Annotated in this window: 49 protein-coding genes (1 of these 49 cut by a window edge); 6 read left to right on the forward strand and 43 right to left on the reverse strand. The window is 52.1% G+C overall.

What is annotated here, in order from left to right; translation table 11 throughout:
* Positions 1-803, reverse strand: an 803-nt coding sequence (locus AR333_RS25190) for an NTTRR-F1 domain (RefSeq protein WP_216638991.1), incomplete at its 3' end; no start/stop codon positions are given.
* A gap of 213 nt (positions 804-1,016) precedes the next feature.
* Between AR333_RS25190 and AR333_RS20560 the strand changes: the two genes are divergently transcribed.
* The gene (locus tag AR333_RS20560) at positions 1,017-1,736 is read left to right on the forward strand and encodes a 3-ketoacyl-ACP reductase (RefSeq protein WP_068777251.1); all 720 of its coding nucleotides are present in this window, start codon (positions 1,017-1,019) and stop codon (positions 1,734-1,736) included.
* A gap of 108 nt (positions 1,737-1,844) precedes the next feature.
* The gene (locus AR333_RS20565; protein ID WP_068777252.1) at positions 1,845-2,354 is read left to right on the forward strand and encodes a cupin domain-containing protein; all 510 of its coding nucleotides are present in this window, start codon (positions 1,845-1,847) and stop codon (positions 2,352-2,354) included.
* Between the two features lie 169 nt (positions 2,355-2,523).
* On the opposite strand, the gene AR333_RS20575 is transcribed toward AR333_RS20565, so the two are convergent.
* Positions 2,524-4,842: a UvrD-helicase domain-containing protein gene (locus AR333_RS20575; protein WP_068777254.1), complete on the reverse strand. Its 2,319-nt coding sequence runs from the start codon at positions 4,840-4,842 to the stop codon at positions 2,524-2,526.
* Between the two features lie 447 nt (positions 4,843-5,289).
* Here AR333_RS20575 and AR333_RS20580 point away from each other — a divergent pair, with 447 nt between their 5' ends.
* Positions 5,290-5,931 (forward strand): cell wall hydrolase, encoded by a 642-nt coding sequence (locus AR333_RS20580; protein ID WP_068777255.1) that lies wholly within the window; start codon positions 5,290-5,292, stop codon positions 5,929-5,931.
* A 300-nt stretch (positions 5,932-6,231) separates the two neighbouring features.
* Here AR333_RS20580 and AR333_RS20590 read toward each other — a convergent pair whose 3' ends face one another.
* From AR333_RS20590 to AR333_RS20655, 14 genes are all read right to left on the reverse strand, one after another.
* Positions 6,232-7,032 carry an ABC transporter permease gene (locus tag AR333_RS20590; protein WP_201280819.1) on the reverse strand — a complete coding sequence of 267 codons (801 nt, stop codon included), beginning with the start codon at positions 7,030-7,032 and terminating at the stop codon, positions 6,232-6,234.
* A 5-nt stretch (positions 7,033-7,037) separates the two neighbouring features.
* On the reverse strand, positions 7,038-7,829 hold the full coding sequence (locus tag AR333_RS20595; protein ID WP_068777258.1) for an ABC-2 family transporter protein: 792 nt from the start codon (positions 7,827-7,829) through the stop codon (positions 7,038-7,040).
* A complete protein-coding gene (locus AR333_RS20600) occupies positions 7,826-8,848 on the reverse strand; it encodes an ATP-binding cassette domain-containing protein (protein ID WP_068777259.1) in 1,023 nt (340 codons plus the stop codon). The genes AR333_RS20595 and AR333_RS20600 overlap by 4 nt, the downstream gene beginning before the upstream one ends.
* A gap of 68 nt (positions 8,849-8,916) precedes the next feature.
* Positions 8,917-9,963: a hypothetical protein gene (locus AR333_RS20605; RefSeq protein WP_068777260.1), complete on the reverse strand. Its 1,047-nt coding sequence runs from the start codon at positions 9,961-9,963 to the stop codon at positions 8,917-8,919.
* A gap of 70 nt (positions 9,964-10,033) precedes the next feature.
* On the reverse strand, positions 10,034-11,134 hold the full coding sequence (locus tag AR333_RS20610; protein WP_068777261.1) for a branched-chain amino acid ABC transporter substrate-binding protein: 1,101 nt from the start codon (positions 11,132-11,134) through the stop codon (positions 10,034-10,036).
* Positions 11,135-11,167: 33 nt separating this feature from the next.
* A complete protein-coding gene (locus tag AR333_RS20615; protein ID WP_068777262.1) occupies positions 11,168-11,632 on the reverse strand; it encodes an N-acetyltransferase in 465 nt (154 codons plus the stop codon).
* 12 nt (positions 11,633-11,644) lie between these two features.
* Positions 11,645-12,850 carry an FAD-binding oxidoreductase gene (locus tag AR333_RS20620; protein WP_068777263.1) on the reverse strand — a complete coding sequence of 402 codons (1,206 nt, stop codon included), beginning with the start codon at positions 12,848-12,850 and terminating at the stop codon, positions 11,645-11,647.
* 12 nt (positions 12,851-12,862) lie between these two features.
* Positions 12,863-14,137, reverse strand: a complete 1,275-nt coding sequence (ectB, locus tag AR333_RS20625) for a diaminobutyrate--2-oxoglutarate transaminase (protein ID WP_068777264.1) — start codon at positions 14,135-14,137, stop codon at positions 12,863-12,865.
* 43 nt (positions 14,138-14,180) lie between these two features.
* Entirely contained in the window at positions 14,181-14,726 is a 546-nt protein-coding gene (locus tag AR333_RS20630) for a DUF3291 domain-containing protein (protein ID WP_068777265.1), read from the reverse strand.
* A gap of 26 nt (positions 14,727-14,752) precedes the next feature.
* On the reverse strand, positions 14,753-16,069 hold the full coding sequence (locus AR333_RS20635; RefSeq protein ID WP_068777266.1) for a lysine N(6)-hydroxylase/L-ornithine N(5)-oxygenase family protein: 1,317 nt from the start codon (positions 16,067-16,069) through the stop codon (positions 14,753-14,755).
* 12 nt (positions 16,070-16,081) lie between these two features.
* Positions 16,082-17,677 (reverse strand): class I tRNA ligase family protein, encoded by a 1,596-nt coding sequence (locus AR333_RS20640; protein ID WP_068777267.1) that lies wholly within the window; start codon positions 17,675-17,677, stop codon positions 16,082-16,084.
* A 50-nt stretch (positions 17,678-17,727) separates the two neighbouring features.
* Complete coding sequence (locus tag AR333_RS20645) at positions 17,728-18,123, reverse strand: cupin domain-containing protein (protein WP_068777268.1); 396 nt, start codon at positions 18,121-18,123, stop codon at positions 17,728-17,730.
* Positions 18,124-18,201: 78 nt separating this feature from the next.
* Positions 18,202-19,815, reverse strand: coding sequence for an amino acid adenylation domain-containing protein (locus AR333_RS20650; protein WP_068777269.1), 1,614 nt, complete (start codon positions 19,813-19,815; stop codon positions 18,202-18,204).
* 60 nt (positions 19,816-19,875) lie between these two features.
* On the reverse strand, positions 19,876-20,163 hold the full coding sequence (locus tag AR333_RS20655; protein ID WP_068777270.1) for a phosphopantetheine-binding protein: 288 nt from the start codon (positions 20,161-20,163) through the stop codon (positions 19,876-19,878).
* Between the two features lie 678 nt (positions 20,164-20,841).
* Between AR333_RS20655 and nfsA the strand changes: the two genes are divergently transcribed.
* Entirely contained in the window at positions 20,842-21,576 is a 735-nt protein-coding gene (gene nfsA / locus AR333_RS20660; RefSeq protein WP_068777271.1) for an oxygen-insensitive NADPH nitroreductase, read from the forward strand.
* A 124-nt stretch (positions 21,577-21,700) separates the two neighbouring features.
* Here nfsA and AR333_RS20665 read toward each other — a convergent pair whose 3' ends face one another.
* The 19 genes from AR333_RS20665 to AR333_RS20755 all read right to left on the reverse strand — a co-directional run bounded on the left by AR333_RS20665 (position 21,701) and on the right by AR333_RS20755 (position 45,922).
* Entirely contained in the window at positions 21,701-22,576 is an 876-nt protein-coding gene (locus AR333_RS20665) for a TRM11 family methyltransferase (RefSeq protein ID WP_084783937.1), read from the reverse strand.
* Between the two features lie 365 nt (positions 22,577-22,941).
* The gene (locus AR333_RS20670; protein WP_084783895.1) at positions 22,942-24,921 is read right to left on the reverse strand and encodes a metallophosphoesterase; all 1,980 of its coding nucleotides are present in this window, start codon (positions 24,919-24,921) and stop codon (positions 22,942-22,944) included.
* 251 nt (positions 24,922-25,172) lie between these two features.
* Complete coding sequence (locus AR333_RS20675) at positions 25,173-25,613, reverse strand: DUF3221 domain-containing protein (protein WP_068777272.1); 441 nt, start codon at positions 25,611-25,613, stop codon at positions 25,173-25,175.
* A gap of 195 nt (positions 25,614-25,808) precedes the next feature.
* Positions 25,809-26,351 carry a peptide-methionine (S)-S-oxide reductase MsrA gene (gene msrA, locus AR333_RS20680; protein WP_068777273.1) on the reverse strand — a complete coding sequence of 181 codons (543 nt, stop codon included), beginning with the start codon at positions 26,349-26,351 and terminating at the stop codon, positions 25,809-25,811.
* 320 nt (positions 26,352-26,671) lie between these two features.
* Positions 26,672-26,974: a hypothetical protein gene (locus tag AR333_RS20685; RefSeq protein WP_068777274.1), complete on the reverse strand. Its 303-nt coding sequence runs from the start codon at positions 26,972-26,974 to the stop codon at positions 26,672-26,674.
* A 145-nt stretch (positions 26,975-27,119) separates the two neighbouring features.
* On the reverse strand, positions 27,120-28,298 hold the full coding sequence (locus AR333_RS20690; protein WP_068777275.1) for an MsnO8 family LLM class oxidoreductase: 1,179 nt from the start codon (positions 28,296-28,298) through the stop codon (positions 27,120-27,122).
* A complete protein-coding gene (locus tag AR333_RS20695) occupies positions 28,288-29,061 on the reverse strand; it encodes an SDR family NAD(P)-dependent oxidoreductase (RefSeq protein WP_068777276.1) in 774 nt (257 codons plus the stop codon). Before AR333_RS20695 ends, AR333_RS20690 begins: the two co-directional genes overlap by 11 nt.
* Positions 29,062-29,431: 370 nt before the next feature.
* On the reverse strand, positions 29,432-30,856 hold the full coding sequence (locus tag AR333_RS20700) for a phytase (RefSeq protein ID WP_068777277.1): 1,425 nt from the start codon (positions 30,854-30,856) through the stop codon (positions 29,432-29,434).
* A gap of 58 nt (positions 30,857-30,914) precedes the next feature.
* Positions 30,915-31,787, reverse strand: a complete 873-nt coding sequence (locus AR333_RS20705; protein ID WP_068777278.1) for a sugar phosphate isomerase/epimerase — start codon at positions 31,785-31,787, stop codon at positions 30,915-30,917.
* A gap of 22 nt (positions 31,788-31,809) precedes the next feature.
* Positions 31,810-32,793 (reverse strand): DUF6005 family protein, encoded by a 984-nt coding sequence (locus tag AR333_RS20710; protein ID WP_068777279.1) that lies wholly within the window; start codon positions 32,791-32,793, stop codon positions 31,810-31,812.
* The gene (locus AR333_RS20715; RefSeq protein WP_084783939.1) at positions 32,790-33,050 is read right to left on the reverse strand and encodes a phosphopantetheine-binding protein; all 261 of its coding nucleotides are present in this window, start codon (positions 33,048-33,050) and stop codon (positions 32,790-32,792) included. The genes AR333_RS20710 and AR333_RS20715 overlap by 4 nt, the downstream gene beginning before the upstream one ends.
* Positions 33,051-33,109: 59 nt before the next feature.
* Positions 33,110-34,420, reverse strand: coding sequence for an AMP-binding protein (locus AR333_RS20720; protein ID WP_068777280.1), 1,311 nt, complete (start codon positions 34,418-34,420; stop codon positions 33,110-33,112).
* Positions 34,421-34,441: 21 nt separating this feature from the next.
* Positions 34,442-36,364: an IucA/IucC family siderophore biosynthesis protein gene (locus tag AR333_RS20725; RefSeq protein WP_068777281.1), complete on the reverse strand. Its 1,923-nt coding sequence runs from the start codon at positions 36,362-36,364 to the stop codon at positions 34,442-34,444.
* A gap of 265 nt (positions 36,365-36,629) precedes the next feature.
* Positions 36,630-37,997, reverse strand: coding sequence for an MFS transporter (locus AR333_RS20730; protein WP_068777282.1), 1,368 nt, complete (start codon positions 37,995-37,997; stop codon positions 36,630-36,632).
* Entirely contained in the window at positions 37,994-39,415 is a 1,422-nt protein-coding gene (locus tag AR333_RS20735; RefSeq protein ID WP_253735929.1) for a lysine N(6)-hydroxylase/L-ornithine N(5)-oxygenase family protein, read from the reverse strand. The genes AR333_RS20730 and AR333_RS20735 overlap by 4 nt, the downstream gene beginning before the upstream one ends.
* A 141-nt stretch (positions 39,416-39,556) precedes the next feature.
* Positions 39,557-40,285: a GNAT family N-acetyltransferase gene (locus AR333_RS20740; RefSeq protein WP_084783898.1), complete on the reverse strand. Its 729-nt coding sequence runs from the start codon at positions 40,283-40,285 to the stop codon at positions 39,557-39,559.
* On the reverse strand, positions 40,245-42,392 hold the full coding sequence (locus AR333_RS20745; protein WP_367584880.1) for an IucA/IucC family siderophore biosynthesis protein: 2,148 nt from the start codon (positions 42,390-42,392) through the stop codon (positions 40,245-40,247). The genes AR333_RS20740 and AR333_RS20745 overlap by 41 nt, the downstream gene beginning before the upstream one ends.
* 141 nt (positions 42,393-42,533) lie before the next feature.
* Positions 42,534-44,561 (reverse strand): aspartate aminotransferase family protein, encoded by a 2,028-nt coding sequence (locus tag AR333_RS25665; protein WP_068777283.1) that lies wholly within the window; start codon positions 44,559-44,561, stop codon positions 42,534-42,536.
* Positions 44,558-45,922, reverse strand: coding sequence for an aspartate aminotransferase family protein (locus AR333_RS20755; protein ID WP_068777284.1), 1,365 nt, complete (start codon positions 45,920-45,922; stop codon positions 44,558-44,560). Before AR333_RS20755 ends, AR333_RS25665 begins: the two co-directional genes overlap by 4 nt.
* 509 nt (positions 45,923-46,431) lie before the next feature.
* On the opposite strand from AR333_RS20755, the gene AR333_RS20760 reads away from it, so the two are divergent.
* Together AR333_RS20760 and AR333_RS20765 are read left to right on the forward strand one after the other, a co-directional pair.
* Positions 46,432-47,427: an ABC transporter substrate-binding protein gene (locus AR333_RS20760; protein ID WP_068777383.1), complete on the forward strand. Its 996-nt coding sequence runs from the start codon at positions 46,432-46,434 to the stop codon at positions 47,425-47,427.
* Positions 47,428-47,663: 236 nt separating this feature from the next.
* Positions 47,664-48,314: a DedA family protein gene (locus tag AR333_RS20765; protein WP_068777285.1), complete on the forward strand. Its 651-nt coding sequence runs from the start codon at positions 47,664-47,666 to the stop codon at positions 48,312-48,314.
* Between the two features lie 6 nt (positions 48,315-48,320).
* Here the strand turns inward: AR333_RS20765 and AR333_RS20770 are convergent, their stop codons facing one another.
* From AR333_RS20770 to AR333_RS20805, 8 genes are all read right to left on the reverse strand, one after another.
* Positions 48,321-49,193, reverse strand: a complete 873-nt coding sequence (locus AR333_RS20770) for a polysaccharide deacetylase family protein (protein WP_068777286.1) — start codon at positions 49,191-49,193, stop codon at positions 48,321-48,323.
* 368 nt (positions 49,194-49,561) lie between these two features.
* Positions 49,562-50,563: an AAA family ATPase gene (locus tag AR333_RS20775; RefSeq protein WP_301336134.1), complete on the reverse strand. Its 1,002-nt coding sequence runs from the start codon at positions 50,561-50,563 to the stop codon at positions 49,562-49,564.
* A 183-nt stretch (positions 50,564-50,746) separates the two neighbouring features.
* Positions 50,747-51,445 carry a nicotinamide riboside transporter PnuC gene (pnuC, locus tag AR333_RS20780; protein ID WP_068777287.1) on the reverse strand — a complete coding sequence of 233 codons (699 nt, stop codon included), beginning with the start codon at positions 51,443-51,445 and terminating at the stop codon, positions 50,747-50,749.
* 68 nt (positions 51,446-51,513) lie between these two features.
* Positions 51,514-52,437, reverse strand: a complete 924-nt coding sequence (locus AR333_RS20785) for an NUDIX hydrolase (protein WP_253735930.1) — start codon at positions 52,435-52,437, stop codon at positions 51,514-51,516.
* Positions 52,438-52,525: 88 nt separating this feature from the next.
* Positions 52,526-53,164, reverse strand: coding sequence for an ABC transporter ATP-binding protein (locus AR333_RS20790; RefSeq protein ID WP_068777288.1), 639 nt, complete (start codon positions 53,162-53,164; stop codon positions 52,526-52,528).
* A gap of 16 nt (positions 53,165-53,180) precedes the next feature.
* Positions 53,181-54,680 carry a hypothetical protein gene (locus AR333_RS20795; protein ID WP_172798913.1) on the reverse strand — a complete coding sequence of 500 codons (1,500 nt, stop codon included), beginning with the start codon at positions 54,678-54,680 and terminating at the stop codon, positions 53,181-53,183.
* Between the two features lie 14 nt (positions 54,681-54,694).
* Positions 54,695-55,486, reverse strand: coding sequence for a hypothetical protein (locus AR333_RS20800; RefSeq protein WP_068777290.1), 792 nt, complete (start codon positions 55,484-55,486; stop codon positions 54,695-54,697).
* Between the two features lie 220 nt (positions 55,487-55,706).
* Positions 55,707-57,671 carry the 3' portion of a class I SAM-dependent methyltransferase gene (locus tag AR333_RS20805; protein ID WP_068777385.1) on the reverse strand. 276 nt of this gene lie beyond the right edge of the window, so only the last 1,965 of its 2,241 coding nucleotides appear in the window; the start codon falls outside the window, past its right edge; its stop codon occupies positions 55,707-55,709.

Consider the following 57,671-nt stretch of genomic DNA (forward strand, 5'->3'; position numbering starts at 1 on the left):
CCTGTCGCTCCATCGGCTCCCGTGGCACCTGTCGCTCCATCGGCTCCTGTGGCGCCCGTCGCTCCATCAGCTCCCGTAGCACCTGCTGCTCCATCGGCTCCCGTTGCGCCCGTCGCTCCATCGGCTCCCGTAGCACCCGTGGCACCTGTCGGTCCAGTTGGTCCTGTAGCTCCTGTACCACCTGTCGCACCACCGGTCGGGCCGGCTGGACCGGTATCACCTTGCGCACCGGTTGCACCAGTGGCTCCGGCCGCACCAGTTGGACCTGTTGCACCGTTTGCACCGGTAGGACCCGGAGCACCTGTTGCTCCTGTAACACCAGTTGCTTCTGCTCTTGTCAGAACAATCTCGTCGACCACAACATTCGAAGAACCGGCTAGTGGAGTCAGCGTAATCAGAACGGTAGCATAAAATGCATGATCCGGAACCGGATCGGTCACTGCATACAGCATTTTCCAATTGCCTTCGGAAGCATCCGGTAAGGTGCCGGAAAGAATGACCTCGGAATAGCCTAACGAAATGAATGTGTAGGACGCATCATAGTAAATAACAGATAAATTGACCTGCGGACTGACTAGACCACTTTGTTTGGCAAAAGAAGCAGAAACGGAATAGCTTGCACCAGGTTCCGCAACGGAAGCCTGTAAGATTCCTGCTCCCACCAATCCGCCGGTCAACTGCATGGCGTATTGCCCCGACTTCTGAACAGAATTCACCACTGAACTCGCGTAGACGGCCCATGGTGATGGATTTCCCGTTTCAAAATCCCCGTTTGTAATCAAATTAAAAAAAGTTACTGTCATTTTTCCACACCTCCTCTCTCTTAATCTATTAATAAATCGATGTAAACGACTGTAACATCCATCTATTTTCCGCTAAATGGTCATCTGTTGGTAAGTGGATTTCACTGCGTTCCGGAAACTGTAATTTTGATAATTAGGAACCGGTATGGTAATTTTAAAAGGAAGTGGAAATTTGTATATTTCCATATGAAGTGTGAAGAAGGAGAGACAACCATGCAGCTTACGAATAAAACAGCCATCATTACCGGCGCTGGAAAAGGCATCGGCAAAGCAGCCGCTATCGCCCTCGCTAAGGAAGGCGTACATCTGGGACTTCTTGCACGCAGCACGTCGGACCTGGAAGCACTTCAGCAAGAACTTTCCACAACTTATGGTGTTAAAGTACATTTCGCATCTGCGGATATTTCCAAATCTTCTGAAGTGAATCAGGCGATCCAATCTCTTACGGACGCACTGGGGCAAGTCGATATCCTCATTAATAACGCGGGAATTGCCCAATTCGGCACGCTTCTCGATATGGAGCAGGACGAGTGGGAACGCATTATTCAAGTCAATCTCATGGGAACTTACTATGTGACCCGCGCTGTCCTTCCTTCTATGGTGAAACAGAATAGCGGCAGCATTATTAACGTAGCTTCGACTGCCGGCGAACGCGGTTTTGCGACAGGTTCCGCTTACTGCGCTTCTAAATTCGGCGTGCTGGGCTTAACGGAATCCGTTCTGCAAGAAGTCCGCAAATCGAATATCCGCGTCACCGCTCTGACGCCCAGCACCGTCAATACAGACCTGGCGACTAACGCAGGCCTCAAAATCGGCGATGAAGACCGGATGATGCAGCCAGAAGACGTTGCCGAACTCATCCTGGCCACTCTGAAGCTTCCAGCAAGGGTCTTTGTCAAAGCGGCAGGAATTTGGACAACCAACCCTCAGTAAATTTTAAGATTCATCAGGAAAATAAATAGACCCTGCAGCTTTTTATTGGCGGCAGGGTCATTTTTATAAGACGTAAAGCAAGTCCAGTCCAGAAACGGAGGAATCTTTATGCCGAAGAAACCGGAAATCCAAACGCTATTGTTCAAAGATGAGGGAACGATTCCCAACAATCCAAGGCTGCCCGTCCTTCTCTATAAGGGGGCATTCGAAGGACAGGCCGCTAATGCCGAGAAGATCTTCAACCGGAATAACTGGTTGAACAGCTGGACGGGCGGCGTGTTCGACTACCATCACTACCACAGCACGGCTCATGAAGTGCTGGGCGTCATCAGCGGCTCCGCCGTTATCCAGCTCGGCGGAGAGCATGGACAGCCGGTCGAACTGGAGACCGGCGATGTGATTGCGCTTCCGGCCGGCACCGGCCACCGGAGACTATCGGCAACCGCCGATTTTCGGGTGGTCGGGGCTTATCCGGACGGGATGGAAGCCGATCTGCTTACCGGGCAAGCAGATGAACGGCCCGAAGCGCCGGAGCGGATCCAGCGCGTACCTGTTCCTTCATCCGATCCGGTCCACGGTGAGGACGGCCCTCTGCTAATTCACTGGAAGCAGACGTAAAACACCCCTTACAGAAAGCCGGACTGTTCCTATGGCCTTCGGCCGTCCGGCTTTTTTTTCGTAAAGGGGTGTGCTTTTATATTCCTTGTCCATTTCGGCTTTGTTTTTTAGCTCTGGCAAGTTCCGTTGCCGTTTACCGGCGCCCGCTTTCCCCAACTTCCTCACGTGCTTATTTGGCATGTCGTACAGGAACCTCTTTACTCCCCTGACTCATCGGGGACTTACACAGCGGGCAGCTCTTGGCCGGGGGCTCTGCTTCCACGGCCCCGGTTATCCGCGACCACGCCGGACAGCCGGACGCGCCGCAAATCCAGGCTGCCACTGTTTCCGTGGCAGCCGGAGAACTCCCTCCGGCCGCAGAAGACGCTGCCGGTGCAGCCGTCCAGATCGTGACGGATGTCCTTCCGGCACGGGCGGCGGCTGGACGCTTCGCAGCAGGCTCCGTTCCCGCTGCAGGAGGCGCGGCGAATGCCGCCAGCAGGAAGCGGGAGACCGCGGCCTGTCGGCCTCTGAAGCTGGCGGGAGAGCTTACGAACAGCTCCTCGCGCGCCCGCGTCACAGCCACATACGCCAGACGCCGCTCTTCCTCCAGCGCCGCGGCTTTGTCCGGCGCTTCGGCATCCAGCGCAGAGCTGTGCGGCAGACTGCCGTCGACCGCTCCGATTACGAAGACCACCGGAAACTCCAGTCCTTTGGAACGGTGAATGGTCATGAGCGAGATCCGGCTGCCTCGTTCCGGTGACCGCTCCTGTCTGCCGGACGTGGTTTTGACCGCAATCTCATTCACAAACTCCATAAATTCCGGAATCGTATCAAAACGCGCGGCGGATGATTCCAGCTCATCCAGCATCTCCTTCAACATTTCCTTGTGCTGGGTAACGGCCTGCTTCTCATCCGTCTCTACATACGCATTGTAGAACTGCTTGCGGATAAGCTTGATCGCCGCGGCCGGATTCATAGGAGTCAGATCGCGAATCAGCTCCAGCTTCTCCCGGATCTTCTCCTTGTGATAGTCTTTGCAATCCGGCATCGTCATCAAATGAATCAGCGGGCCCTTCTTGGGCTGTATTGCTTCCTGCCTGCGGATATGAGCCATTGCCTTCTCCCGGCCCAGATACATCGTGGGCATAATCCCCTCCATCGCCTCAAAATCACGCCGGTTCAGCGACAGCCGCAGATAATCCATGACGGGCTTGATCAGCCCATGCTGGTACAGCAGCTGCCCGTCCCCGTAATCGATATACGGGATATTCCGCAGCACCAGCTGCTCCAAGAGAGCCCGACAGCTGCCCGCCGAGCGGAACAGGACAGCGAAGTCGCCGTACTCCCGCCGCTTCCGCTCCACCTCATCCAGAATGTGGCGGATCACCGCATCGGCCTCATCCTCAGCCGACTTGGGACGCAAGTACCCGGGTACCGCCTCGCCGACCTTGGTTGCCTTCAGCTTCTTCGGCCGCCGCTTCACATTGCGGCGGATAATCCGGTTGCCCAGCCCCACGATCGAAGCTGTCGAACGGTAATTGATATCCAGCGTAATCACTTCAGCTCCCGGATAGATCTTCTCGAAATCCAGAATAAACTCGCTTCTTGCCCCGTTAAAGGTATAAATGGTCTGATCATCATCCCCGACAACCATCAAATTCCCATGAGGCTCGGCGATCATCCGGATTAGCTCGTACTGAAGCCCGTTCGTATCCTGGAATTCATCCACCATCACATATTCAAAACGGTTCTGAAGCATCCGCAGGAGCTCTTTATTCTCTTGAAGAACGTTGTGCGCGATCAGAAGAACGTCGTCAAAGTCCATCTTCCCGTTAGTCTGCATCCAGGATTCGTACCGGTTCAGAATGCTTTTGACGGCCTTCTCATGACTCGTCCCCTCCGGCAGATCCCGGAGTGCCATCCGGTTTATTTTATAAGAAGATAAAAGCGCAAGCAGCGTTTCGGGAGGATAAGCCTCCAGCGTTCCCAATTCCCGCATCATTTGTTTAAGCAGAATATGCTGTCTGCGCGGTTCGTTAAAAATCTCCAGACTGATCCCTTGTCTGCGGATAATCTGCAGAAAAAAAGAATGAAACGTCCGCGCCTCAAGCTGCGCGATATCCCGTTCCGTGATGCCCGGCAGCTTAGCGATCCGCGTTCTCATTTCGGCGGCTGCTTTGGTCGAGAAAGTGACGAGCAGAATATTCCTCGCCTGCACTTTTCTTACGGAAAGCAAATGCCCGGTACGGCAAATTAAAACGGAGGTTTTCCCTGAGCCTGCCCCTGCGATCGTTAACAGAGGGCCTGTAAAATGGCGGACCGCCCGAAGCTGTGGTTCGTTAAGTTCGATGCCCCTGCTCTCCAACTGGCGGAAATACGCCGTATCTTCTTCTCCGGGACCGACCAGCTGAACAGTGGTCTGAGCCGAAGCCAAGGGTGCTTGCGGAACGGCTTTCTCAGCCGCCCCCGCCGGTGTGTGTCTGACTGGCTGTGTATGAGTATCCAATTGCGTCTTCCCCTTCATTGCTCGTAAGTCTGCTATCTAGTACTATACCATCCCTGCTCCACTTTAAAAAACGCCGGAGACATCATTTGTAACACAAATGAAATGCAGTTTTCATCTTCTTTTAATGTAAGTAGCCTATACTAATATTCGACCCCCTTTTTTAATAAATAAACCTTAGACCTGCAGCCCGTTGCTGCGGGTCTCTTTTTTTGTCCGTCCTGTTTCGGTCGCCAAATCGAAGAAGCGAATTTTTTCTCCATGTACGGAGGCAATCTGCACATACTCTTCGAACTGTATAGAGACGAACCGGTAAGTTGGCCGGCTCCGTCACTCCCCTGTTTGCCGCTGATAAGCGTGGGCGGCAGCTTTTTATGACCAACGTAGGCCCCTTAGTCATATTGTCACGTCAACAACGTGGTCAGAAATTAAGAGGAGGAACACATACTTATGAAGAAACTACCTATCGTACTATCTGCCGCAGTTTGTGCTGTCGGCTTTGCAAGCGCCGCTCCTTCCGTCTCGGCTATGTCTTTGTCGACCGGAACCCAGAGCGAGCACGTACTGGATTTACAGGAGCGCCTCGATGCGCTCGGGTATTTTAACGCAGGCGTAACCGGATATTACGGAGCAGTCACCAAGGATTCCGTGGCAAAGTTCCAGCGCGCTTACGGTCTTCCCGCTGACGGGCAGGCGGATTCCCGGACCATCGCCAAGCTCAAACAAACAGCCGCGCCTCAAACGGATGCCCTGGAGCAAATGGCGCGCATCATCTATGCCGAGGCACGGGGTGAATCCTATCAGGGACAAGTGGCGATTGGCGCCGTCGTCATTAACCGCGTACAGTCCAACTCGTTCCCCGATTCGATCCCGGGCGTCATTCATCAGCGGGGCCAGTTCTCTGCCGTGAGAGACGGGCAGTATGCCATGAAGCCTAATGCGAGTGCTTACCAGGCGGCCCGTGCAGCTTTGAACGGATCGGACCCGACATCAGGCGCGCTATTCTACTACAATCCGGACATTGCCACATCGGCATGGAGTAAAGCGCGTCCTGCCAAAACTGTGATCGGAAATCACGTCTTCACCCACTAGGCGCAAGACAGGGCTTTCCTACACAGGTCTTACACGCTAATACAGCCATCTTTGCCCAGACCACGCAAAGATGGCTTTTTATTTGGGGAATTTGTCCAACTTCATGTTTAATCACACAAAAGTCCTCCTTATAGAGGCCGCTGCAAAACGAATACAAGTTTTGTAAATAACAACCCAGTACCGCGCCGGTACTGGGTTGTTCTATTGGTTGTTCTTTTACTGGTCCAAAAGGAAAGGGAGTGCTATTAAGACCAAAGCAGGCTTGCAGCGGTCTCTTTATAGCCTTTTCTTGTTGCAAGATCATGAGCCTGTTCCTGAATAGCTTTTGATGGCTTTATTCCAAGCCAGATAAGCCAGTGAAAATAAGAGAACCCCGACTAACGGCGAGCAGTAAGCCAGCAAATCGGCATCGGTGAAGGATTTTAAAAAGAGCTGGGATGGATAAAAGGCGACAAATCCGATGGGGAGGATAAACGTAAACAGAAATTTAAAAAAATTATTAAAAATGGTTACGGGGTATTTGACGATTTCTCTGAACCGGAAAACAAAAGCGATCACATGAAACGGATTCGTAATCCAGAAACCCGTTGCCGCTGCCATAATCATTAGAGAAACCATAATTAACGAAGAGCCCAGCAGAGCAATCAATAATAAAACGATGCTTACCAAATTCCAGGAGAGACCGAGTTGGACGGAAGCATAGATCAATCCGGCAGCCCCGAAGGCTAATTGGCTTAATCCTTTGATGTCAAAGACTTCGGACATGTAGTAGAACATGACATTAATGGGCTTCAAGTAATATTTGATAAACGTTCCGTCGATCAGATGGGTCCACAGATTCCAGATGTTATCGAAGAAAAGCTGCAGCGGGGATAAGGCAATCAGGGAAAACGAATAAATAAATAAAATTTCATAATAAGTAAAGCCTTCCAGGCTGGAGACGGAATTGAAAATGATCCACAAAGGCAGAATCCCCACAAGATTCGTTACCAGCATCCCGATCGAGCTTATAATAAAGTCGGCCCGGTATTGCATTTTCACTTTAAAATATTGAGAAGTGATTTTTAAGTAAATTTTAAAGTAAAACAAGAGTGTTCTCACTGCCATTAACCCCCGTTTATTGTGATGACCTTTAATGCCCTGTGATGAAAGAAACGACTAAGGATGAATAAAACAGAGATCCAGAAGAGTTGAACGGAGATGAATGTAAGGTAATCGGATGCCTGTAAGGTTGGTGTAATCAGAATAGTTAACGGAGTGTTGTAGATGGCTTGAAAAGGTAAAAGCTGAACAACTTCACGCAATGGTTCAGGAAAAAATGCCAAGGGAACCAGAGCGCCGGAAAAAAATAAAACGACCACTTCTTTGGTAATGCTGATCCCCCATATGGATTCGGTATAAAAGGAAAGCAAACCAATCATGTAATCGATCAGGAAAGCAATAATCAGGGCAAAGATAACGGCAAGAATAAAAAAGAGAAAGTTCAGTCGGATTTGAATGCCTGCTTGAAATACAAGAAGAATGAGCAGAAAGGACGGAACCGTAATCGTCAGAAAGTTAGAGAAGACGCCACCCAGCGAATTACAGAACCGGTTGAACTGATAGTCAAGAGGCTTAATTATATCGGTTATAATGTTCCCGCTGATAATGTCTCTGGACATGAACCATTCCGTATAAACTTGAAACATCACGGCCATAGAGGAGGCTAACGCGAGGTAAACAAAAACCTCATTGAAGGTCATGCCGTTGATTTCAGTGTTGTTCTTATAAATAGAGGACCACAGGAAATAAATGACGGTCAAATACAGAATATTGCCCAGGAAAGCAAAGATAAAGCTTGCTCTCCTTGATAATTCCGTCATGAAACTATTTCTGGCAATAACGAAATAGCGTTTCATGATACACCGCCCTCATAAATATTCCGGATGATTTGTTCGATATCGACCTCTTCGATTTTGATATCTTTCACCTGAAAGTGACTGATAACGAAATTCAGAACCTCCATCAGTTTTACCTCGTCCTGATTGATCGTCAGACTTATCCAGTAATCATCCGCTTTAACGACAGGTATAGTGGTTTTCGCTCCGAAATTAGCCTGTACTTTCTCCGCGATCTGAAGATGAAGGTCCGGATCATTCTCCGTACATTCCAGTTTGAGCGTTCGGAACGCCCCGAAAGAGCGGCTTACCGCCTGAATGCCCCCATCATAAATAATCGTCCCTTTATCGATAATAACGATTCTTTTGCATAAAGCCTCTATATCGCTCAAGTCATGCGTCGTTAAAATAATGGTCGTTTTCTTAATCTCATTTAATTTTTTTATGACATTTCTGATTTTATTCTTAATGGAGACATCCAGACCAATCGTGGGTTCGTCCAGAAAGATAACTTTGGGATTGTGCAGGAACGAGGCCGCTATGTCGCATAACATCCGTTGTCCCAGAGACAAAAACCTTACCGGTGTCGCATGCAGTTTATTCAAATTCAGGACTTCATTAAACGTATCCATATTCTCGTCAAAGCTCTTTTGATCCACCTTGTAGATTTCTTTCAAAATATTTAAAGACTCAATCACGGGCAAATCCCACCAAAGCTGACTCCTCTGGCCGAATACAACGCCAATTTGCTGCATATTGCGGGTCCGGTTCTTATACGGAATCTGGCCGTTCACCATAATGCTGCCCTCAGTCGGTTCCAATACACCTGTCATTATTTTGATGGTCGTGGATTTCCCGGCGCCATTGGGCCCCATGAACCCGACAATCTCTCCTTCTTCCACCTCCAGGGAAATCCCCTTGACGGCATGAACCATCCTGTAATCCCCGGAAAATAAATCTTTGAAAGCTCCCGACAATCCTTGCCTCCGGTTCAAAACTTTAAAGCTCTTGCTCAAATCATTAACTTGAATGATTCCCATCTGTGCATCACCGCTTCTTATTTGATAAAACAAGGCAGGCATCCGGGGCCGTTACGGCAGCCCCAGGCTCAGGCCACCGCAGTTCCGATCCGTGCCAGCTGATCCAGCAGCTTCCGCTCAAGCTGAATAATTTCCTCTTGAAATTGGCTGATTACGGTCTGATTTTTCTGCGTCTCTTCCGCACTGCCTTGTTCTCTTTTATGGATAAACATGACAAAATGGATGAGTTTCTTCCACGCTTCATGGCAATCGTTCATAAGCGTCTGAGTCTGTGCTATCCGAGCCGGATCTTCTTCGTTTGCCGCCATGAATTTCAAGATCATTTTAAAGAGCACTTTTTGCGTGTTCGCATAAGCCATACCCATGCCCGTATCGTGATTCAGAAGATAATCGAATTTGGGCCCGATCAGTTGCTCCTCTTGCCCTGCATATTCAAGAATCATACCGGACAGATCTGTTAATACGCCGGAAGCAGGGGCGGTGACAGGCGAAGTAAGAGGTTTCAGGACTTTAATGGTGCCGCGCATATATTCAAAGGATTCATTATAAAGCCGGTACCCGGATTCCAGCATCTCGTAGAGCATGTAGAATTGGGAACATACATCGCCGGTACGGGTGCGCAGGGCAGGATAAGGTTTGCTGTTGGTTAAGGAAACGTTGTGCTCGCCATCCTGAATAACGAATACCTTTCTTTCGCTGTCAAACCCTTTAATCAGGGTCAAATGAGGATGATCTTTCTTTAGATATTCCTCGCAGTAGAAGATCGCCTTTTTATTGACCGGTACAAAGACAGGCCATCCGTTCCTTACTTGCTCTTCAATCTTCAGGACGAGGTCCTCATCTGCGGGTAAAGCAGCGATCTCCAGACCCAGTTTTTCTTTCAGAACAAAGGCTTCGGTCAAATCTAAAGAATCGTTATTGTAAGGCTGCGGAAATTGGGGATCGGACCGGACATTATAATGGAGATAAAAGTAGAAATACAGATAGAACAAATCGGGATTCTGTTGTCCATACGCTTGAGTCGCTATATACTTGGGCACATAAAAGCAATTCAGTCCATGTTCGTCATACAAGTTCTGATCAAATAAACAGTCAATCCCATCAATGACTTGCATCGCTTAACCCCCCGGCAATTTAGACTCGGTTCCTCAAAGTACACTCATACGGCTTGTACACTAAATGGGCCTACGCCCGTGACGGCCATTTAACAAACCGCCCGTCCTTCACCTGGTGTGTGTTCCAGGCAAAATTCATAGGCTCCCCTTTGTAGTTCACGTGCAGCTTCCCTACAAGAGAATCCTTCGTAAAGCTCTCCATCCGGATCTTGTCGATAAACGCATGCAGCCCTCTTTGAGCCAGGATGTGAATGGACTCCAGACCTTGACGGGCGGCCAAGTAACTTGTTACCGAATAGGCCCCGGGTTCCAGGCCCGACAAGTCCACATACCTTTGGCGAAACGCTTCATAATCGGAATGGTCCGTATTAACTCCCGTAGAGACCACATAGACTTCACCCTGTAAACCTTGGGCCGCAGCCAGAAACTCCTCCAGATAAGCATCGTCTCCCAGAACCACCGAACCTCGGTAACCGGCTTCCTTTAACTGTTCAAGAAGTTCTGCCCCTGCCAGATAAGTTCCGGCAAAAACAACGGTGTCCAAACCGGCCAGATTAGTGGCGGTCAAGGCATGGCCCTTCCCGTCCGATTCCGTCGCCACCTCGATCCCGCTGCGCACAAGAGTGCCTCTTAATAATCCGGCCAGAGTACGCCCGTACAGAATATCCTGCCAGACGAGAGCAACCTTGCCGGCGCCTCCCCGTACGACCACATCCGTCATCGCTTCAGCCATGTCATCGTCTCTTCCGTAATACCGGACAACATTGCGCAGCCCCATCGCCGTAAGAAGCGGATTGGAAGTACCCGGCGCAAGGAAGGGGATGCCCGCTTGCTCGTACACTTGAGCGGCACGGAGAGCCTCCGTGCTGCTGCAGTGACCGATCACGATATCCGCTCCTGATCTGACGAGCCGCCTGGGAGCGGTACTGTCGTCGTTCTCATCGAGCGTATCCTCTTCCCACAGCAGTTCAAGCTCGTAGGGAGGATCGCTTTGCAGCCATTCTTGGGCGCCTGCCAAACACCCGAAGCACAGCTCCCTGGCATGCGCACTGGTCAGATTGCTGCTGATTCCCAGTCTGACCTTGGGGCGCCGGTTATTGGTCCGGGGAAGTCTGAGAAGCTCCCCCGGATTAAAGGATGTGGAACCGGCTATCGTAGCTAGGCTGTTCATCGGAACACTCCCGTTCTCCTCATATTCGCCTCGTTAGACGGTCGGCATGAAATAATGGTAAAATTCCAGATCCTTCTCAAATCCGACTCTTTCGTACAGCGTCTGAGCGCTGTGATTATGTACAGAGGTCGACAGAATCAGACCTTTGCCTCCGGTACTCCGTGAAAGTTCCGCTGCCTTCCCAATCAGCATTTCTCCCACCCGCTTGCCACGCATTTCCGGGATGACGTACAGGTCATTCAGAATCCATAATTTTTTTAGAGAGACGCTGGAAAAGCTCGGATACAGCTGGGTAAACCCCACTGCGGTATCATGCTCGTAAGCAAGGAAAAGAACCGATTCCCCATTCCGGAGCCGATCTTCAAGGAATCTCCTGGCTTGACCCGGGTCACTGTCCTGCTTGTAGAACTGTCTATAGGAGTCAAACAGCGGAACAAGATCGTCGATCTGCTTGTCAGATGCGGCAATAACACGGACATTGGCTGTTAATTCAGACATTCTTAGCCCTCCTTATCTCGAAATAGTGGCATTATCCTGGCTATAGCGGTGGGAATCAACCCAAGGCTGCACCCTGTCAAAGCGTGACGCGTAGAAAGGGGATAAATCTACGGTGGAAGCTTTTCCGTGAAGAATAAGCTCGCTCAGCCCTCTTCCGATGGCAGGAGCCGTCTTAAAAGAAGTCCCGCTGTCTCCCGCAACCGTGTACAGCCCCGAATACGGCTCAAGCGGGCCGATGACCGGACGCGAGTCCGGACTTGTCATGAACAAGCCGGCCCAATTCCCGCGTGCGTTAGCGTTATTCATAACCGGATACCTGCTGGCCAGCAGCTCCCGGTATTCCCTGATCAAATGATCGGGAACACTCTCGGACGCCCTGATCCTTCCATGAATGGGCCTGACACCGGATTCGGAACCCATCAGGGTACAGGACTCGCTCGTCGGACGGAACCAGGTATTATGGACATAATCCATACATGTCGGGTGCCTCTGAGTCCGCTCCGGCGTCCAGCGAAAAGTGACAATGCGTGTCAGAGTAGGTGTCAGTCCCAGGTCGAGACCCAAAGGTGCAAACAAACGATTCGCCCCGATTCCCGCTGCTACGACAACGACAGGCGAATGGATCATTCCCTGATTGGTCAGGACCCCTTGAACCTGGTTGTTGCTGTGCACGATTCTGACGGCTCCCGTCCCGATCCGGTATTCAGCACCCAAATCCCGGGAAGCCTGCATGAAAGAATAATTAGCCGCATTAGGATCGGCATATCCCGCCGATTCTTCAAAGCCCACATAATCAATAGACTCTTCCATATACATCGAAGAGTCTATTTGATTGACTTCATCCCGGGCAATTAGCCGGATCGGGATACCCATAGCTCGCTGCCAGCTCATATTATGCTTCAAATCGGCAAGTTTGCCGGGCGGCACGATAACGACCAGGCCGCATGGGTCGAACCCGCAGCTTCCCCCGACAATCCCTTCCCAATTCTGAAAATATTCCAGGCTCGTTAAAGCCAGCCGGGCCTCTGCTTCATTGGTATAGTTGCAGCGGACCAGCCCCCCGCTTTTTCCCGTTGCACCTGTGGAAAGCTGGGATTTTTCCAGCACCACGATTTTCCCCGCCTTTTCTCTCGCAAGATGAAAAGCCAGGCTGGTGCCGTTAATGCCGCCTCCGATAATGACTACATCCGCACAGTCGGATGATGCGTGCTTAGTCATAATAACGTCTCCTTAAACACTCAAAAGTGTATCTTCCAGGACTTGCTCCATAGAGCGTCTTAAAATACCAAGTCCGGCCTTCAGGTTCTCATCTGAGATCGTCAATGGAGGAAGCAGCTTAACGACTTGATCGGACCGGCCGCAAGTTTCAATGATCAGACCGTTCGTAAATGCCTGCCTGGAAATCGTTTCGGCCAGAAGTCCATGCTTCACATCCACACCAAGCATCAAGCCTCTTCCTTTTACGACTGCTTCCCCTTCCGGAAAAAGAGTGCACAAATCCTGCAGCGTCTGCCGAATATAAGCAGACTTCACAGCAAGCGATTCCTGGAAGCGCCTGTCTCTCCAATAATTGCGTATGGCTGCAGAGGCCCCTACAAAGCCCAGGTTATTCCCTCTGAAAGTTCCGTTGTGCTCCCCGGGCTGCCAGACATCCAGCTCCGGTTTGAGCAGGACAAGAGCCATCGGAAGCCCATAACCGCTTAAGGACTTGGCAAGACACACGATATCCGGTGTGATTCCCATTTCTTCAAAACTGAAGAACGTCCCCGTTCGGCCGCATCCCGCCTGAATGTCATCCACAATTAACGGCACTTCCAGTCTGCGGGCGAGTGAAGCAAGACCTTGCAGCCATTCGGATGTTGCCGTGTTCAGGCCTCCTTCTCCCTGGACCAGCTCCACCAGAAAGCCGGCCGGCGGCTCTACTCCGCTTCCCCGGTTGGTCAGGGTCTTCTCCATGTATTCCAGCGTCGTATCGGGGCTTCCCAGAGAGCCGCAATAAGGCATGAAAGTGACACCCGGAAGACTGATCCCGGCCGCCGACCGTTTGACTGGGTCCGTAGTAGCCGACAGCGCTCCGAGACTCATGCCGTGAAACGCATTCGTAAACGCGATGATGTTGGTCCTTCCGGTCACTTTGCGGGCAAGTTTCATGGCAGCTTCCACCGCATTGGTGCCGGCCGGTCCCGGGAATTGCAGTTTGTAGTCCAGCCCCCGGGGCTTCAGAATATGGGTTACGAAGTCCTCGATAAAACTCCGTTTAGCAGTCGTATACATGTCCAGGGAATGAACGATCCCCTCCTCCTGCAGATATGCGGTAATTTCTTGCCGGATCGGCCCGTTATTATGCCCGTAATTTAACGAACTCGCGCCTGATAAAAAATCCAGATAAGGGTTGCCGGCTTCATCATAGATCAGGTCTCCCGAAGCCTTTCTGAAAACCGCCGGAAAACTCCGGCAATAGCTGCGCACATTAGATTCGTACTCTGCAAATGTAGAGTCATTCATTCTCCTATCACTCCTTTTACCCGCTGAAATATTCGGGGCTGTTCTACTTATCCTGGCTAACTTTGGGTCTAATCTGAAACGGATTGCCGCTTTCATCAAATAACTGCTTGAAATCAAATGAGGCCAGCGTAGGGCCATTGTCATGCAGGAGCTCCAGTTTCCTGCTCGCTTCCTCCCAGGTCGGAATCTCACCTTCCTCTGCATACCACATGGCATAGGTCGGCCATTCCGGCTTAACGAACCATTCATGGCGCTGCTTGAGTGCTGTAAGGTGAAGCCCCTTGTAGACGAACTGATAAACGGAGTCAATGTCCTCCCAGAGCGATAAAGTCGAAGCCCGGGTATCGGTGGACATCGTAAACCCACCCGTATAGAACCGGGGGACACTGAAAGCCCCCCATTCTCCCCAGTCGCGCTCAAAGTTGGTGAGGTGCGTCAAATCGTCGGTTTCTTTTGCTCTGGCAATAAAACCGGGGCTGTCTTCCGCCACCTCGAATACGGGCGGCGTCAGATCCTCAAACCCTTGGACTTCTTGATGACCGTACGGTTGTTTCATGATGGCAAAAGTGGTAAAAGCAACTCGGGCCAATACATTCACCTCATTCATTAATAGACTTACATCTGATACAAACGTTCCTTAACTTCTTCTGATTTCGTCAGGTTATGAACCGCGCTCTTGGCAATCTCCATGGAACGGAGCGAAACCAGACTGAAGGAGCCTGCATCGCCAAGCCCGTGGGTCGACTCGCACAATCCGTTCAAATACAGATGGGGAAGCGCGTCCTCTCCCACTAACTTCACGGCGTAATCCCTCTCAACTTGTATGACTCCGAATTCGTCTACGGGCAAAGCATTCTTGACCCGTTCAAGCAGTGGCGGGAACTTCTCCCCCTTATGCCCGACTCCGAAATCCAGGAACCCTGTCGCCAGAATGACAACATCCGCCTGAACTTGACGGAAAGCTTTCGTATGGATTTCCTGCGTTAACAAATTCCAGCCCTTGTCTGCCTTTGTAATCTCTTCAGTACGGGTATTATTTATAAAACGAAATCGGTTCTTCCCGTCCAGCTTCTCTTCGTACAGGCGGAGATACAATTGGTTAATGACATCCCCATCCGCAGATGAGTAGTTCGTGTTATTAAGCTGGACCGCTATCTGTTGTTTCGAGTCCCGGGATAAACTGTAGTAATAGTCGATAAATTCCGGGAAATACACGTGATCGCTGAACGGGCTCGTATCTTTGAGGCGGAAGCCGAACGACCGGTGAATCGAGCAGATTTGTGCCGTAGAGGTCCGGTTCATGAGATCAAGCAGTATTTCTACCGCACTTTGGCTCGCGCCGATGACGGCAACCGTGGTATCCTCCTGCAGGTTGAATGATTCGATTTTCTGGATATACTCCGTCAAATGAAAAATCGAGGAACCGATATGCGGTTTGAATTCCGCCGGAATGTTAGGTGTTCTGCCCGGACCTACGATCAGGCTGCGGCACAAGTACTCTTCCCCTGCTGAGGTTTGAATCTGCCACAGCTTCTGCCCTTCCTTCCCCGCAACCATATCCACATGTGTAACCTGTGTCGAATATTTAACGGATTCGGAAAATTGTTCTGTAACCCACGATATATACAGGGCGTATTCTTTACGCAGCGGATAGTGAATACCCAGATTCAAGTATTCAAAGAAACGGCCGACTTCCTTCAAATAGTTAATAAAGGTATAGTGGCTTCGCGGATTACGCGGAGTAACTAAATCCCGGAGAGGATTATTCTGGATATCGGAACCGTCCAGCAGCATCCCTTCCTGCCATTTTCTATTAGCCGATTTCTCAAGAAACAGAAAGTCCAGATCTACGTCCATTTCTTCCAATGCAATGGCAAGTGCGATATTGGATGGGCCGAATCCTATTCCGATCAGGTCATAAATGTGCGACATAAATACCTCCCATTATGAAGAACTGGACACCGTGCTTACTGCCAATGCTTGAAGTGTAATTAAACCGGGCGGCAGAGGTCGTACGTTACCGATCACCGGAAGTTCTTTCCAGGACAAAGGTCCGGAAATTCCTAACTCTTCTGCGAGCCGGGATGCGAATGTGGGCATCAAAGGAGCCGCAAACAGGGCAAGGGCGGCCATTGCCGGGCCGATCCCTGCAGGTGTACTATCCGCCTCAGTCTTCACCAGCTGATCTTCCACCAGATCCATGTAGTGGACGAAGGTCTGGGCCGCTGTCCGCAGACTGAATGTATCGGGACTGTACACGAGCTCAAATCTATGCTGAAATGTCTGAATCCAGGAATTCCATTCCGGAGAGACTTGTCCGGTTATCACACCTTGTCCGACCCGTTTGTTATACAACGACCGGATTTTTTCAAACTTATCGACCAAATTTGTCTGAATCCAAGCCGTCATCGTGTCCAGTGAACAATTGGTTTGCTGTGTTTCCGGATTGGTATAAGCCAGGTAGAACCGGACGGCGTCCGCATTGTACTTAGCGAGAAGTTCTTTTCCCCAGATCAAGTGTCCTCTGCTTGTGGAAAACTTATCGTTATCCAGAAGGTAAAATTCATTGGTGATAAAATGACTGGCTACCGGAACGGAGAGACCCGCATCCTGTGCAGCCATTGCCAGAGCCACATGTGCGATCGTATAGAAGTAGGAATTGTCGAAGCCGAGAAACTGGACATAAGAGAGGGTGTCTGCGCTTTCTTCCGTAGCAGTACGACCCGCTTCCTTCAGCCAATACAAATGCCCCGGATACATTTCGGCCCAGACGTTGTAAACCGATGATTCCAAGCCATCAAAAGGAATACGGATTCCCCAGTCCGAGACGTACGTAACCGGAAAATCCTGCAAAGGAGATTGGAGGAGTTCAGTAAGCAGTAATTTGAGGGTAGGCCTGATATGTTGTTCACTTTCTTCAAAAAACGTCTTGATCCGGGCCCTGTAAGATTCCACGGGCAGGAACAAGGCACGTACGGTTCTAATCTCCAGCCCGTCCTTTCCCGCAGAGGAATTTACGGGCCCCGCATCGATCAGCGTGAACGGGTCGTTAGGATGGCCGCAGCTTTCGCAAATATTGCCGTTAGTCGAGTCAAAACAAGTCGGACATCTGCCTTTAATATAGGATTCGAACAGATACCGCTCGTCCGCTGTGCTGTAATAGACCTGCACTTGTTTCTCAATGAGACTGCCTGCCGCATACAGGGTTTCAAAAAATTCCGATACGAACCGGGTATACTTCTCGTCCGGCCTGCCTACAGTATCAAAATGAATAGCTGCCATTTGCAAAGTTCTGCGAATATCATCGTAATTTTTTGCAACGAGTTCTTTCGGATCCTCCTGCAGCCTTTCGGCTGTTGTCACAACATAGGACTGGTTCTCATCGATACTCAGTGCACTTGTGACTTGGCTGCCTCTCAACCGTTGGAACCGGGAGAATACATCTGCGCCGAAATACGGACCGGATAAGTGCCCGACATGCAGGTCCCCATTAGGAGTAGGGGGCGGCGCGATTACATGAAATGCACGATTAGCTGTCATCATCTTCCTCCTTCACTTCTGACAAGAAACGTTCTCTCCGGGATTCTTGTTCAAATTCTGGACGCTCTGGACTCTACCAACTCCTCTGCCATTCTTAGCATCCGTTCATTTGCTTCAGGGCTCCCCCAGTAAATGGTAATGAATTCAAGTCTTTCTTCTTCACTGCTGTTACGGATCGTATGCTGAAGATTCGGTGGGATATAGATGATATCGCCACTGGATACCTCGGCCGTTTCATCCTCGATCGTCATCAGTCCCCTGCCCTTCAGGATGATGAACGTCTCATGTTCGTCATGAGCATGGGGCGCAGTGTTTTCTCCGGCTCTTACAGAAGCAATCGCACTTCCCCATAACGGATCAATAAGCGACTCCCATGGGTAAATCCTTCTTAAGTCACACCCATATTCGTAGGAAGTCTCTGCCTTACTTGCATACTGGATATTCATAATAACCACCGCCTATTCTGAGTTAATAACGCGTCTGACCGGTTTCAAACTCACTTCCATCTTATGCTTATACACGGTTTAACCGTCCCAATCCTCTGTTTGAAGAAGGATGCTGGAACTGCTTTCAGCCATTTTGCTTTGAATGAGACGGACTATTTTCTTGACATCCGTCTTAGCCGTCGTCATGGCAGGGAAATTACGGCATAACAGAACGGCCCTGGGAATCATGTAATTCGGCAGCTTCAGCGAAATTTGCCGGATCACGTCCGCCCCGAACGACGGCTCCATAGATTCTTTGCAGATGATAGCGGCAACCAGCACCTTGCCCTGCTTATCTTCAATGGCGGCTACAACTCCGTCTGCGACATGATCCACGCTGATCAGCGCGTTCCTGACTTCGTTCAGATTAATGCGGTAGCCGAACACTTTGACTTCGTCATCTCTTCTCCCCAGATAGTGACAGATTCCCTGAGGATCAATCCTGGCAACATCACCGGATTTGTAATACCGGATTCCGTCTATCGTTACCGTTCTCGATGCCGTGAGTTCCGGCCTATTCCAGTACCCCCTCATTACATGGGTGCCGCCAATAAGCAGTTCGCCCTCTTCATCAGGACCGAGCGTACTTCCTTCCTCGTCCACGATTCGCAAAGAGACGCCCCGGAGCGGTATGCCGATCGGATAGAACTCGGTACGGTCAGGTTCAATCTCCGTAATCGGATAAATGACGCATACGCATGTCGTCTCCGTCGGTCCATACGCATTGTAGAGCCGGATACCCGGCACTTCACGAAGCCATGTCTGGATAGCGTTCACGTTAAGCACTTCTCCACCCGTCAGCAGAACTTTCAACTGGGATAAATCCCTTTCCTGGAATTCACCGGCCGCTCCCGCCATCAAAGTAATGGTGGATGATATCGCGATCAGATGTGTAATTTTCTCACGCTCCAGAATGTCAAAGAATCGGGTCGGGTACATCAAGCCTGAATACAGGAAGACACGAGAACCATAGTACAGAGGAGCGAATACATCTTCAATGGACACATCAAAATTAAATGCAGACGTATTGAGGCATACGGAACGCTCATCAAACTGCACGATATCCTGAAAGGTCTGAATGAAACTGAGGACACTCTTGTGTTCAACTTGAACACCCTTAGGCTCGCCGGTTGAACCAGAGGTATACATACAATAAGCTAATGTGGAATCTTCTACGGTTTCTAGCGGAAGCTCTAATTCATGGATCGGGATTTCTCCCCAGACAGGGCAGTCTCCCGGAATAACCTGCTCCAGATGAATGGCGGGAATGGATTGGAATATAGACGGATTCAGTCTTTCCCTAAAAGAGGAAGGCATAATGAGATACGCGGGTTTTATATCCGAAATCAAATACTCGATTCGTTGTACGGGATTAGTCGGCTCAATCGGAACGTAAGTAATTCCGGCCTTCAAACATGCAGCTATCGCAATAACGACCGACACTTCCTTGGGTGCAAGGATCGCCACATGCTGGTTTGCGCACACGCCCTCGCTGATCAGAAACCGGGCCAGATGACGGCTCGCTTGATCCAGCTCTTTGAAAGTAAGGGAATGCTTGCCATCGCTAACGGCTTCCCGGTCAGGCCATCTCTTGGCGGGTTCACCTAAAAAATCGCTTAAAGATCTTACGGATCCATTCACGGTTAACGGCATCGTTATTCTCTCACTCTCCTAGTAATAGAAACACTTGAGGAAGGGGAGACCAAAAGACAGCTAATCACTTCCCCCGACGGCGTGTATTCCTGCTTTTTCTTTTTGGTAAGATATAAAATTCAAAATCTCGGAAATGCTTTTGAAATTGTCCAGTTTTAAATCCGCCGCATCAACCCGGAGGCTGAATTCTTTCTCAATCTCTACGACCAGATTAATGAAATCTACTGAATTCAAACCGTTGTAAAGCAGCTCGGCATCCGTTGCCAGTTCTTCAACTGGAACAAACAATTTGAAATTCTGCCGTAAAACCTCTCTTATCTTTGCTTCCCATTCTCCAAAATCGGTCAAAAAATTCCCTCCCATCGTTCGTCATCTACTCTAAATCATTCAAAAACTAGATGAAACAGGAAAATATGCAAGGAAAATTATTACAATTCGATCATAACTCTACCAGTAATATCAAGTCAACTCCAAATAAAATATTAAAATACTAAAAAGAAAGTGCCCGAAATGAAAATATTTTAAAGAATTTATCTCTATTTTGTTTGTTTAAATACAGTTTTTGTTTTGTTAAAATATTTTAAATAATAATAAAATTAAATGAAATTTTATATAATAAAAACCAATTTTGCCCATAACCGAAATACCCGCGGTAGATCTTAATGCCTATGATTTCCTGTTACAACACCTACTTAAGCCATTTGTATTTAAGGTTTAATTCCTAACTGATTATGGCAGCTTAGCCGAGATGACTAGTCCTGTATCCCATGTATGGGACTTGGAACCTAGGAACAACTCCTATGCGGAGGGCATAAAAAAATCCGTGGTAATCGCCACAGATTAAGATAAAACTATTCTTTAGAACAATTAATAACCATTTAATAATCTCAGCATATACTTGAACGGACGATTACTCCAAGTTATCCGGCAAGTCATTCGCTTCCTTGGAACTCTTTGTGAAAAGCCCTTTTTCTATCTATAATAGACATAAGTTTTCCATACGGATTACAAAAGGAGAAATCGTATATGAATTCCGTTATTGATCTTTTGATGAATCACCGTTCGATACGCAAGTTTAAACCGGAACCTCTTGCCGCCGAGCAGAAGAAAGCTATTCTCGGGGCCGCTCAGATGGCGTCTACTTCAAGCAATGTACAAGCCTACAGCATAATAGCGGTCACGGACCCTCTCTTAAAGAAGGAACTCGCAGAATTCGCGGGAAATCAAGCTTATGTAGAGCAGTGCGGACTGTTTCTCGTGTTCTGTGCCGACTTATCGCGTTTGCGGAACGTGACGGAGAATTGCGGAGAAATTTTTCACCAGAATACGGAAAGCTTCCTCGTGGCCTCACTCGACGCTGCGCTGGCGGCGCAAAATGCAGCCATTGCGGCCGAATCTCTGGGCCTGGGCATCTGCTATATCGGCGGCATCCGCAATGTTCCCCACAAAGTAAGCGAAGCGCTGCGCCTTCCGGAGCTGGTTTACCCTGTGTTTGGCATGTGCATCGGTGTACCCGATCAGGAGCCGTCTCTTCGTCCCCGCCTCCCTATGGGGGCTGTCGTGCATGAGAACGCCTATGATACCGGAGCAGTCCTCGAAGGAATTCAAGAATACGATGAAACAACCCGGCGCTACTATAGGGAACGGACTGGGGGCCAATCCGAGATGTCCTGGTCCCGCAGCATGGCCGATAAATACCGGCTGCCTGTCCGGCCTCATATCAAGCCATTTGTAGAAAATAGGGGCTTTAAGCTGGATTAAGCGGAGCCTAAATAAAGCAGAGCTGAATAAAGCTGCCCCCGGCACATTACCGGAAGCAGCTTATCCTTGTTGCCTTCGATTACGTTCAGGCTATGATGGGGCCCATGTAGGATAGGGCCCTCCCTTAGAGCTTCGGGCGGCAGAGAATAACCTGCCGCTCGAAGCTGCCTTTGCGGACGACGCACCGGTCGTCCACCTCAAACCCGGCTTGCGCCAGCGGTCCGTCAATCGGCTCCGCCGTGATGACCACAGCCCTCCGAGCAAGCCGCCGGGCACTCCGCAGCATGTCGAGCTGCTCCTCCCTGCTAATTCTGGAGCACAGGTTATACGGCATGTCCAGAATCAGCGCATCGTAGTCGCCATCCAGGCTGCGGATATCCGCAATCTTCACCACATCCGGGAATCCGAAGTGGTGAAGATTCTCGCGCGCGCCGCGGACCGCGAGCGGGTTAAGATCGCTGCCGACGATGTCGATCCCCATCGACAGGGCCTCGACCAGCACCGTGCCGATGCCGCAGCACGGATCGACTGCGCGGACGCCCTCCGGCCGGGGCACCGCGATATTGACCGCTGCGCGGGCAACCCGCGTGCCGAGCGCGGTCGAGTACTGGCGCGGCTTACGGCTGTGCGCCAGCCAGAGCGCTTCGCTCCTGCGGCACTCGCCGAGCAGCCAGCGGCCGCCCGCCTGTGCCAGACCGAGCAGCCGCTGCGGGGTCTTCATGTCCGCCTTGCCCCGGACATGAAGACCCACCGCGCGCTCAATCGCGCGCTGCTCGTCATAGGAGGCCTCTCCTTCGGCCTCCACGTACTGAAGCTTGAACGTATCCCCTTGGAGGTCAAGCGATTCCGCCTTGGCGGCCAGCTCATCCAGGCTGGCCGCTTCGAGCTGGGCCGCGATCCGGAAGCGGATAAACGGGCTGCGGCTCGGGTCCAGGCGGACCGTACTCCGGGTGAAGCGGCGGCTCTCCGGCTCCTGGCCGAATAAAGCGCGCAGCTCCATCGCGCACAGCTGCTGTTCATCTTCATGACAGGCGTAGGTATACAAATACGCTGATGCTGTCAGATCGTTAAGTGTGAAAGAAATTGAAGTCAATTGCGCGTACCATCCTTGATCAAGGTTTCTTGTATCCCCGTATCATAACGAATGAATAGAGCCGCGTCCACCTCACCTCTTCTCCGTCACTCGACATCTCCACCTTATGCTGCCCGGTAACGAACCGCCTGCTTTTCCAAACAGAGTGAGCACCCTATCTAAACCGGAGGCTTGCCTATCCCGGTATACACGAAGACCGCTGGAATTCCAGCGGTCCGGTGGAGCCGGATTTGAACCCCCGGCCGTCTATTCTGCCAAGCTTGCGCCGGCCTCTAAAGCTTAACAATCGTCCATTTATCCGGAATATCGGCTTTGGTGGTCAGCCATTGTCCCTCCTGACACATTTTTCCGTCGGTCCAGTAACGGTTATAGATGTAGACTTCATCCCCATCCCGCAGTGTACTATCCGTGGGATCTACCTTGCGCAGGCGCCAGCCCTGCCGTTCTTTGTTGTAATCTTTCTGGTAATAATAGAGTTCGTGACGATCTTTCCATGCACCGAGGCAATTGTCTTTCTGCATTTCCGTCGTCTCGATCCGGATCTCTGCCTCGTCTTTAAGCTCGCCGCCCTCGGTTCCCTGCAGAAGAGACAGCTTCAGTTTGACCTTGTCGGTCGGGCTTACTGTCGGGAAATTAAAATAAGTGGGCCACTTCCCTGTCTTAAAGCCTGCAACATAGCCGCCTGTCTGATTGCGCAGCAGCACCACATCGCCGGACTTAATAACCGCCCCGGGTACCGGCGGAGCAGGCACTTTGTAAGGAATGGTTTCTTGCATCAATACTTTTGCCTGAATCGTATCCGGCTGGCGCGATCCCCATGAAGGAAATTCGTAATAGGTACAAGCGATCGGATCTTCCTTGCCTGCACGTTTGAAATCCAGAACGGCAAAAGCGTGATTGTAATAACCGTCCGTCTGACTCACGAGCGGCATTGCCTCCATGTACGGAACCTGCTCGGCATAATCAGCATTATGCGGGCTGTACGGAGTTTCTCCCGTCGTTTCTTCATAAGCGGAGGAGCCAACCAGCCGTCCCTTAGCCAGCCCCATCAATCCGTCGCGGAATAACGCCAGATTATGCTCATGCCCCCAGAACCAGCAGGCAATCCGGTCAAAATACGGGGAGAACGCGCTCATTAAATGCTCATTCATCCAGGGTCTTTGCGCAAAGCGGCTTTGAATCGGGCTGTGCTGGGAGAAAAGCTGATGATGGGACAGCAGCAGCGTGCTTCCATTAAAATTTCTCAGCTTATCCGCATGCCACTCTACCTCTGAATCTTCCAGCCAAGGCCCGTTGTAAGTCGGGTCCATATCGTTCTTCGGGTTGTAATCGTGGCGTCCGGTGTCCATTCCGAGGAACTGCCAGGCACCGTCCTGCGTGCGGAGACTGAAGTAACTGGCTTCCTGCTTCCAGTCAGGATGATTGGCGTTAACCTTATCTATCACTCCACTATAAAAGCCGTAACCGAATGCGTAGTAATCGTGATTACCCGGGATCGTAAAAACCGGAATTCTCGGCTTGCCCGTCTCCGCAAATACCTCATCAAAAATCGCGTTAAAATTGCGGTTGCATTCATCCGGTGTCCCTGAGTAATAAATATCGCCCAGATGGATAATCGCATCCACACCCAGATTAACCATATGCTTGACGAGTTCCTTGGCATCTGGCATGCCGGTCGCCCAGTCACCGATAAGACCCACCTTCGCATCGTCCGGCAGAACGTAAGGAACGACACCATACGTTCCAATCGGCTGCCCGAGCTCTTTCCAGTCGCGATAGTACGGATTCCGGTACTTCGTATAATATTCAATGAAGGTGGTGATACAAGTCGCCCATCCGGCATAATCACCCGTTGAATATTTACGGGCTTCCTGCATGAGACGAAGTGCCTCCTCTTCATTTCCCTCCGCCTTGGCAATAGCCGCCTCGTACATAAGACGGGATGCCTCTGCGGCATCTGAACCCGGACCCGCTTCTGCCGATGCATCTAATGCGCTGCCGGACGCCCTGAGAAGAGGACCGGGATTGTCTTCTACCTGCTCCCGCAAGATATGCTCGTGCAAGGAGGCAAGCAGTTGAGCCGGGTTATCCGCTGCAGCAAGCGGAGCCGCTGCCAGCAGATCCGCCTGCTGCTCAGGCTGCTCCTGCCCGGACTTCAGCAATTGATCCTCCATGCTGCTGCGGACAGTGTCGGTTACGGCCGACTGCCAGAGTGATAAGCTCCGGCTTGGAACGGTGCGAAAACGTGTCATATAAATCCCCCTTAGTAAAATGTTGCCAAATGGACTTAACTGGTAACATTTCTAAATATATGACAAAAAGGCACATTTTTATATAACTCCAAAGGGGTATTTTTTATAGCTCATCACAGAACTCAAAAAGAATGGAACTGCATCCTTCCTTCTCTCTATACGCTCATTCGATTGAGGAAATTCTCCATCATTCGCCCATCCAGTTATCAGGTACGTGCATTCCCGCTGCAGCTTCTGAACGGGGAGGTTTCTTACGGGCTGCTGTGTCCGAGGTCCATAAGCTCGATCTTTACAGCATCGAGGATCGGCGGCTGAGATAAAAGCACCAGAGGTCCCGATGTAACACTGATCCTCTCTCCTATGCCGCTTGTATCATAAGCCTTCTTATCTTTAAGGGTGTACCAGGCGATCGTGCGTTCTTCCATCGCACGCTTAATTATCTCCTCTGATGGATACTCCTTCAGATCCTTGCCAGTGACATTAGTGGCCACCAGAATACGGTGATACTCGTCTACGACTTCCTTATTCACAATAATTCCTTGCACCGTTTGGTGGGGACTGTCCGGGTGCTGCACCGGATCAGCCGCCACACCTTCCATGCCCGTATGCCCCGGCGCACAACCGGTTATAAGACAGGCCATAACGATCCATACCATACATATAATGAAAAGCATCCGGAAACAAGTTTTCATGGCAACCACCTTCCTAGTTCTTCTCACTCTTAGTAACGCTTCCCTATAAAAAATGTTGCAGATGAACGGGGTGCGATAAAACCGCCGATTACTTAATGAGCAGCATCCAGCCTCCTTATCCCACTAACGGCGTCGTCCTGCTGCATGCACAAAAACCGCTGATTGATACCAGCGGTCTTGGCATATTCCCCTGCTCTACTTCCAATGGGAACGGATAAACTCGTCCCGGCCCGACTGAGCACGATCTTCCTTGTAATGTTTTGGATTCTTACGGTGATAATTCTGGTGGTATTCCTCGGCTTCATAAAAAGGACCGGCAGGCGCGATCTCCGTCACAATCGGCTTATGGAACCGCCCGCTCCGGGCCAGATCAAGCCTGGATTGCTCCGCAAGCTCCCGCTGCTGCTCTGTATGAGTGAAGATAGCTGTCCGGTACGACAATCCGCGGTCCTGGAACTGTCCGTGAGCATCCGTAGGATCAATCTGCTGCCAGAACAATTCAACCAGCCTTGTGTAGGGGAAAATTTCCGGGTTAAAACGGATCTGAACGGCCTCGGTATGCCCGGTGGTCCCCGCTTTCACCTGCTCGTAAGTCGGATTCTCTTCCGTTCCTCCCGTATAGCCGGACACGATACCCTGTATGCCCGGCAGCTCTTCGAACGGGGTAACCATGCACCAGAAGCAGCCTCCCGCGAATGTCGCCAGCTCTTCCCGGCCTTGTCCCTCTTTTGTCTCCATCTGACGGCCTCCTCTGTATGCTCAATCTGCATGCTTAGGCAGATTATGAATCGGACAATCCATTCCATGCCTTATAGACTGATCTGATCCGATCCGATCCGATCCGAACCGAACCGATCAGCTCAAGTGTTTTAGGCTGGACGCGCTCCTACTTTCACTTGTTCTTTGCCGGTAAAATACCCGCAGCAGAATCGCTGGCGGGCATGCTAAGCAAGGTATATTGCCTATCTGAGAAAGTACCGCTTCACACGCCGGCAGCTAAGGTCAGTCCGCCGAGCGGGAACTATTCCGCCGGGACTGCTTTCCGGGCGGGCGGCTAATTATTCCTCGTCCGGCTTGTCTTCGTCTGCGGATTCCGGTTTTTCCAGCCGGCTTAACGCGGTTTCGATCAGAAAATCGAACAGATCATCATCCTCTTCGAGCTTTTCTTCGATAAACGTAATTTCTTCCTCACTGCCCGATTCCTTGGTAAAGTTCAGGCTGTACATCCATTCCTTCCCTTTCTTGCTGAAAAGAGCGACTTCATACGCGGTTGTGCCCTCGGTGGCTTTGAATTCCACTTTGCCGATATACCCGTTGTCCTCGCTATACATCATGCTGGCGTCTAGTACCGTAATTTGCATGTTCGTTCACCTGCTTCTATTAGAGTGATTTCATGAATTGTTCTACATGTTCTTTATTTTCTACAAAGGCGTATAAGTATTCATCGTAAAGCTAAAAGCTCCGCTGTGCAACTGTTCCGATGTATATCATCACGATCCGCAGAGACTAGCTTTCCTGCAGAAAGGCAGCTAATAATTCATAAGATTGGAGACGTTTGCGGTAATCAGGCAAATTCGTTACGATCATGAATTCATCCACGCCGTACTCTCTCTGCATCTGCGTAAGCTTTTCCCGGATCTGCCCCGGAGTCCCGGCTAGAATCCGCCGGGATGAGCTGTTCGGCTCCGGGGATCTGCCTCCTGACTGGGTGCCGTCCGGGGCGCCGGATGCTTCCTCCTGTCCGGAAGAGCTGCCCGGATGCGGGACTTGAGACGCCGGCTCCTGCCTGAGCCCTCCGGGCCGCTCCAGCGGCTGCGCAGATGCGGCCGGCCTGACATCGGCGTCTAGGCCGGAAGAAGCGGCAAGGTGCGCCGCTGAGCCTCCCGCAGCCGCCCCGGGCTGCTGCATACCGGCGCTTTCAGCCGCAAGCGCAAGTGCCTCCTCTTCCGTCTCGGCACAGACGACGTGAACCGCAGCAATCGCTTTCGGCTTAGCCAGCAGCCGGGATGGCTCGAACCTGCTGCGGTATGCCTCCAGCACGGCGGCTCCGTCCACATCGCTCATGAAGTGTCCGAACACATACCCCGTGCCGTATTCCGCAGCGTAAGCGGCACTTTTGACGTTCGTGCCGAGCAGCCACAGCTCCGGGGAAACGGGCGGCACCGGACGCGCCGTGATCAGCTCCCCCTCCAGGCGGTACTCGCCTGCGAGCAGGTTCGAGAGATCCTGGATCTTCTCCGGCATCCGCCGTATATTCTCCAGGAAGTTGCCGCTCAGCGCCATCATGACGTGCGCAGAGCCTCCGGGCGCGCGGCCGATGCCCAGATCAATGCGTCCGGGATGCAGCGTCGCCAGCAGATGAAACGCCTCGGCCACCTTGATCGGCTGGTAGTGCGGCAGCAGAACCGCACCCGATCCGATGCGGATCTTCTCGGTATGCGCACCGATATGTGCGAGCAGCACTTCCGGGCAAGCCGAAGCCAGCTTATCCATATCGTGATGCTCGGACACCCAGTAGCGCGTGTACCCGAGCCGCTCCGCAGTGCGCGCCAGCAGCACGGCCTGCTTCAGCGCAGCCGGGGAATCGGCGTCCTGCATGACGGGGACCAGGTCCAGCACGCTTAGCTTCAGCGGAGGGAGCCCCCTCCCTGCTTCCCCGCTTCTACCTGCACGCTCAGAAGCCATAGATCGTCATGCCTCCATCCACATACAAGGTTTGTCCGGTTACATAGCTCGAAGCATCAGAGGCAAGGAAGACCACGGGGCCGACCAGCTCCTCCAGCTGTCCGATCCGGCCCAGAGGCGTGCGTCCGACCACCTCGGTCATGAAAGCTTCGTTAGCCAGCAGCTTCTCGGTGAGCGGCGTATGGAAATACCAGGGGCCGATGGCATTGACCAGAATGCCGTGCTTCCCCCACTCCATCGCCAAGATGCGGGTCATGTGAACGAGCGCAGCCTTCGTGGTGCCATATACGACGCCTGTGCGCAGAGCAACATGTCCGCCGACGGAGGCTACGTTCACGATTCGTCCGCTGCCATGCTCTTTCATATGACGGCCAACCGTCTGGGACATCAGGAAGGCAGACTTCAGATTTGTCTGCACGATCACGTCCCATTCATCCTCCGTCACCTCCAGCGCAGGTGTGCGGATGTTCATGCCCGCATTATTGACGAGCACATCGATACGTCCGGCAAGACGCACCGCCTCTTCTACCGCCGCCGTCACATCTTCACGCACGCCGACATTCGCTGTAATCGGATAGGCTCGTCGTCCGGTCAGACCGGTAATCTCTTGAGCCACGGACTCCAGATCGCTCAGAGTCCGGGATACCAGCATCACATCCGCTCCCGCTTCTGCAAGCCCGATGGCCAGCGCTCTTCCGATGCCTTTGCCCGCTCCGGTCACGAGCGCCGTTTTACCTTCCAAATTAAAGCCGGGCAGATACATAGGGTCAGCTCCTTTCTTGATCACGTCTTAACTTCACTAGGATCTAGCCATACTAAGGAGGCATTCCTTATTTATAGCCATTTATCTATAGCCATTCTTCCTCTATCTATTTCCAGGCATTCTGCACAGCACCTGTCTAGTCCAATTCCGGTAAGAACCCAAGACCCTTGGGACCGTTTCTCCGGGAGATTCATTTTTTATAATCTTTACCCATGATAAAAGTTTCGCACGCAGAAAGCAAAGCGCAGGGACAAACGCATCCGCTACTCCCTCCGCGCTTGCTCAAAGAACCGTTAAACATTCAGACAAATGCAGAAGCCCCCTCACCGTCCGAGGGGGTCTTCTGCATTCGTCCATCCATCATCTATGACTACTTCCGCCGGTTCACCAGCTGACGCGGATCTATTCCATTGTCCACAAGCAGCGGATTCTTAAAAGATTTCGCCAGCTTATCCCAGGCTACAATTTTAAAATTCTGATTTACAGCGGTGCCGTTGTCAATGTTCTCATCATCCTGGGCAACGAAAATCCCGTTAGGGTACGCATCCCCCAGCCCAAAACCTAACACGTCTATCCCATCCGTCTCCGAAGTTCCGTCAATCGCGCCGTCCTTAATGCCGAAGCTCCCGAGATACCGGTTGTTCCCTTGACGCTCATAGACGGCATAAGTGCTGCTGCCCTGGCTGGATGCAAGGAGATATCCTTTGCCGTCAGCGGCGTAGTATAGGGTCAGTCCTTCGATATCGGCCGTCAAATGCGAACTGTTCACATCGTCGACGCTGGCTTCCGGCTTGCTCCCGCTGCCTGGCTCCGCGCCCACCTTCCAGATGGCTTTGTCTTCTTCGGCCAGATAAATTATCGCATACTCATCGTCTGCGACAATGCCTTCCGCCTGCGAACTGACTTTGAAATCCCGTACGCGCTTTCCTGTTATGCCGTCTGTACCCGGTATCAGCTCAATCTGCTCGAACTCTCCGTCTTTGCCGAGAACCAGCGCGTAGAACTTATCCGTCTTCAGACTGTGATACAGACTAAAGCCGTACACTTCTTTCATCGCCGGTTGAATAGGCTGGGACGTAATACTCTTCAGTTCGCCGGTTTCCGGGACGATCGCAAACACATCAACCGTGTTCGCCGACCGGTTCGTCGCGGCTGCAATATCTATCTTCTTCCCGTTAAGCGGAAAACCGTAGCGCACATCGATGTTGTTCATTTTGCCGAGTTCATAAGATTGTACCTGCTTGCCAAACAGATCATAAACGAGAATGCCGCCGCCTTTGTTGGTGGCGATAATCCGGCTCTTGGACGAATCCTCCGGATGAAGCCAAATGGCAGGATCGTCGGCAGCGTCATCGCCGCTGTCGACGGACTCGGTCTCGCCGTCTGCCGTCACTTCGGCCAGCCTAGGCCGCTCCTTGTCCGGCTGAGCAGGCTGGGTAGACTCAGGGGGCTGCCCAGCGCTAAGTCTGCTCAAGACCAGCTCGATCAAACCCGGAGGAACATATGTCGCGTCCGAGATGAGCTGAATGCGTCCGTTCAGTTTGACGGTCGTGCCTTCGAACTTATACTCGCTGCTGCCGATCGTCACCGAACCGGACGCACCATTGTGCAGAGTAAAAAAAGCCGTCTGCGAACTCTGCTCCCAGGTCACACGCGCTCCTGATTGTTCGAGCATACTTCGTAGAGGAAGGTATCCTTCTTCCACAGAAGCGTAAGCAGACGGACTGTACAAACTTGCGGCAAACAAGAGAACTCCCAAGCTTTTCAACCATTTAAGTGATTGTCCCGATTTCATCGAATAAGTCACCACGGCTTTCCGGCAGAATACGTTCTGCCTTCAGTATGGCGAAGAATTATTCGGGGAAATTACGCGCTGCGTTAAATATTTGTAAATGATTTACAAGTTCCAGCTTCCGCAGCCAATCCATCTCTTCTTTCAGGATATTCAGCGGATCGGGACCGAACCACTCCAGCGAAGCGGGAATCCCGGTACGGTGTATGTACTTCAGGATACTCCTGTAATCCACGGCCCCGCCTCCAAGCTTCACGATCCCCTCGCGTGTCCCGCTGGAGGAATACACATTATGAGGCTGAAAAACGTCCAGATACTGCGGGGACGAAATATTTTTCAAATGATAATGCTGCACCCAAGGTTCCAGAAGCCGCATACATTCCTGCAAATCCTCGCCCGCTTCCCACAAATGAAGAAAGTCGAGATTGATGGCGAGCTGCTCATGCCCCGTTTCTTCCAGTACCACCAAAGTAGAGGCGAGTGTGTCTGCAAGGGTATTGGGATGTGTCTCAATAAGCAGCTTCACCCCATGCTCCCCGCACAAGTCGCACAGCTCGCTTAACCGCCGGGTGTAACCTTCCCTTGCGGCCGGCGTTACGCCTGAGCTGGGTTCTTGTCCTGCAAAAGTACGGATGCGGTTCGTTCCGAACGCGCCGGCAAGCTCGATAAGCCTGCGGCATTTGGCTGCCGTCTGGCCGAAGTCCGCTTGCGGAGATATATCCAGATAATCACTGATCATCGTTATGTTCATGTTATGAGTACGCAGATAGTGAAGCTCTTCCAGTTCTTGCTCCTGCCTGTTGTCATACAGATGCTGTGCATGAATCCCCCATAGCTCAATGCCGCTGAAACCTTGTGCCTGTGCGTAGCGGACAAGTTCACCAAACGATATCAGAGCATGACGAAACGAAATGGTACCTAGCGAGATATTCATCGGGTAATGTCTCCCCTTTCTATTAGGAGGTTGCTGCAGAACTTTGTTCTTTGCGGGAAGAGTCCCACCACTGCGCAAACTGGCGTCCGATCTCTTTTTTGAGATCAAATTCGATCCGGTCCGCCTTATCCACTGACTCCAAGAGGCCCGGTACAAGACCCGGATCCCCCTTAATCGACACTTTAGCTGCGATATACTGGATAGTATTGAAAGCCTGAACGAGATCACGGATTTGCTGAGCCCAGTATTCGTAGAGCTCCTCGGGATACCCGAGCGCGTCTCTGAAAACCATCAGCGCATAATCGTAGCTGTACTTGCGGATAGCGAGAATATGAATCTGTTTGAGAGCGAGCATCAGCATAGCGAGTGTAGAGCCGCTTCGTCCACTGGCGATTTGAAGGATCGTTTCCCGGATGCGGGACGTCAGCGGATTGATGTCCTCATGAAAACCGGCGTGAAAATACCGCTGGATCGTGCCGGCTGCAGGCGCTTGAATATTCAAAGCATCCACATAAAATCCTCCGCCAAAAGGATTCTGTATAATCGCCTCAATCACGCGTTCTTTCCTTATATTTCCTTCCCACCGGAAGTCCGGGTCGAACATAAACCATTCTTCCGGATCGGAAGTCTCAGACAGTACGAGGTAGTGCGGAAACGGCTTCTGATAAAATTTGTTCTCCCGCTCCGGGAGCACAGACATATCAATCTGCACAATCAGATGGCGGTGATCCGGCCGGTCCGCTATTAATTGAAGAAACATGTCCAGGTTCTGCTGCCTGGTCCGGCCGGGATCATACCATTCATGCACGCGAAGCCCGAAGAACTTCTCGTACCAGGACAGGAAATAATCATGCCGGTGCCCGTCGGCATAGTAGGTAATGGTCCCATCTTCTTTCACCGAGAACCCGGAATCCCAAATTCCGAAATAATAAGGCCGGTGATCGACCTTGCTGTTTCTTTTAATAATTTCGCATAAACAGCTCATCAGACAGTGAACTTTGATCATACGGTACCGCCAGACGCGAGGGGGCTTAGCTGACCGATAAAATCGAGAAGAGACCCGATCGTCAGGAAAGCCTTCGGATCGATCTCATCTTCGGGAACCTGCAGGCCCAACTCGACCTCAATGTGGACCAGCAGTTGAAGAATCATAACCGAGTCAATCCGCAAATCTTCGCGGAGCCGGGTATCATCCGTAAGGTAAACTCCCCTGGGCACCTGCAGCTTTTCTGTAAAAAGAGCGTTCAGCTTCTCTCGCCGCACTTCCCGCAAAGATTCCATATCCCGCGGCGCCGCAGGTTCTGCTTGATCTTGCTTGCCGTTCATGACAAATCCCCCATTTCCAGTAATCTCCGGCTGATTTTGCCCCCGGTGTTCTTAGGAATTTCACTGACGATCCTTATCTCCGACGGCACCTTGTAGGGAGGCAGCCACTGCATGCACCAGTCCATCACTTCCTGCGCGGCTACAGCGGGCTCGGCTACGATCTGAGCCTTGACGGTTTCTCCCATAACGGGATGCTGTCCTCTGTAGACAACCGATTCTCTGATTCCCGTACATCTGGAGAGGACATCTTCCACCTCCATAGGGAACACTTTTAGTCCCGAGACGTTAATGACATCATCCATACGGGAGACGACCCGCAGATTCCCTTGCTCACTGAGATATCCGATATCTCCCGTGGAAATCTTACGGCTGTTCGTCGTCACCAGCAGCTCGGACGGATGGGCCTCATCCTGACTTACAGCCACCTGCAAATGCCCGAGCGGCTTCCCCATGTCCGCATTCGTTTCCATCTGATTGGAGATGGAGATACATCCGGCTTCGGAGCAGCCGTACTGCTGCATCATAACAGGCACCACAGGACGCAGCTTGTCGTAGAGACTGCCTGGCATAGGCGCGCCGGAGCTCATGATTTTATGGAAAGGAACAGATTCGCCCGGAAAAGAAGACAAGATGTGAAGCAGCGGCGGAACCCCGTACACGAGATGTTTGGGCGTATCCCGGATCAGGTTCAGTGCGAACTTAGGATTGCGGTTCGTCACAATAACCGGACTGGCTCCTCTGCGAAGTGAAGCCAATACTCCGCACAGCAGCCCGTACGAGTGAGTGACCGACGGAAGCACAATCGGCACTTCCGATTCATCGGTTTCCAGTGCTTCGTTGTAGGCTGCCAGCTCTATATCAATCTCCTGCCAGGTCCGCCGGATAAGCTTGGCGCTGCCGGTCGTACCCGAGCTGAACTGTAACAAGGACGGCTCATTGCCGGAGCTTGTGCCATACGCCGGGGGAAGCTCATGCTCCAAGCCCGCAGCAAGAGTATCTTCCGGCTTGGCATACCGGTCCTGACCGGCGGAAATCCAATTCTCGGGATTCTGGTACACGAGCCCGCTGCATCCCGCTTGTCCGGCTTGGTGCAGGGCTGTCTCCAGCGGTGTATCGCCATGAATCAGCAGCACGGAGCCGCCTTGCCCCCGTACCAGCAGAACAAGCCGGACAACATCGACCGGATCGGATAAGCACAGCGCAATCCTCCGGCCTTCGATCCTGCGGAAATGCGCCATCCGCTCGTAAGTGAGCAGACGGTTGCTAAACTCGGCCGCATCTATCTGGGTGCGGTTAACGGCTAACATATAACTTTCCCTCCTTGGTTATCAGGCCTGGCCTGACTTCTCCAGCTGCCGGGTTACCGCGAACAGCGGATTGGGCACCTCATGCGTAAGTGAATCCCGCTGAGGATACAAGCGGCGCTTGGTAAGCTGCTCCACCCGGCAGGTCGGCACGAACAGATCCGCCTGCCTGTAACGCTCCGCGAGCTGCGGGAACCTGCGCTCATATTCGCCCAGCACCTGCGCGGCCAGTTCCCAGAAACGGGTTTCCTCATATCCGCACCGGTCTGCCAGCAGGAGCGCCAATTCGCCGAGATTGATGAAGAACAGAGCGCCGAGCGTCAGGCTCCGGACGGATGCGACATCCGCCATTTCGAAATAGGTTCCGAGGGGAGCACCCTCATAAATTTCATGCGCCTGCGTAAAATCAGGGCATTTCTCCGGCTGCGCCAAGTACTCCCGGCAGAAAAGGACATCCTCGTGAAAATCCTTAAGCGCAACCCTCACGGGCATCCCGTCCCGGTGAACGAGCACCATGTTCTGTGCATGCGTTTCGAGCGAAACGCCATGCGCGACTAGCAGATGAACAATGGGCAGAACAGAGGTTTCAAACAGTCTTCTCAGCCAGCTCTCAATCCCTATAGACTGAAGCCATGGCAAAATGTACGGCGTACCGTCCAGTTCCAGTGCGCACAGCGCATTGAACGGAACAGCCTCTTCTCCTTTTTCCAGGTGCCGGTGAATGCTCTCCCTCCAGATGCAGCCGAGTGATCCGGCAGCCCCCTCAGCCCTCGGATCATCCGCTGCTGGCGGGTCATAAGAGATCCCCGCGAACTCACGCAGCAAGATGAGCTTCGCCTCGTTCTTCAAATAATCGTCGCCCTCCACCAGCCCGTTCAGCCAGTCGGACACCATCGGCGCTGTCGTAACGAAATGAGGCGGCAGATGGCGGGAGCTGGAAGTGTTCAACAGATTCATAGCCAGCTTCAGGGAGGCTTTAGCGATCCTGCTCCGGTTGGCCATCGTGCGGATGGATTGCTGCGGCAAATACTCGTCCGGTGATTCACCGAGCAGGATCATCCGCCTGTCCCGCAGATGCGCCATGTACGCCGGCGCGATTTTCTTCTTCCACTGCCACGGATGCACCGGCACGAAGTGGTAGTGCCGGGGATCGCATCCGGCAGCCCGGACTGCGGCATTGAGCCTTGCCAGCTCCGCTTCGCCCAGTTCGGCAGCCAGCAGGCCGCCGAAGTCCGATCCGGAGCTGATGGCCGCCCGGGTATTCTCCCGGCTCACGGCCACCCACAGCAGCCGGAGGGGCTTCTTGTACTCCGGCCCGTAAGCCATATGATCGGCATAGTCAAAGCCGATCCTGGACTTGTAGCTCGGGTGATAGGGATGTCCGTCCGTCAGCCCGCTTTCGAGCGCGTCGTAGCCCTTCCCTTGGAGGCTGCCGTGTTCCGCGCTCTGCACACTGTTTTGTGTACCGCTTTGTGCATTGTTATTCGCGTTTTGTACACCGCTATTCGCTCGCTCATACTGGCTCAGCGTGTCCTTCAGCACCGTTTCTTCCAGTTCTTCAATGAAAGCTTCCAGTTTCTGTTCATCCGGTTCCATACCGCTGGATGAACGATCAGGTTTGACGACTTCGCGCATAAAAAGAGCTACGGAAGACGCCTCTCCCCTGCCTTCCGCGGATTGCCGGATCACCGGCGCCTCGGTCAGACGAATGCGCCCAAACGACAAGCGCCGTTTGCCACAGCAAGTATAGAAGCAGGGGCGGCCCCGTGAATCGGTGCCCCGCAGAGTATATAAAGTAACGTCCCCCTTCTGCTGCGTCTGGGCTTCTATCACTTCCTCGTACAGCAGAGATTCAATCAATTGCCGGAACACTCTGCTTAGAACCTGCGCATATTGCGGGGAGGCGATAGCCTCGCTGACCCGCATGTCCTGCGATATCCGGTTCATCCTCATCCCTCCCTTTTATCCCCATTTTGTCGGGTTTCTCCTTGCAGCGGGCTTCCTGCTCCCATCAGCAGCCGCTTTAACCTTGTTGCCCTGCTTCGAACATCGAACATAATGAAGGCTGTATCCTAAGGGAACCTCGAGCCGCAAGTGTCAACTTTAACTGTCCTTGCACTATCTACGCAGGCAGGCTGCCTGTAAGACAGCTACCAGCTTCCCTGTGGCATCTTCCGGCAACCTCCGTACAGTTATCGCGGATATCCCGTCCCTAGCAGTAAATCTCACTTTCCGGATGCGGCGTGCTCTTGCCGGCTCTTGAAGCTCTGCTCCTCACAAAAATAATGAAGAGCAGCAGATTCACCATACACAGAAGAGCTGCCGCAACAAGCGGTGCCGTTAAGCTTATTTCACGGGCCAGCGAGGATGCGAGCAGCGGAGACAGCAGTTCGCCCACATTCTGGAACGATACGATCACGCTAAAATGAAGAGACAGGCTGCTTCCGCTGCTGCGGTCGAACAGCATGACGTCCAGTACAGCCATCGTTAAGGCCAGGAACAGCCCGTACAGCATGCGCCCGATAATCATCACCACCAAACTGTCTGCCGCCGCCTGCAAGAGTAAACCGATCGACATGATGGCAATACCGGCCGTATAAACGGCCGTTGACCGCTCCGGCACGCAAAGTCTCCGGATAAGAGGCATCGCCGCCACCGCCATCGCGCTCGGGATCAGGAACAAAAGGCTCCCCATCTCTGTCCCGGTACCGAACCTGGCTTCTGCCAGCGGGGTAAAGAACGGCCGGATCAAGTTGTTCGCCAGCGCCAGCGTGCAGAATACAATCCCAATAGCCAGAAGGAAGCCATACCTCTTCACAATACTCGGAGCTGAAGCTGTGCCGTTCAGGCTTGCCGGCTGCTTCCCTGCCGGCTCCTGCCGATTACCCACTTCAGTTCCTTGCGCTTCTGCCGCATGCACCCGCTTCGATGCTTCCGCTGTCCGGGCGTCACCCGTCACTGCGGGCTCCGCTTTGTCTGCGGCCTGGCCCGCATACCCCCGCAGCACCCACACGCAGAGCGCAAGCTGTACGGCGTCAGCAGCAGCTGCCCCGTAGAACAAAGTAAGGGGCTGCTCCATGCCCAGCATTTTGGCACCGACCAGTGTAGACACAATAATGGCGGTATGATGAACCGCATGAAACTTCCCGGCAGTCGCCGCGTTTTTGCGTCCCTCGGATAACTCGATCATGAGCGGATAGATGAGCATGTAACTGCTTTTGAACAATAGAAGCAGAACCGTTATGGCAAGGAATTCGGCAGCGGTACCGGCCGTTGCCATCAGTGCCGTACACACGGCTGTTCCCGCCTGTCCGGCTGCCAGCAGATGCTTGGCCTCAAACCTTTTGGATAACAAACCCCACAACGGGGAAATAAGTACGACGGTAAGTCGGCACACGAAAATATAGACGCCGGTAAATGCGTAATCTTCGACGCCGAACACTTTGCTGAAAAACTGAGGATAAAAAGGCGACAGCAGCACTTCCGTAAACAAACCGAGAAACACACAACCCAGAAGTACAGTCTGGGCCAGCTGAGCCCGGGGGGAGCCGGCTCTAAAGCCTGCGGGCTTCGTTCTCATCGAATCCCGAATTGCTGGAAAACGTTGCGTTCACGAACGGGATACACCGTTTCGCCCGCAAGCGAGTTAATAATAACGCTGTTCCGATGGGCTCCCAGACCCAAATCCGGCGCCCCGACTCCATGCGTATGAAGCTCCCCGTTCTGAATATAAATCGAATTGGCCAGCTCTTCCTTCAAGACAAGCTTGTAATCGCCTCCTACTTCATAGCGTCCGGCTGAATCCCAGCGGATCAAATCCTGCAACGATCCTAAGCAGCCGGGTACCGTATGCGTGTAGCCTGTCGCCATAATCACTACATCACTGTCATGCGTAAAATGCTCATCCTGGATCAAATGCCTGCAGGTCAGTCTGACTTGCTCGCTGTGCTCCCCGGACACCGGTTTGATATTGCGTACCTCCGTGGACGCAAGCAGTCTTACGGCAAGCTCCTTCCCGCCGACGCTCGCCTCGTACAGCGCCTCATAGATGTCCGCGATCGTAGCGGCACTAATTCCCTTGTACAGCAGTGCCTGTCCTTCCCGGATCTCGTCCTTGACGGCCTGCGGAAGCTGATAGAAATAATTCGTATAATCCGGGGAGAAGTGCTCCAGACCGAGCTTGGAATATTCCATCGGGAAAAATCCGGCAGACCGCGTAAACCAGTCGAGCCGGTAACCGCAGGCTTCCTGCTCTTGGAGCAGCCGTAAGAATACCTCTCCCGCGCTCTGCCCGGAACCGATGACCGTCACCGACTTGGCCCTGCGGCACTGCTCCAGCTTATTCATGAAATCGGCCGAATGAAACACACTCTCCCCCAAATGCGTGCGGAACCGCTCCCCAACCGAGGGCACACTTCCTACCCCGAGAGCCAGATTGCGGGTCCGGTAAGTCCTCGTTTCATTAGAAGCCGCATCGTACACGTCTACCTCGAACACGCTCTCACTGCCCGACGAATCCAGCCGGACATCCCGCGCCTCCATACCGAATTGGCAGGAAGGCAGCTTCCCGGCAGCCCAGCGGCAATATTCGTTGTATTCGCGTCTTGGGATATGGAACTTCTCCAGGAAGTAAAAGGCATACAGCCTCCCCTGCTCGTGCAAATAATTTAAAAAACTGAGCGGATTCGTCGGGTCCGCCATCGTAACCAAATCCGCGAAAAAAGGCACTTGCAGTGTCGTTCCTTCAATCAGCATTCCTGCGTGCCAGTCAAAACGGGACTTTTGATCAACAAAAAGAGACTGGATGTGGGGTGTTTTCTGCAGCAGAGCCGCCAGCCCCAGATTAAAAGGACCGATCCCTATGCCAAGCACATCATAAAGGATGGATTCCGGCGATCTAGCTGTTCCCTCAGCCTGGGCATGCAGCCGGATTTCCTTGTCGGCCCCCGCCGTTCTCAACATCTGGCCTTGCACTTCTTCCTTCCGTTCGCTTCGCATTTCATATCTCCTTACCTTCCGTCTTTCTCTCATATGAGAATGATTTCATTGGCTGTCCAGTCCGCTGCGGACAGGGTCCAGGCCTCTTTGTGTAGAGAACAAACGAGTCCGGATGAAGCACTGGATGACACAACCCCGCTGTCAATTGCCCCAGCGTTCATACCCGCCATCTTCTCCGAACCAAGGTGTGAACACCTTGATATCAGGGAGCTGTCCCCACTGCTGCTTCCATTTTGCGCTGAAAATCTCCCGCTTCAGGAACATCAGCGCGCCTTTTTTATCGGGAAGCGTAACTTCTTTTTGGAATACAAAACCGCATTTCTCGAAAATATGAATCATTTTGCCGTTCCGGATATCAGGCTCCGCAATAATTTTCAGCGTATCCGCATGACGAAACAGGAAGGCAACCATCGCTTGGAGAAGCGGGAGGGCGTAGCCTTTACCCGTGTATTCAGGCGGGCCGATCAGCAAATGAACGCCTTGATCCGCCGGATGAGCCTCATAGTGCCGGCCAATCACATCGCTGCGCGTCCAGTAAGCTTCGAAGTAGCTCACGGGAATCCCGTCCAGCAGCCCCAGATAGAGCGTCTGGTGCGTATCGGCAAGGAAACTCCGCAAATGGGCGTGGTACTGATCCCGGCTTACATTCAAATTCCAGTAAGGAATAACATGGGCTTGCTGCTGCCAGTTGTGCAGAAGCTCAACATCCTGCTCCAGTGAAACCGGACGGAACGAAATCGTCTTGTTCAAGCCGGGATGAAAGAGCTGGAAGGCGCAGGCCCCCTCTTCGGCTGCAGATCCGTTAGAACCAGCAGCAGCTTGCTCCCCGCTACCGTTGTCCGAGCTCAGCGAATACCTGCTTGCCGTCATCGCAGCCAGCCTCCTTTGCAAGCGGATTATCTACGAGGCAGTAAATGGACTGGGTATCCATCGCTCCCACAAGCTCATCCATGTCATACAACCGGGTCAGAAGATTGGCTTTGCAGGGCAGTTTCTCTGAGGTCAGCAGACTTCTCAAGAATACGGAAGGTTCCCTGTCTTGAGGCAAGAAAGCCTCCAATGCCGCGCGCAGTTCTGCCAGCAGAACTCCTTCATCAATCAGTCCCGCGGCACCGAACCCGTTAATCAGACCAAACATGTGATTGTAAATGAGGTAGTACCGGAAGCGCTCGTCTGCAACCGCATCTTCGCAGACCGTCTGGCTTTTCTCACCGATTCCCGGCAGAAGATTGTCCAGCAGAGGCCGGGTCGACCGGCAGAAATAATATCCCTGATTATCACGATAACGGAACCGCTCCGGGTATCCTTCCTTGAGCTGCACCACGCTGTTCTGCTGGTGCGCTTCCAGTGCCACGCCATAAGTCAAATAGAGCCACACCATCGGACGGAGCGAAATATCCAGATAACGCCGGAACCAGTCCGTGCTTACCTCTTCCGTACTTCTTCCTTCACGGGCAGACAGCTCCCGGATGATCCGCGCTATCCGGGTCTGCTGGCCCGGCAGCGCGTCCTGTACCAGACCCGCTACAAGCGTCGCATTCTGCGCTTCGCTTGATGTCGCGGTTTGGCGGAACGAGTTATCGCGCAGGACCACTTCAAAGCCGGATTCTTCCTCTTGTCCGAGTCGAAGTGTGAGGTAGGCCGGATCGCAAGTAATATCGAATCCGGGGAATAGGTCCCTCACGCGCCCGAGATCCGTCAGAAGCAGGCGCTGAACCTCAACGCCCCGTTCCAGCTCCTTGAACAGATTCACGCGCAGGGAATTCGTCACCTTCACCTGCACGGAGAATTTGAACATAAAGCGGGATTCCGGATGATATACCGTTCTCAGCGAAGAAGTAGCTGCGTAAGGCTGTCCAAGCTGTCCCATATCCTGCAGCAATCCCGCTTCCATGTATCGCTGCACCTCCGGCCGGGTGAGAAGCCACCGGGCCTGAAGCGGATGAACCGGGATCAGCGAGTAGTCGTCAGCAGCAGGGCTGTCCGCATCATTTGCAGAATCCGGGTCTGCTTCGTTAGCCGGCCGGTTTACTTCGTCCGGGTAACCGACGGCTGCTTGCTTACGGACGCTTCCGCAGAATTCTTCCTTAAAAGCCAATGGCACCGACGGATCATCGCGCAGACCCGCTTTGACCAGCTCCGAGGCTGATTCGGACAATGCCGAATCTTCACGGACGATGGAGCGGTGAGCGCGGAAGTAATGAAGCTGAAATTCACCCTTCAGCTCCGGCGAGTACAGGGCCTGCTCTTCCTCGGGTATGCCCTGGCGGCTCTTGGGAGTGGGATGAATCAGATGACCGAACAACAGCGACTGCTCCGCTTCGATAAAATCCGTATCGAAACCGTACAAAGACTCCGTATCGTCCCGGCGGCTAGAGACGAAGGTTTCGATGTTGCGGGTGCTCTGGATCAGCCGTAGAATAAGCTCATCCACTGTGGAATGGCGCGCTGCGGCCGTCACAACCACGGGGGGCGCCTCCGCTGCCGATGCTGCTTCTGATGCTACTTCTGAGGATGCTTCTGAGGTGCCTTCTGAAGTTGCCTCTGAGGCTGCTTCTGATGCCACATCCAAGGCGGATGCTGCTTCTGAGATTGCTTCTGAGGCTGCCTGCTGGAATGCATCCGACGCTGTCTCCTCTAACGTCTCCGCAGCCCGCGGTTGAAGCGAGAGCTCTTTCACGAGGATGGCAGCCAGCGTCACATAATCCGCCTCCACCCACTTCTGCCCGGCCCCCGTCCGGTAATACACGGGAAAGGCGTATACATGCCGGCCCGTGGGTGACTTATACCGGACTCCGGCTGCAATAACCACCCCTTGAAGAGGCAAATCCACTTTCGTATAGACGGCGGTTTCCTTGTCTGCCGTTCCAAGTCCGATTTCATCTGCCGAAGCCCAATCTCCACTGCCCGTTTCCCGCAGATAACAATTGAGAAAGCTCTGCATGGCCGCTTTGGCGGCGATTTCCCTTGCACTCATGTAACGGTTCCTCCTGTTTGAGCTTAGATTAATATCATGATCTGCCTATGAATCCGGTCGTGATCTTCGCACCTGCAGTAATTCGCCGGCACGCGGCTTGATGGACCGAAGTCAGTCGCAGTCCGTTTCCTGTCGGGCTTCTCAGCCTACCGCTTCAACGGCCCTCCCAATCTCCTGTGCCCTCTGCAAAATTTGCTTCGTATGCCTCAGCTCCGTGCCCGGATTCAGCAGAGTGAACTTGAGCCACAATCGCCCGTTTGCTTTCGTGCGCGCAAGCACCGCCGTTCCCTCTGACAACAGTGTGGAGCGAATGCGGACGTTAAGTTCATCCGACCATTCTTCGGGACTCCGCCCAGCCGGGCAAGAGGCAGGAACGTAGCGGAAGACAATTGCGTTCATAACCGGCTCATTCATCATTTCAAAAGCAGGCTCCTGCCGGATAAGAGCAGCCGTACCTCTTGCCAGCTCCAGCGTATAATCGATCATCTCGCCAAAAGCCAGCCGTCCTATATGCTGCATAGAAATATACAATTTGAGCGCATCGAAGCGGCGCGTTGTCTGGACGGATTTGGTCACCAGATTCGGCACGCCGTCCTCTTCGTCCTCTGCCGGATTAAGATAATCCGCCAGCTGTCTCATAAACCGGAAATCATGCCGATCCCGGAGCAGGAATGCTCCGCATGAGATCGGCTGATAGAACATTTTGTGAAAATCAACGGCAATCGAATCCGCCAGGTCAAGACCAGCCAGCAGACCCGCGTGCTTATCGCTCAGCAGCAGTGCACCGCCGTACGCGGCATCGGTGTGGAGCCAGAGGTCATGCCTGCGGGCAACCGCAGCCAGCTCAGGCAGCGGGTCTATGCTGCCGAAATCCGTAGTGCCCGCTGTCGCCACCAGCGCGAACGGCAGCAGGCCGGCATCCCGGAGCTGCGTCAGCTGCTGCTCCAGCAGGTCAAGGCGCATCCGGTGCTGACTGTCCACCGGTATGCTTACCACGGCCTGTTCGCCTAGGCCCAGCTGAGCCGCCGACTGCTTCACGGTGAAATGTGCGGCTTCTGAGCACAGCACACGCATTCTCGAAGCAGCCGGATGGAGCCCGAGCTCCCGGACATTCCAATGCCAGCGGTTCATGCAGAAGCGGTCGCGGGCCAGCAGCAGTCCCATGTAATTGGACTGGGTGCCTCCGCTGGTGAACACTCCGTCCGGCTTGGCTGCACTTAGACTATCAAGCTGCCGGATGCCGGAAGTTTTCTCATGCGGGAGCGGCTCCGTTGAAGGGCTTGAGCCTTGCCGTTCCCGCTTGTTGGGACTGCCCTGAGCGCTTGTTCTTTCCTGCCTGCTTAGAGCAGAACCGGCTGCGCTGTGCGCAAGGCTTTCGGCAGAAGCTGACGCCGCGCAATCCCTTCCCTCAGCCTGACTTGCATAACCTGCCAAGCCGCACAGCCACCGGATCATCCGCTGCTCCAGCAGAGTCCCGGCCATGCTCTGATCCCACGAATCCATCGACTGATTCGTCGCGGAGATCAACGCTTCCGCTGCCAGCGAGGATGCCAGAGGCGGGCAGTGCAGATGTGCCGCACAAGTGGGGTGGGTAACTACGGCGCTGTTGCGGAGGATGGTTTCTCCCACACTGCCGAGCACATCGAACATGTCCGAACCGTTCTCCGGACAGATAGTTAATTTATCTACTAAGCCCGCAAGCTGCTCCGGACTGAGACCGCTGTATGGCTGCGGCGAGGATGCAAAATCGCGGATGATTACCTCGACCGCTGTGGTCATCATGTCGCGATAGCTCCGCTGACTCTCAGCCGTTTCGTTCAGAAAAAGTGAACGAAACGCCTCCGTTCTTGAACCTTCTATTCCTATAGGCATAGTTGAATTTTCGGCGGAAGAATCACCCGTTGAAACCGGGTCTTCACCGTTTACAGCGTCGGCTTGATTGCCATGGCTTACAGAGCCTTCTGCATTTATGGGTTCTGCAACCTTTGTCTGCTCTGCACTGCTCACAGCATTTATATCGCTTACTGCACCTTTCCTATTCACTCTGTTCTCAGCTTCAGCGGCACTTCCGGCACTCGCAACACATGCAGCACTTGCACCCTCTGCCGACGACTCTTCACTGTTGGCATTCCTGGCATTCTGCGCACGCCCAGCATCCGCGGCCATCATGCTTCTACCTCCCGCATGCCGCGGACCGCGCGCTGTGCGGCCATTACAGACTCGCCGAAGATCCAGGCGATGTCGTCGATCTGCTCCTCCGTAATGATAAGCGGAGGCAGGAACCGTACCACGCTGCCATGGCGTCCGCCCAGCTCAAGAATAAGACCGCGATCCAGGCACTCCTGCTGGATGCAGCGGGCCAGCTGCGGATAGGCGGGATAGCTGCCAATCCGGTCGGCTGCCCGGTCTGAGTCGACGATTTCGACGCCGACCATGAGTCCTCTGCCCCGCACTTCTCCGATGCAGTCCGCCTGCTGCTGAATCTCAAGGAGCGCGTTCATAAGCCGCTCTCCCGCCACCGCGGCGTGCTCGGTCAGCCGCGCTTCGCGAATGAACTTCAAGGTAGCCGTCCCGGCTGCCATAGCAAGCTGGTTGCCACGGAAAGTTCCCGCATGGGCTCCCGGCTCCCAAATATCCAGCGATTCATCGTATACGACGACAGCAAGCGGCAGACTTCCTCCAATCGCTTTGGAGAGGATCAGCACATCCGGCGTAATGCCTGAGTGTTCAAAAGCAAACCATTTCCCTGTCCGGCCGATACCGGTTTGTACTTCGTCTATAAGCAAAGGGACCAAACGCTCCCGGGTCACGCGCCGCATTTCACGCACCCATTCATCCGGGGCGGGAATTACGCCTCCTTCTCCCTGTACAATCTCCATGATCATACCTGCCGGACTTACAATCCCGCTTTCGGGATCATCCAGCATATTCTCTATGTAACGGCTTCCCAGCCGATTCCCTTCATCCCCGCCTACGCCGAAAGAACAGCGGTACGGGTACGGATATGGCAGAAAGTGTACGCCAGGCATAAGTCCGCTGACGTTTTCTTTGGGGCCGCGGCTGCCCGTTAAGCTTAGCGCACCGTGTGTCATGCCATGGTAACCGCCGTGAAAAGAGAGAATCGGCCCCCGGCCGGTCGCTGTCTTCACGAGCTTAACCGCCGCTTCCACGGCATCTGCGCCGGATGGCCCGCAGAACTGAATCTTGGCCCGCTTGGATAAATCCGCGGGCAGTATGGCAAACAGTTCATCCACGAACTGTTCTTTTACCGGGGTAGTCAAATCAAGCGTGTGCAGAGGAAGTCCGCTCGCAAGCACCTGCTCGATGGCTTCCACAAGCACCGGATGGTTGTGTCCTAACGCAAGCGTACCGGCGCCTGCCAGACAGTCATAGTACGTTTTGCCGTCCGCATCCTTGACCCTCATTCCTTTGGCCTCGCAAAGAGCCATAGGGAGTCTCCTCGGATAAGAACGCGCGTTGGACTCACGCTTTTGCTGGCTGTTCAGGTAATGCGCATTGCCCAAAATCATAGCTTTAATTCTCCCCTTCTCAGGTGAAGTCTGTTAATTGAGAATTCTTATCAATTACTTGTTGCCAATTGTAAATGATTATCATTATCAACACAAGAGGTAAATGGATAATTTTTCTTTATTTTGATAATTTGCGACCATAGGCCTAGGCAGCTCCATTTCCACAATACACACAGAAAATAAACAACGTTTTCCTTCATCGAATGCCGGATTTTATCCCGGAACGATTTTTTTACTACTATAGGCGGACGATGAACCCTTTGCCCCTAAATAAATTACGCCCATCCTGCCTAGCGGTTTTCCGGCACAAACGAACGATTCTACCTGCACTTTCAGTCAATTTACACGGCTTGGATTCTTAAAAATTTTTAAGCCGAACCCCTATTCCAAAAAAAGGGTTGACAGGACCTGGAAAAACCTTTTTAATAAACAATTGATAATGATTATCATCATCATCTATCCGCATGCATTTACATACTTTTTAGGAGGGAACCACCCGTATGAATCACATGAACCGTCCGAAACGGTCTCTATTCACGATTTGCCTGCTCGTTCTTACGATGATTGCTGTCGTAACCGCTGGCTGCAGCAGCACCGGCACTACTCCGTCAGCTTCCGGAACACCAGGAAGCACCGGCACTCCTGCACCAGCTGCTGACACCGTCCGTGAGATTACGCACGCTATGGGCAAAACAGAAATCAAAGGCACGCCGCAGCGCGTCGTCATTCTTACAAACGAGGGCACCGAAGCTCTGCTTGAACTCGGTGTTAAGCCAGTCGGAGCCGTTAAATCAGGCGTCGGCAACACATGGTACCCCCACATCAAAGAAGCGATGCAAGGGGTAACTGAGTTAGGCGAAGAAGTTCAGCCGAACCTGGAGCTGATCGTCTCCTTGAAGCCGGATCTGATCATCGGCAATAAAGTCAGACACGAGAAAATTTATGACCAGCTGACCAAAATCGCTCCTACGGTATTTGCTGAAGATCTGAGCGGCAAGTGGAAGAAGAATTTTGCTTTGTACGCCGAGGCTCTTAACAAGAAAGCGGAAGGCGACAAAGCGATGGACAGCTACAACAAACACGTTGCTGACGTGAAGGGCAAATTCGGAGACAAAACATCCGCCAAAGTATCCATTGTCCGCTTCCTTCCGAATGCGGTCCGGATCTATCAGAAGGATACATTCGCCGGCATCATTCTGCAGGATCTGGGATTCGCCCGTCCGGCTGCCCAGGATAAGAATGCCTTCATGGAGGTTATTACCAAAGAACGCATGGCCGATATGGATGGCGATATTATGTTCTACTTCAACTCTGATTACGATGACAGCAAGGGCGGTACGAAATCCCAGCAGGAGTGGATGAAAGATCCTCTCTACACGAATCTGAATGTTGCCAAGAACAACAAAGCGTTCCAAATCGACGAGATCATATGGAATACATCAGGCGGTATTAAGTCAGCTAACCTGATGCTGGACGATTTCGTGAAATACGCGGATAAACTGTAAACTGCAAGCTGAAAATCCCCCTCATACAACACGTCATCATCGGATGGCGGTGACTGTATGAGGGGGATTTTTGTGCTTCTCCCGTGCTTGTACCACGTGTGCAGACGGCCTTACGGACAGGCGTTACCAAGACTAAGGTCCAGATCACAACTAAACCCGGGGCTATTATGAACAGCTTCTCAACTAGTTATACTGATAAAGCACAAACAAATGTCGAAGTCTTGAAGGAGTCTACAATGGAATGGATCAGTGAGCTATTCGAACAATACGGATATGGAGTTTTGTTTCTGGGGTTATTCGCAGAGTCCCTGGCCATCCCCTTCCCGGGAGAATTGGCCATGGCGATTTCCGGTCATATGGCGGCGGGAGGGACGTTTCACCTGCTGTGGATTATGCTTGTTTCTTACCTGGGAGCTATCATCGGCACGATCGTCACTTATGTGATGGGCCGTAAGCTCGGCAGGCCTTTTTTTGATAAATACGGAAAGTACATTCTACTCAAACCTCAGCGGATCGACACCTTGACCACCTGGTTCGCCAAATACAGCGATAAGCTCATTCTCGTCAGCTATTTCGTCCCAGGTCTGCGGCATTTTACCGGATATATTTCGGGCATTCTAAAAGTCCGCAGCCGCACTTTCTTCCTCTACAACTCTGTAAGCGGTCTGATCTGGGTCATCCTGTATGTGATGGTCGGCTATATCTTCGGCAATAAAATCGAGCAACTGCTGCATCTGATTGCCCAATATTCCGTGTGGGCCGTGGCGGGCGGAGCAATTGTGCTGACGACGCTCATCCTCGTGCGGAAGAATAAAGCCAGCTTGGCTGCCTGGGCTCGTTCCCGTTACCACCGCCTATTTAAGCTCTCTGCCGATTCGGATCGTTGAGCTTGTTTAGTAACGGAGCGCTTCCAGCCTGGCCAGCAAATCGCCAGCCGTAATCTCAGGCTCCCCTGCATTCACACGGTAGATTTCGTTGTTTCCTTGCCTGTTCGGACCTTCCTTGATTGTAAAAAATAACTGGAAACCGATACCCTCCGCAATCTTTTTGACCCGGTCTGTATAAGCTCCGTAAGGAAAAGCCAGCAGCTTGGCATGATTGCCCAGCTCCTCTGCAAACCTTCGTTCCATCAGAGACAAGTCACTGCGGATGCGAACCGCATATTCTTCCTCTGTCTCCAGCCGGCCCAACGTCTCAAGATACATCGCATGGGTTAAAGCCGGCTCGCAATTAAGCTGCCGGTCCACCGGCACCTGATTGTGAAGCCGGTAGGTATGACTATAGAATTCCATCCCTGCCCGTTTCATCTCTCTCATCTGATTCCAGCTCAAATGGGGAATAGCCTTTGGCTGATAGAAATCTGAAGACTGCCCTATTATGAAATTGGTTGCCGTCATTTTGAAGTCTTGTAACAGCGGGTAAGCTTGCGTATAAAATGATTCATACCCATCGTCAAACGTAATCACAATGGAGTTAGGAGGAATCTCTTTTCCCAGGAGAATAAATTCGGTAAACGTGCTCATAGAGATCACCTGGTAATGCAAATCCGACAAGGCCCGGAGATGCTCTCTAAACTGGGATGTCGTAACGGTTCCGCGATTCCGGCGGTCCGCGCTCTGATCAGGAACAATATCATGATAGAGCAAAACCAACACGCCATCTTTATATTGGGCCGGTATCCCCCTTGGCTTATATTCAATAATCCCGCCTATTGACAGAAGCACAAACACGCAAAAAATAAGTCCGGTTACTACGAATCTCCACACCCGTTAACTCCGCCCATTCCATAAATATAAATCTTTTACATTTCTATATTTTACTATATTCTGATCAGAGATTTGTATAGTTTTAGCGGAGTCCATGCAAAAATGGCGCCGGTTTACGCCGGCGCCGTGGTCTCGTGATACATTCGGGGGTGGATTCAGCGACTGGAAACACAGCGGATGGAGAGGATTGATAGGCTGTATCTTGCAAGTCTATGAATGATTTGCACAGTTAATTATGAAGGACGTTATAAGAACCAACATCCGCATGGCGGATAGTCCCCAGCATTATGCCGTTTATTTCGAGGACCAAGGCCGCATCAAGGCCGAATTGGCGGTACCGGGCGTCAGAAGGAAATTCCTGTGCCGATTCACATTTCCGCATGCGTAAACATCTCATATAGGCTGCGATACTTGTGCAGTTTAGCCAGTACCGCATCGGCCCGGGCCGTACGCTGCTGCAGAGTCCCCTGCAGCAGGATATAAGGGATACGGCGCATGTGCAGATCAGCCAGTATCTGCTTCTGGAACAGCTGCCGCTTCACATCGCCCGAGCGATCCCATGTGTCGTCATACGGAATGTCCGTATCACACACGAATACGAGATCGTAGCGGGATGCCGCAGCGTCAGCGAGTTCATGGAGCCGGGGCAGAGCCTCCCCGTAGTAGTCCATCGAGAACTGCAATGTCGTCCGTGCATCGGTATCGACGAACAGGAATCTGCGGGCGTCCGCTGCCATCTCGTCTTCCCTGGCTGCATGGCCTTCCGCAATCTCGACCAGCTGCTCCTTCGTTACCCGGCGTCCGATCTGGTGCTCGGCCCAATACTCCCGTCCGTATTCAGGCATCCAGACGGTATGATGCCGGGCCGCCAGATGCGCGGTAAGGGTGGTCTTGCCGGTGGAAGGGGCCCCGAGTAAGACGACCCTGGCGATCAGGTCCCGGTACACAACCGGGTCCACATAACGGCGCTCGGCGTAGGGGTCCTGCCGCACACTGGTACCGGAAACCGGCACCCGGATGCGCTGCGGATCTACCTGCCGGTTCACGGCTCCGAGCGCCACGCTCATATGCTCACCGTACCGCTCGCTACTGTAGAAGTTCGTGATCGTCCGGCCGTTCAGCAGCCGGATAATATAATCCTCGTGGCTTGCCTCGATCTCCCGCGTGTAGCCGGTCTCGGACGGTCCTCCCCACGCCTCGATAACCTGAACGGCCGGATACAATGTCCGAATCCAGCCCGCCCTTACCGGTAGCGGAATATCCGTGACCTCCGGGCTGTCGTAAATGATGACGATCACCTCATCATTCTCACGGAGTGCCGTCTCGATCATGAGCTGATGCCCTTTATGCAGGGGAGCGAATTTGCCCAGCGTAAGTCCGGTTGTCGGCTTAGTTTGCTTGGTTTGCTTGGTTTGCTTGGTTTGCTTGGTTTGCTTGGTTGACTCGATTGGCTTGCTTTGCTTGATCGGCGTTGTTAGCTCAGTTTGAGGATTAGTTTCCAATGCATATGCACCTCTTTTCATGAATTTTTATAGTGGGAATCTTAGGTCCTCTTAACCTTCAACGGCTCCGTTCATTGTTCCAGGCTGTGCTGCCGCAGATTCCATCTCTTTCGCCGCCTTCGCCTGGTCTGCCCTATAGTTCCTTCTCCAAGTTACCAGTCCCGAAATCGCAATTCCCAGATAGATCAAGTAGAGCAGCGCGATCATATCCAGCCCTTTATACGCGTACATCCCGACAGACAATACATCGATCACAATCCAGATGATCCAATTCTCCAGAATTTTAGCCGACAGCAGAATCTGAGCAACAATACTCAGCGTTGCAATAAAAGCATCCACGTATGGAATCGACGCGTCCGTATAGCGCTCCAGCACATATCCCCAGCCGCCCGAGGCTGCTACGAGAAACAGCGCAAGCGGGAGAATACCCCATCGACGCAGCCTTCGTGTCGGCCTTACGCCTGCCGCCCCTCTGCGTGTCAGCCAGACAATCCAGCCGTAAATGCTGAGGATGAAGAAGAAGATTTGCAGCGTCATATCCGCATACAGCTTCACTTCCCAGAATGTATAGAAGAAGAGGGCCACGTTGATCATCGAAATCGGCCAGGCCCATATATTTTCCCTGGCGGTCAGCCACACACAGAGCAAACCCGTCGCGGTGGCGGCAATTTCAAGCGCCGTGGACGAGGTCAGCCAGGCTAACATCAAGATGACAGCCAGCAGGATGATTAGCGTCCATATTTTTTTCATAGGAAACACTCCTCATATAATTAATATAATAATATCAAAACGACAATATTAAACCTTAAAAGAGAAGCCTAGCTGTAAATGGACAGCTGAGGCGAATAATCGGTAAACCGGTATAGCTGTGCGGCACGCTGCGAATATTGGTTGGACAGCTTCCGCTTCCCTTGATGATCGAGAATCTCTTCGATAATTCCTTCCCGGCTCTGTGTGGACGTAATCTTGCGGATAAAATTCCGCTCTTCGAACTCGGGCACGACGGTCTGAATGACCTGATACAGCTCACTCATCGTGAATTCCGCGGGAAGAAATTCCTTAGCGATAGTCGTGGTCAGCATGTGCTGCCTGATTCGGTCTGCCGCGTCCCGCAGAATCTGCTTGTGGTCAAAGGCAAGCTCCATTCCAAGCGCCTCCTCCACTGTAAAAAGCCTGACGTCCGCTGCATCATCCGCCGCCTGACGGCCCGCCAAGTACTGCTCATGCACGAGGGCAAAGAATGCATGCGAGATAATCCAGCCTCTCGGGTCGCGATGCGGCGTGCTGTACACATTGAAATACTCCATGTGTACGTCCGCGACGCCTGTTTCCTCTTTCAGCTCGCGTCTCGCGCAGTCGTACATGGTTTCCGTCTCTTTGCAGAAGCCGCCGGGAAGCGCCCACTGCCCTGCGAACGGCCAGCTTTTACGCTGAATCAGCAGTACTTGCAGTTCGCGGTGCGGCAGCGACTTCTTAGCCGTCTTCCTGGCGGTGGACGTGATCGTGAAAATCACGATGTCCGCAGGGGCCCCGTCCGGCGTCCGGTACTTGCCCGCCGAATAGCCGTCGGCCTCGCTGCCATTCGGGGCAGCTTGACCGGATGCGCTTTCGGCGGATTCGGCATCGGATGCGGGGCGTTTAGCAGCCGGTAACTCTGCTGCTCTATTCTGTGCGGTCGCGGCTGTCTGCGAAGATTCAGATGCCGCTTGGTTGAAGCTGCTGGTCATTTTGGGTGGATTCAAAGCTGCACCTGCCTTTCTGAATTTATATAATCATTATGATAATATCAATATGACACATTAAATAAAAAGTGTCAACTTCAGTTTAGTGCTATACGACTCTTTCCAGAGCATAACGATGAATCTGGAATACCTGATCACACAGCAGGTCGATATCCTCTTGATTATGACTCGTTAAGAGAATCGTCTTTCCCTCCTTTTTAAACGTTAAAAGCAGTTCACGAATGGATTGAACACTGTCTGCATCCAAAGCATTAAAAGGCTCGTCCAGGATCAGAACTTCCTGCCTTTCCATAATAGCCTGGGCAAGCGCCAGCTTTTGTTTCATTCCCAGCGAGTAATTCTTCACTTTCTGCTCCGCATCAGGATTAAGACCTACTTGCGTCATCGCTTGCCTGATCTCCTGGGGCGTAATGCGACCCTGGATATCCGCGAGCCGCTTCAAATTCATATACCCCGTGATGCCCCCGATATAGCCGGGACGGTCGATAATAATTCCGAAATTAACCGGAAAATGAGAGCGCTTATCGCGGTAAACCGGATTAATCGTAATCTCCCCTGCATCGGGATGTATAAATCCGCAGATCATTTTAAACAAAACCGATTTGCCGGAACCGTTATGCCCGACGATTCCGTGAATCTTGCCTTGGTCAAACTCAGCAGTCGCATGTTCGAATAATTGAATCCCTTTATAGGATTTACTCACATTATCAAGGTTAATCACCTTCATATCTCCCGCTCCCTTGTTACAATGAAATTTTTCTTTTCCTGAACAAATAAATAATCAAACCTATCTCTAGAAGAAGATAAGTGACCAATACAATCGTAATCCGGAATATTGCATGGCTCCCTTGCGCGACATAGCCCATGCTGTTTAGTGCAAACGGAAGCCATTGATCAGGATTAATGAAAGGCAGACCCATCACGATTAGGAAACCTATTGCACCTAGGCTGTAAGCGGCTTCCTGCCAGATCCAGCTTACAATAAATACGATCAGAATGTAGTTCAGCATCTGGAGCAGCCCATTAATAAAGAATTGATACAAGTAATAGGGAAGTAAAGCAGATTCAGCCCCTCCCCCATTCCATTTCATATTGAGCCCTTGCAGGAGACCGGATACGATTGCGGCACCAGCGAGCAGAAGCAAAAGTCCAAGTATACTCAGTACGGTCTTCTTCATCATTTGCCCAAACCAGCGGTTGAGGGACTTATAACGAATCAGCAAGTAATAAATACGGCCATTCAATAGTTGGCTCAAATGCAGCTGAAATAAATATACAAATCCTACAAAGACCACACAGTAAAATAAATAGACGTACAGGGAAAATCCTTCTTCAGAAACCCCATAGAACAATAAGTAGAGGTTCTCCCAGACCGTCGCAACCCTCACACCCGGATGCGTGAATTGTGTGGCAATTCCCAATACGCAAATGGCGATATAAACAGGGATACGGTAGTAATCAGCCAGAAAAGTACATATTCTCCTCATTTTCGCCTTACTCCGAACAGCGATGAAAGCAAAGCAGAGAATCATGAAGAAAGACATGACGAGAAATGGCGGTAGTAGAGAATTAAAAGAATCATAAGAATAAGAAAGGATGCTATAGTTGGTTACTTTCGCATAATGGTACGAGGCCGGCACAACTTTAAACGATAGGACGGCTCCGATAAATAGAAACACACTTGTTCCTGCCATCACCCCAGGCTTTGGGAACAAAACGTAAACCGAGGCCGCAAGCACATGAATCGTAATCAGAAACAGACTGATTAAAGCCGTCTGGATCAACAAAATCAGCCAGGGAGAAAAACCCGTTTTCTGTAAGGAGAAGAGAAAGACATTCATAGGTCCTTCCGTAGATCCCCAGATACTCCAATCACTTTCCTGCGGAAGACCCGCAGTGACTACAAAGCTTACGATTATCCACAGAAGTTGAAGGAGTAATAAATACGGACAGATCTTGAGAATCGTATAGAACATCCACTTCGGAAAACTTTTAAGCCGGATAAGAAGCGTATATTCCCACTCTTTGATTAGCATCTGACCGGATAAAAATAACCAGAAAGGGAGGAGCAGATACAGAATAAAAAAAGGACTGTTCAAACTCGTAAAAACGATATCCCATTGATTGAAGGAAAGCTCCTGCTGATTCGCATAGGCCGTTACCTTCGTTCGGGTACTCCATCCAAAGAGGACAAAAATGAAAACCGCGAACATCCATTTCCATGTTATGAACTCGTGCCACATCTCTCTCCAATATCTCATGCCAGATTGCCATTGCGTTCCAAGTTCTTAGTCGCATGGACGTACAATGCCATACAGAGGAAGGTAAGAAATGCCAGAGGTACACAAGCAGTCCAAATGGGCATCTGCACGGAGCTAAACGGGAAGATTGCGTCTGGAAAACGGAATGCTTTCATATTCGCCGAACTCGTGATGAAGCTTCCAAGAATATAGAGAAGAAACGGGAATGATATCGCTGCAAATTGATTCCGCATGATTAACACCATAAAGAAACCAAGCGAAGCAAAAACGGCCGCATTCAAAGCTACCCACCCCGAATAAAGGAAACCGTAAGTCAGTGAGCCATATTGCAGCAGTTGTGTGAACGTATGCCGGGTGTACGACTCTTGAACAACGGTAACCTCATTTAATTTGTATAACTCAGGATGATAGTCAACCAACCCGAACAGAGGCGAGATATAGAATGAAAAGAGGAAATAACCGAACGTAAACACAAAAAAAGTCCCCCAGGTAAGCAGAAAATTAGCGGCAAACTTAATCCGCAGCAATTTCCGGAGGGGAAACCGCATGCGCGTATACACAATAAACCGGTTTTTGATTTCCCCCGCAAATACACCTAAATAAACCAGGGCAGCTAAAATTACAAAAGCAAGAGGCAGTACGCCCTCCAGCATAAAAGTAAATACATCTAACCGATCCCTGAAGGAGTAGTTATTGCGCTGAAACATAAAGTAAATGAACGGCCACAGCATCAGAATAAGCGAGATCACGACGCGCTTGAACGATAGGGCACTGCGGACCTCTTTCATAACGGAATAAGATATAAGACAACATCCTCTCTATAAAGTTCTTTCACCTGACATCTCAAAATGGCTTACTCCTGCACCTCCATCTATTAGACGAATCTTTGATATGATTTGTTTTATTTTTACAAATATTCCACTTTATCATCACGCTTGCTACCTTACCCTCGCATATAAAAAAGCCCCGGCTGATCCTGCCAGCCGAAGCGAGTTATTACGTAATTTTTTAAGACTGTGATGCACCAGTAACATCAGCCGCCCTTCGGCCGCTATCTTTTTTCTCAATCACAATCAAGCATGTGCTGTCCGGCAGAGGTACTTCGCTCCCTTGTTCATCGGTAAAGACGACTTTACCGGCCAATGCCTCCGTATAGCCTTCCTGCAGAAAATGCCGGGTCTCGATAATTTGCGCTTCCTCCCCCAGCGTCTGCCGTATAAACGATTCGTACTCGGATGGAGTGAAGTACCCGAACTGCTCCTGCACTTCGTGCACGTAAGCTTCTTCCCCCCACGTATAGGTGTACAGAAATTCCATCGCATCGTTAACCGGCATGATCGCTTCACCATCATTTGTCAGCTCATAGCGGATCGGACGCCCGGCAAAATCCTTGGCATACCGGCGCAGCCACTCCCGGTCTTCCCCGTCCAGGAAACGGATACGGCGCATAAGACCGTCCGGCTCGGTCATAATGCCGTCGCGGATAATAATCCGTCCGCCGGGTGCCAGCACTTCAAAGGCGCTGCGAAGGGCCGCACCGACCGTGTCCGGGTTGAATTTGCTGCCGTTCCACTCGATATACGAATACAGCTCATGCAGAATCGAGGAAAAAATTACAGTGCCGATGCTCCCCGGCTCCACGTAATCCTTGAGGTTCAGCGCATCGCCTCTTTGCACCTCCCAGCGGTGATTCCCAAGCTGTTTCTTGCGCTGGAGGGCTTCGATTACATTCGCGGATATATCGATCCCGATCGGCTTGGTATCCGGCAGGTGCTGCTCGATCAGATCCAGCATCACGCCTCCTCCGGGCCCGATATCGATTACGCGCTCTCCGGTGATATAGTCCAGCATAATGCTTTTATAATCCGCAGTCGCGTTCATGTCCGCCAGATAGTCTTCCTCGTTATGAAAACGGTCGTACGCATCCCGCCGGAGCTCGAAAAGATCGAATAAGAGAAGTACCGCCTTCTCATATAGAGGGGATTTCTCCGCTTCCACGCAGAATTCGATCAGCTTCTCCGCTGCTGCCGAGAACTCGAACGTGAAGAACACGGTATCCGCCAGACTGCCGCTCCGCTCCACCCGATGTGCCAGATGCTGGTTAGACCTTCTGCTGCGGCCCGTCACAATATCTTCAAAAGACAGCTCACGAAGATATTTCTCAATGATCCGTTTCTTGTAGACATTGATCTTCTTCATGCCCCGGTAATCGTAATACATCGCATTCATCAGGCGTTCGAAGCTAATGTGATTAACGCCCCTTGCCTGTGCAGAAGGTTCTTCCTTCACAGCGAGCAGCAGCACTTTCACGACCTCTTCCAGAGTGAAATCTTGAAGAGCAGACTCCACATACCAGAGCGTGGCGTCCTCCAGCGGGCGAAGCAGCGTCTCCAGATCGCGGCTATGAGGCGCGGAAGGCGCAGACCCGTCGACCCGCGCCCCTGCGGCTGCCGCTGTGCTCACGGACTGCTCCACCTGCTTGTACCCGTCATCGAAGTTCTCTCCCCTTCGGATAGAGCCGGCCCTCAGCCTGCGCAGCCGGTCCTCCAGCGTCAGTCTTCCCGGACCGGCTCCGTCTGCGATGTATCCGATCAGATCCTCGACCTCGGAGCGGACTTCTTCCCACAGCTGCGGTGATACGGCCGTGATGATGCACTGGTTCAGCGGCATCAGCAGACTGGCCAGCTCTCCCGGAGCAAGCAGCCCTTGATGAACTAACTGAAGCAGAGGAAGGTTGCCCTGGAACGGGACCTCTCCCCGTATGTATTGGCCGATCAGGCCGTGAGTTTCGATTAGCGTGTGAATGACCGAAGTTCTTCCCTGGAACGGGACCGGGGCTGAGGCTGCTGTAGTTGTAACTGCACGTTGATCCATACCCTCAGCTTGTACGAACGTGTCATAGATCTGCGCAGAGCCGATGTTATGAACGAACAAGTTAATTCCGGCTTTCTGCCATTGGAGCCGCTGGCGCAG

It is taken from the genome of Paenibacillus sp. FJAT-26967 (assembly GCF_001541095.1).
Classification (GTDB): domain Bacteria; phylum Bacillota; class Bacilli; order Paenibacillales; family NBRC-103111; genus Paenibacillus_F.

Bases quoted from the DNA above. Each gene is read 5' to 3' on its own strand.
- AR333_RS20695 (WP_068777276.1), bottom strand. From the start codon at position 29,061: ATGTATCTGCCCGGCTTTAATTTGGAAGGTAAAACGGCGCTCGTGACC.
- AR333_RS20760 (WP_068777383.1), top strand. From the start codon at position 46,432: ATGAACCGTCCGAAACGGTCTCTATTCACGATTTGCCTGCTCGTTCTT.
- AR333_RS20645 (WP_068777268.1), bottom strand. From the start codon at position 18,123: ATGAATATCCAGTATGCAAGTAAGGCAGAGACTTCCTACGAATATGGG.
- AR333_RS20580 (WP_068777255.1), top strand. From the start codon at position 5,290: ATGAAGAAACTACCTATCGTACTATCTGCCGCAGTTTGTGCTGTCGGC.
- AR333_RS20615 (WP_068777262.1), bottom strand. From the start codon at position 11,632: ATGTCTGAATTAACAGCCAATGTCCGTGTTATTGCCGCATCTGACAAG.
- AR333_RS20670 (WP_084783895.1), bottom strand. From the start codon at position 24,921: ATGACACGTTTTCGCACCGTTCCAAGCCGGAGCTTATCACTCTGGCAG.
- AR333_RS20725 (WP_068777281.1), bottom strand. From the start codon at position 36,364: ATGAACCGGATATCGCAGGACATGCGGGTCAGCGAGGCTATCGCCTCC.
- AR333_RS20690 (WP_068777275.1), bottom strand. From the start codon at position 28,298: ATGGCTTCTGAGCGTGCAGGTAGAAGCGGGGAAGCAGGGAGGGGGCTC.
- AR333_RS20605 (WP_068777260.1), bottom strand. From the start codon at position 9,963: ATGCAAGTCATTGATGGGATTGACTGTTTATTTGATCAGAACTTGTAT.
- AR333_RS20595 (WP_068777258.1), bottom strand. From the start codon at position 7,829: ATGAAACGCTATTTCGTTATTGCCAGAAATAGTTTCATGACGGAATTA.
- AR333_RS25665 (WP_068777283.1), bottom strand. From the start codon at position 44,561: ATGATGGCCGCGGATGCTGGGCGTGCGCAGAATGCCAGGAATGCCAAC.
- AR333_RS20675 (WP_068777272.1), bottom strand. From the start codon at position 25,613: ATGAAAACTTGTTTCCGGATGCTTTTCATTATATGTATGGTATGGATC.
- msrA (WP_068777273.1), bottom strand. From the start codon at position 26,351: ATGGAGACAAAAGAGGGACAAGGCCGGGAAGAGCTGGCGACATTCGCG.
- AR333_RS20665 (WP_084783937.1), bottom strand. From the start codon at position 22,576: ATGGAGCTGCGCGCTTTATTCGGCCAGGAGCCGGAGAGCCGCCGCTTC.
- AR333_RS20720 (WP_068777280.1), bottom strand. From the start codon at position 34,420: ATGTTAGCCGTTAACCGCACCCAGATAGATGCGGCCGAGTTTAGCAAC.
- AR333_RS20790 (WP_068777288.1), bottom strand. From the start codon at position 53,164: ATGAAGGTGATTAACCTTGATAATGTGAGTAAATCCTATAAAGGGATT.
- AR333_RS20565 (WP_068777252.1), top strand. From the start codon at position 1,845: ATGCCGAAGAAACCGGAAATCCAAACGCTATTGTTCAAAGATGAGGGA.
- AR333_RS20745 (WP_367584880.1), bottom strand. From the start codon at position 42,392: ATGAGTGCAAGGGAAATCGCCGCCAAAGCGGCCATGCAGAGCTTTCTC.
- ectB (WP_068777264.1), bottom strand. From the start codon at position 14,137: ATGAATGACTCTACATTTGCAGAGTACGAATCTAATGTGCGCAGCTAT.
- AR333_RS20755 (WP_068777284.1), bottom strand. From the start codon at position 45,922: ATGATTTTGGGCAATGCGCATTACCTGAACAGCCAGCAAAAGCGTGAG.
- AR333_RS20600 (WP_068777259.1), bottom strand. From the start codon at position 8,848: ATGGGAATCATTCAAGTTAATGATTTGAGCAAGAGCTTTAAAGTTTTG.
- AR333_RS20765 (WP_068777285.1), top strand. From the start codon at position 47,664: ATGGAATGGATCAGTGAGCTATTCGAACAATACGGATATGGAGTTTTG.
- AR333_RS20635 (WP_068777266.1), bottom strand. From the start codon at position 16,069: ATGTCGCACATTTATGACCTGATCGGAATAGGATTCGGCCCATCCAAT.
- AR333_RS20740 (WP_084783898.1), bottom strand. From the start codon at position 40,285: ATGACGGCAAGCAGGTATTCGCTGAGCTCGGACAACGGTAGCGGGGAG.
- AR333_RS20650 (WP_068777269.1), bottom strand. From the start codon at position 19,815: ATGCCGTTAACCGTGAATGGATCCGTAAGATCTTTAAGCGATTTTTTA.
- AR333_RS20735 (WP_253735929.1), bottom strand. From the start codon at position 39,415: ATGCGAAGCGAACGGAAGGAAGAAGTGCAAGGCCAGATGTTGAGAACG.
- AR333_RS20685 (WP_068777274.1), bottom strand. From the start codon at position 26,974: ATGCAAATTACGGTACTAGACGCCAGCATGATGTATAGCGAGGACAAC.
- AR333_RS20705 (WP_068777278.1), bottom strand. From the start codon at position 31,787: ATGAATATCTCGCTAGGTACCATTTCGTTTCGTCATGCTCTGATATCG.
- AR333_RS20700 (WP_068777277.1), bottom strand. From the start codon at position 30,856: ATGAAATCGGGACAATCACTTAAATGGTTGAAAAGCTTGGGAGTTCTC.
- nfsA (WP_068777271.1), top strand. From the start codon at position 20,842: ATGAATTCCGTTATTGATCTTTTGATGAATCACCGTTCGATACGCAAG.
- AR333_RS20800 (WP_068777290.1), bottom strand. From the start codon at position 55,486: ATGAAAGAGGTCCGCAGTGCCCTATCGTTCAAGCGCGTCGTGATCTCG.
- AR333_RS20640 (WP_068777267.1), bottom strand. From the start codon at position 17,677: ATGACAGCTAATCGTGCATTTCATGTAATCGCGCCGCCCCCTACTCCT.
- AR333_RS20560 (WP_068777251.1), top strand. From the start codon at position 1,017: ATGCAGCTTACGAATAAAACAGCCATCATTACCGGCGCTGGAAAAGGC.
- pnuC (WP_068777287.1), bottom strand. From the start codon at position 51,445: ATGAAAAAAATATGGACGCTAATCATCCTGCTGGCTGTCATCTTGATG.
- AR333_RS20620 (WP_068777263.1), bottom strand. From the start codon at position 12,850: ATGACTAAGCACGCATCATCCGACTGTGCGGATGTAGTCATTATCGGA.
- AR333_RS20795 (WP_172798913.1), bottom strand. From the start codon at position 54,680: ATGTGGCACGAGTTCATAACATGGAAATGGATGTTCGCGGTTTTCATT.
- AR333_RS20710 (WP_068777279.1), bottom strand. From the start codon at position 32,793: ATGATCAAAGTTCACTGTCTGATGAGCTGTTTATGCGAAATTATTAAA.
- AR333_RS20730 (WP_068777282.1), bottom strand. From the start codon at position 37,997: ATGAGAACGAAGCCCGCAGGCTTTAGAGCCGGCTCCCCCCGGGCTCAG.
- AR333_RS20610 (WP_068777261.1), bottom strand. From the start codon at position 11,134: ATGAACAGCCTAGCTACGATAGCCGGTTCCACATCCTTTAATCCGGGG.